Raw genomic sequence first — 54788 nt, 5'->3', positions numbered from 1 at the left:
CGCCATGAACGTAAGAAGGTCGAAATGTTGTTTGCCCACCTCAAGCGCATCCTGAAATTGGATCGCTTGCGACTACGTGGCATGAGTGGCGCGACCGATGAGTTCACGCTGGCAGCCACAGTGCAGAACCTACGTCGGCTGGCCAAACTGACATCTCAAGGGCCACCAGTCACGGGATAGGTGCGCCTGCACTAAGCCAAAAACCTCAAATTAACCCAATAACGACGCAGCAAAGGTCAACGAAGGGCCGAGAAACCACACAAAGTGGTGAGTAGGCTATCCGGTGGTAGCTGTGCTTGATTTTACTCAGGCTGAAAATCCGACTTTTTCAACAGAATCGGCCGATTGCTACCTGTCGCGAAGGGGCGCAGTCGACCCGCAGCTGATGGTGAAGAAAAAGCCCGCTGACCGTTTACGTCCAGCGGGCTTTTGTTTCCAGGTCAGCTACATCGAGCACTGCGAAGGAGTGGACGTCTGGTCACAGTGCGATGTCAGCCGGTGCCTTTTCCTTCGCCGGCTTGTTCTCCTCTTTTTCAGCCATCGGCGTAGCGACTTGACTGATTGCCGGTGGGGGCATCAGTTCAAGTATCTTGGCGGTATACGCCCACTCTTCAGCCACTTTTGCCGGATCATTGTTAAGTTGGGTACCGTAGCTCGGGAGGATCTGATGCAGTTTCTCCTGCCAGGCGGGCGTCGCGACTTTGTCTTTGAAAACCTTCTGCAGCAAGCTCACCATGATCGGTACTGCGGTCGACGCGCCCGGAGATGCACCCAGCAAGCCGGCAATGGTGCCGTCCTGGGACGTGACAATCTCCGTGCCCAGTTTCAGGACGCCACCGGCCGCTTCATCACGCTTGATCACCTGCACGCGCTGGCCTGCTTGCCACAGATGCCAGTCTTCGGCCTTGGCGTTGGGGAAGTATTCCTTCAACGCATTGAGGCGATCCTCGTCCGACAGCATCAACTGACCCGCCAGGTACTCAACCAGCGGATATTGCTTGATGCCGACGCGAGTCATCGGCCACACATTGTCTGTCGTGGTGGTACTCAGCAGGTCCAGAAAAGAGCCCTGTTTGAGAAACTTGGTACTGAAGGTTGCGAATGGACCGAACAGGATCAGGCGCTTACCGTCCAGTACGCGGGTATCCAGATGTGGAACCGACATGGGCGGCGCTCCCACCGAAGCCTGGCCGTAGGCCTTGGCGAGATGCCGCTCGGTGATGGCCGGGTTTTCTGTCACGAGGAATGAGCCGCCCACTGGAAAGCCTGCATATTCCCTGGCCTCGGGAATTCCCGATTTCTGCAACAGCTTCAGCGCTCCACCCCCCGCACCGATGAACAGGAACTTGGCATCGGTTGCTGTTTCGCTACCGTCCTTGAGGTTTTTGTAGCTGACGCGCCAACTACCGTCTTCGTTTCGGGTGATGTCCTGCACTTCGCTCGACAGCTTCAGGGCAAATTTCGGCGAGGTTTGCAGATAGCCGATCAGTTGGCGGGTCACTTCTCCAAAATTGACATCGGTGCCATTGGGGTTCCACGTGGCCGCAATTTTTTGCTTCGGATCACGCCCCTCCATCATGAGCGGAACCCATTTTTTGATCACGGCCGGGTCTTCGGAGTACTGCATACCGCGGAACAGCGGGCTGGCCTGCAAGGCCTCGTAACGCTTTTTCAGAAAGCTGGCGTTGTCAGCGCCCCAGACGAAACTCATGTGCGGGGTGGAATTGATGAACGAACGTGGGTTCTTCAGCACGCCTTGCCTGACCTGCCAAGCCCAGAATTGCCGGGTCAACTGGAAGCCTTCATTCACTTCAACAGCTTTCGAGATCGTGACTTTTCCGTTCTCGTCTTGCGGCGTGTAATTCAACTCGGCCAAAGCCGAATGGCCTGTACCCGCGTTGTTCCAGCCATTGGAGCTTTCCAGGGCGACACCGTCGAGGCGCTCGACCATTTCCATCGAGAGCCCTGGCTCCAACTCATTAAGCCAAACGCCCAGGGTCGCGCTCATGATGCCGCCACCGATCAGCAATACATCGACTTTTTTGGCTTCTTCGGCGTGCGAATGCACAGCGCCAAATGACAGCGTTAAACCGGCAAGAATGTGTCTCAGTTTTTTCGTGTTCATCCTGTGCTTCTCCCACAGATTTACGGTGATCCCTACCGCTCAGATGGCTCTATCGTTGGTGATAGGTGGTAAAGACCTGGTGAGAAGCTTCAAGATCAAGCATCACGTGAATCCAGGAGCCCGATTGGGCACTACGCTCGGCACCCAATGAAAATCAGGGTAACGAGGATTGAAGGCTCCTGTTTCCGTGTTTGCTAACTTATTGTGCCAATATGCATTTAATTCAAGCCATCCCCCTAATACACCTGCGGCACAATCAATTCCGGCGGCGTCGGACTGCGCGAATAGTCCTCCTGCCGTACACGCTCCGGCAATTCAATCACCGGGTATTCGACCTCTTCATAGGGCATCTGCCCCAGCAAATGGTGAATGCAGTTGAGGCGGGCCTGTTTCTTGTCGTTGGCCTGCACCACCCACCATGGGGCTTCGGCGATGTGGGTGCGTTCCAGCATGATTTCCTTGGCCTTGGTATAGGCCTCCCAGCGCCGGCGGGATTCGAGGTCCATCGGGCTGAGTTTCCATTGCTTGAGCGGGTCATGAATGCGGCTGAGGAAGCGCAGGTGCTGTTCCTGGTCGGAGATTGAGAACCAGTATTTGATCAGCTGGATACCGGAGCGCACGAGCATCCGTTCAAACTCTGGCACGGTGCGGAAGAACTCTTCATATTGGTCGGCGTTGCAAAACCCCATGACCTGCTCGACGCCCGCGCGGTTGTACCAGCTGCGGTCGAACAGCACGATTTCCCCGGCAGCCGGCAGGTGCGAGACGTAACGCTGGAAATACCATTGCGTGCGTTCGCGGTCGTTGGGCGCGGGCAGGGCGGCGACCCGGCAGACCCGTGGATTGAGCCGCTGGGTAATGCGCTTGATCACCCCACCTTTACCCGCCGCGTCGCGACCTTCAAACAAAATCACCACTTTGTGCCCGGTTTTCACCACCCAGCTTTGCAGCTTGACCAGTTCGCCCTGCAAGCGGAACAGCTCGCTGAAATAGCGTCGTCTCTGTTCTTTTGCACTGCTGTCACCCTCGTGCGCATCAAACAGTGCATTGAGGTCATGGCCGTCCTCCATCAATTCCAGTTCCAGCTCTTCGTCACGGTGATCGAGCAGCTCGCGATGGATACGTTGAATCAGGGTGTCGTTGTCTAAAAGCATGGCCAGAACTCCCGACGAAGGTGGAAGTGGTCATGCTAGGCCTGCGGATGTGACGGGCCAGTGACGGTTGTGGCGTGGTGAAAAAAAGGCCGGTGTCATCTTGGTGTCACCTAACCCATGGCAGGATCCTCGCAAACCGTCTTGAACGCTTCGATGGACTGCGTTCGCGGGCCAATGAAACTGCCAGGAATCCGCACCATGAAAGGAGACACCTCGCTATTTGCAGCCATTGACCTGGGCTCCAATGCATTTCGCATGATGATTGGCCAGCCGGTCAAACGGAACCAGAAATGGATGATCCAGGAAGTGAAAACCCTGCGTGAACCGGTCCGTTTATCGGAAGGTTTTCAGGGCGGCGCGCTGGATGAGATGGCGCTGGACCGTGGATGGCAGGCGCTCTCGCGATTCGGTAAAAAATTGCGCGGTTTTGAAGCCGGCCGGGTGCGGGCGGTGGCGACCAGCGCGGTGCGTGAAGCCGACAATGCGCAACTGTTTCTGGCCAGCGCCGAGCGGCATCTGGGGTTCAGGATTGATGTCATCTCCGGGCATGAAGAGGCGAATCTGGTGTACGCCGGCGTCGCCCATTCGATCCCCAGCCCGGCCAGTCTGCGTCTGGTTGTGGACATCGGTGGCGGATCCACCGAGCTGATTCTGGGGCAGGGCGGCCAACCGTTGTTGACCGAAAGCATTGCCATCGGCAGCGGCACGTTTGGCGCGCGTTACTTTTCGGGTGGCTGCATCACCGCCCCGGCGTTGCTGGAAGCCGAGCGGGTGGCCACGCTGCAGTTTGAAAAAGTGGCGCGGCGTTACCGCGCCTTGGGTTGGCAGCAGACTATCGGCTCGTCGGGAACGGCGCGAATGCTCGCCAAAGTGCTCAAGGCCAACGGCATGAATGACGATGGCGAAAGCGGCATCACCTACAGCGGCCTGCTGCGCCTGTCATTGCGCCTGCTGGAAGTGGGGCACGTCAAACAGCTCAAACTGGCCGGCTTGCAAAACCATCGCTTGAGCTCCTTGCCCGGTGGCCTGGTGGTGATGTTGGCCGCGTTCAAGGTCTTTGGTATCTCACACATGACGCCCTCCGAAGGTGGACTGAGGTTCGGGGTGATGCATGGCTTGATGTCCAGGCATTGAACCCCGTCCCCCTTTCTAGACACCGTCAATGAGGCGAGGCAATCCCGACGGGTTCAGGTCTCGCAGCACCTCGGGCAGCAGCGCTTGAGGAAAGCCCTGGTAAGCCACCGGGCGCAAGAAGCGTTCAATTGACGTCATGCCGACCGAGGTGAAGCGGCTGTCCGACGTGGCCGGAAACGGCCCGCCGTGAACGGTGGCAAAGGTCACTTCCTGCGGATGCGCGAAAGCATTGACGACGATGCGCCCGGTGCGTCGTTCCAATACCGGCAACAAGCGCTGTGCCAAAGGCAAATCATCGTCCTCTAGGTGCAGGGCCGCCGACAGCTGACCCCGTAGCGAGCGCGCAACGGCGAGCATCTCAGCCTCATCCCGAACTTTCACCAGCAACGCTGAAGGGCCGAATACTTCTTCGGCGAGCAGCGTCTCGTTCAGGAAATGTGCGCCGTCGACCTCCAGCAACGCGGAGGCGCCCTCCAGCGCGGCACTGGCTGCCGAGCCTTCGGCAATGCGCTGGGCGCCGGCGTTCTCCATGAAGCCGAGACCGTTCAAATAGGCCGCGTGAATGCCCGGTGTCAGCATCGGTCGCGCCGAGGTCTGGTTGACGCGTTCGATCATCGCTGCGCGCATCGCCTCAAAGCCCGGCCCGTCAATGGCGATCAACAGCGCAGGTTTGAGGCAGGCTTGCCCGACGTTCACCACCATGCGTTCGATAAAGCTGTCACCGATCCGCGCCCCTTGAGTGGCCTGTGCGTGGGGCAGGATGAACGTGGGGTTGATGCTGGTCATCTCGGTGATCACGGGAATCGGTTCGGGGCGCAGTTGCGCACGGCGATACAGCGCCATACCGCCACGTTCCGAGCCGGTGAACGTCACCGCTTTGATCAACGGATGATCGACCAGCGCTTCACCGATTGCATTACCGCCACCGCGCACCATCGAAAACACGCCTTCGGGCAGCCCGTGTACTTGCACGGCGTTGCGAATCGCCTGCGCCTGAATTTCCGACGCTCCGGGGTGAGCGTTATGCGCCTTCAGGATGACCGTCGCGCCAGCCGCCAGTGCCGAAGCGGTGTCGCCCCCGGCGACCGAGTACGCGATCGGAAAATTGCTCGCGCCGAAAATCGCCACCGGACCGAGGGCGATCTTCTGCAGTCGATGGTCCATGCGCGGGCGGGGCTGGCGATCTGGCTGCGCCGGGTCGATGGCCAGTTGCAGGAAGCGCCCCCTGCGCACGACCTCGGCGAATTGGCGGAACTGAGTGGCAGCTTTTATTGCTTCACCCTCAAGTTGCGCCTCGGGCAGGCCGGTTTCGAGTGCTGCCCTTGCTGCCAGCGTCTTGCGCACCGAGTCGAGATTGTCGGCAATGCTGTCGAGGAACGCCGCGCGCCGGGTGAGCGAGGTGTGGCTGTACTCATCGAACGCTTCATTGGCGAGGGTCGCGGCCTTGTCGACGTCGGCTACGCCACCCAGGGCGAACGCCGGTTCAATCAACTGATTGCTGGCGGGATTGAGCGCCCTCATCGTCCCTTCGGTACCGGGCACATCGCTGGCGCCGATCATCAGTTTGCCTGTCAGTGTCATGGGCGTTCACCTCGGGTCAGGGTGGCGATGAGCTCTGGCGTGGTGACAATGGCGTGGGCGAACGTCGGACCGTTCAGCTCATGCGCCGCGTGCATCATTTCGGGCTTGAAGGCGGCCGTCGCGTCGCGCACCAGGGTGACGTGATAACCCAGTTCCACCGCGTAACGGGCGGTGGCCTCGATGCAGGTATTGGCCAGCAGGCCAACGATGATTACGTGAGTGATGCCTTTTTGTTTGAGTCGAAAATCCAGGTCGGTGTTGGCAAAACCACTGGAGCCCCAGTGTTCCTGAACAACGATGTCACCGGCCTTGGGCGCGAAATCGGGGTGCCAGTCGCCGCCCCATTCCCCGCGAGCGAAGTGATGCATGTGCATGATCTTGCATTGGGTGGGGCTTGGGTGGTCCCAATCCTCGTAGTCGCCTTGTTCCCAGCGGTGGTGCGGTACGATGACCACCGGAATCTCGAGGGCCCGGACGGTGCGGTCGAGTGCGCGCAAGTTGTCGAGCAGGCCGACTTGTTCGGCGATCGGTTCGATAAGCGGATAGACTTTTCCGCCTTCGGAAAGGAAATCGTTGTAAGGATCGACCAACAGGTAGGCGGTTCTGTCGAGGGGATAGAGTGTTTTTGACATGGCTGTTTCCTCCAGGAGTTGAGTGACCGGTGCGTCGGGCTTGCCCGTGCATCATGTTGATATGATAATCATAGTAACTGTAAAAGAGGCAAGGCCGCATGTCGGTAAACACCGCTGTTCCCGAAACCTTGTGTCCGATTTCCCGGGCTGAATCTGTCGTCGGCGACCGCTGGACGGTCCTGGTGCTGCGCGAGTTGTTCATGGGCAGCCATCGATTCGACGAGATCCAGGCGCAAACCGCCGGGACTCCGCAAATGATCGCCACCCGCCTCAAGCGTCTGGAGGCCGACGGACTGGTCGCCCGCCGCCCCTACAGTGAGCGGCCGTTGCGTTACGAGTACCACCTCACACCCAAGGGGGACGCGTTCTATTCCGTGGTGCTGGCATTGCGAGCGTGGGGGGAAACCTGGTGCAAGTCAGAGGAGGAGGGGTTGGCGGTGGTTTACACCCACGCCACCTGTCGTCAACCTGCCGGGCTGGGGCCGTTGTGTGCGCATTGCGGCGAGCCGTTGCGTCGTGCAGAGCTGATCAGTACGCCCAGCGAGGCCTATGCCGCAGAACGAAAGGCACGGCGTGATGCGTTCAAGGGCGCGCGCGGGGGGGACCCGGTTGCGGCGGCTCAGGATCAGTAGACGAGCGTCGACGATACCGTGAGAAAAGCGTTCCCACGCAGCGCGCGGGAACGAAGGAGGGCAACGGCTTCAGCTCAGATTGCCGCAGAAAATGTTTTGATGGCCATCGGCCGGGCTTTCGCGCACCACCAGCACATAGCCGCCGGCGCGGAGTGTCTCGACCGCCACGGGTGCGCTTTTCCAGAAGTACTGCATCGATGCCGATGAATAAAACCGTGCATTCGGCCCGTCGTTCAGGTCATACGCTGGCGTAGAGCCCAGTTGGGCGCAGCTTCCGGAATAGATATAAGCCATCAAGCGACCGGGTAACGCGCTGCCCATGGTTTCGCCGCTGACGGCAAACCAGAACTCGGTTGCATTGCCTTTGGGCATCATGATGGGCCGGGCGATATTCCCGCCGTTGACGGACGTAGCGTGCAGGGGAACGTTAGTGATCTGACTGTCTGGCACCGTCGAACACCCGGAGAGCCACCCGACCGCCACCACCAACGCCAGCGAAGATACGATTTTCATCGTGAAACTCCCGCTTGTAAGGACGCGTTGAAGTGATCCCCCCTGTCAATTTTAGCTGTGTGGTGACAGAGGACATTTCTTCGGATGGTCGGTCGGAGCGGACGGGGCTTGTATCGCAACGTATCCCCGGTGCCGGCAGCCACCTTTGCATACAAAACCAAGGGATGTGCGACACACGCGAGATACACCGGTCCCTCCAAATGGTGTCACCGCATCGGCGGCAATCACTGGAGAATGACGATGTCCCGTATCACTTCCCGTAACACCGCTGGCCGGCTCGGTTTCACCCTTGCCGCTGTTTCACTGGCAGCCTTCGCAAGCTTTTCCCAGGCGGGCGAGACCACCCCTGAAGCACAACCTGCTAAAAACTGGCAGGCCGGCATTCACCGCACAGACCAGGTGCGCCAGGACCTGGACGTCGCCGACCGCGAGGTGATTCAAGTGCGTGTTGATTTCGACACGGGCGTGACGTCGCCAAAGCATTCGCACCCTGGGGTTGAGGTTGCCTATGTTATCGAAGGCACCTTTGAGTATCAGTTGGAGGGGCGGGCACCGATCACGCTGAAAGCGGGCGATTCGCTGTACATCCCGGCGGGCACCGTGCATCTGGCGAAGAACGTGGGTAGCGGCAAAGCGTCTGAGCTGGCGACCTACATCGTGAAGAAAGGCACGCCGTTGCTGGTGCTGGAGCACTGATCAGTGATTGCCCGATGCATGGCATCGGGCATTTCTGTTTAGCGCTTTATCGCTGAATCCCAGGCCAACCGGCCTGGCGCAGTGCTTTTAGCAGCGTCTCGGCATCAAGCCCCGGCACAGTGTGGCCATTACCTTCGACCGTATCGGACGCCAACAGGGCATTGATAATGGCTTCTTCCACGGCTTCGGTGGCGGCCAGAAACAACTCGCTGATGTGATCGTTGTTGACCATGCTCAGGTTGTCGCACGTCGGCGCGCCTTTGCCTTCATAGGCAGCGGGCGGTACGTGCTGGTTGCCGGTGGCGAAGGCAATGAAGATGTCACCGCTGTGGTCTTCGTTACCGCCACCGGTGCGGGCGAGGCCGAGGCTGGCACGTTGCGCGAGGCGCGTGCATTGGTGCGGCAGCAACGGCGCATCCGTGGCCAGGCAGACGACGATGGAGCCCATGCCCGGAAACGGCAGCGAGGCCTTGAGGAAGGGCGAGTCGACCTGTTCCATATAGCGTCCGACCGGGTAACCGTCGACGCGCAGTTCATTACGAATGCCGTGGTTGGCCTGAACAATCGCGCCGACCGTCCAGCCGCCCTGCGCAGGGCTCAAGCGTCGCGAGGACGTGCCGATGCCGCCCTTGAACTCGTGACAAATCATCCCGCTGCCACCGCCCACCGCGCCTTCGATCACCGGGCCACCCACCGCATTGCGTTGGGCCTGGGCCACATGTTCGGGTTTGACGTGGAAGCCGTTGATGTCATTGAGCAGGCCGTCGAACGTCTCCAGCACCACCGGCATGTTCCAGTAAAGTCGGCCGTCGTCGGGTGGGTTCTCACGGTCCAGCGCAATCAGCGCGTCGCGCACCACGCCCAGGCTGTGGGTGTTGGTGAAGGCGATCGGACTGGTCAGCAGGCCGGCTTCACGAATCCACTCAAGACCGGTGGCGTCACCGTTGCCGTTGAGCACATGCACACCGGCAAAGCACGGTTGTTGATTGGTGGAACCGGCGCGCGGTTCGATCAGGGTGACGCCGGTGTGGATGTCACGACCGCTGTCGGTGCGGCCACGCACATCACTGTGGCCGACGCGCACACCGGGCACGTCGGTGATGGCGTTGAGAGGGCCGGGTTGCAGTTGGCCGAACTGGATGTTCAAGTCGCGGGCACGTGGTTTCATGGGTTTTCTCATGTTCATGGTGTTAAACAAAATTATTGGATGACCGATTCCCTGTAGCAGCTGGCGAAGCCTGCGTCCGGCTGCGCAGCAGTCGTAAAGTCAGAGCGCACGGTGTTTCAGGTAAGCCGCATGAGCCGGATTTACGACTGCTGCGCAGCCGGACGCAGGCTTCGCCAGCTGCTACAGAGTCACTGGGGGTTATTGACCGTTTTTGACCTTGCTCCAGATCCGCGTCCGCACCCGCTCGGTGGCGGGCGGCAGGGGCTGGAGGGTGAACAACGTGGCCAGCGCTTCAGCCGACGGATAAACGGCAGGATTGGTGCGGGTCGCCTCAGCCACCAGCGGCGTAGCGCTGCGATTACCGTTGGGGTAGTTCAGGTGATCGCTGACCGGGGCGATAACATCCGGGCGCATCAGGTAGTCGATGAAGGCCAGGCCTTGTTGCGGATGCGGGGCGTCCTTGAGCAGTACGAGCGTGTCGAACCACACCGGCGCACCTTCCTTGGGCAGGCTGTAGGCGATCTTCACGCCGTTGTTGGCTTGCTCGGCATTGGTCTTGGCTTCCAGCATCGCGCCGGACCAGCCCACCGCCACGCAGATGTTGCCGTTGGCCAGGTCGCTGATGAACTTGGACGAATTGAAGTACGCAATGTGCGGGCGCAACTTGAGCAGCAGCGCCTCGGCCTTCTTGTAGTCTTCGGCGTTGGTGCTGTTAGGTGGCAAGCCCAGATAGTGCAGGGCGACCGGCAGCATTTCGGATGGCGAATCGAGCATCGCCACGCCGCATTGGCCGAGCTTGGCGAGGTTCTCCTCCTTGAACACCAGGTCCCAGGAGTCCACGGGCGCCTTGTCGCCCAACGCGGCGCGGACCTTGTCGATGTTGTAGCCAATCCCGTTGGTGCCCCACAGATACGGCACGGCGTACTGATTGCCCGGATCGTTGTTGGCCAGTTTTGCCAGCAGGTCGCTGTCCATGTTCTTGAAATCAGGCATTTGCGCGTGCGGCAACGGTGCCAGGGCGCCGGCCTTGATCAGCGTCGGCAAACTGAAATTACTCGCCACCACCACGTCGTAGCCGCTGCGGCTGGTCAGCAGTTTGCCTTCCAGCACTTCGGCACTGTCGAAGGTGTCGTAAACCGGCTCGATTCCGGTATCGCGCTTGAAGTCATGCAGGGTGTTGGGACCGATGTAGTCGTACCAGTTGTAGACATGGACCGTGGGTGCGTCGGTGGCCATCGCCGACAGCGAGACGCACAAACAGGCGCCCAGTCCGAGATTGATATGCGAGCAGTGACGACTCATGATGCGGCACTCCTGGCCTGCTGCAGGCCGGTGATGAACAGGTGCTTGCAGCGTATCGGCAGGCGCGGGACTCACCCATTCCCATCATGGGTTACTCGAAAGGGGTAGTGCGTGGACGCGTTGTTGAAAGAGTTGCCCGTGCACCAAGGGCTGGCGCGGGTGTTTGGTGCGTTGGGTCAGGACGGTTTCTGGCGGGCGCTGGTCGACACCTTGCGGTTGCTGGTGCCGCTGGACAATGCGTTGGTCGCGGTGATGGGCGCGGGGCGGGTGCCGCGGTTGCTGATTGATTTCGACTCAAAAGGCGATGCCGCCGAGCATGAAGAACTGGCGGACTACAGCGCCGGCATGTACCTGCTTGATCCCTTCTACCAGGCCGCTTGCGCCGGCATTGCCGATGGCCTGCACAGCCTGGAATCGGTGGCTCCCGACCAGTTCCAGCAAAGCGAGTACTACCTGAGCTATTTCCGTTCGGTCGTGGGCGCCGACGAGTTGCAGTTCATGATCAACCTCGATGGCGCCGTGCTGGGCTTGTCGCTGGGGCGTTCGACGCGATTTACCCTCCAGGAGCAGGGCCGTCTGTTGTGCGTGCGCGACTGGGTGCTGTCGGCGATGCGCCGTCACCTGCAACTGATGCCGCCGGAAGGCGCGACCGCCGAGCCTGTGGCCGGCGATCTCACCCTGTTGCTGGATCGCTTCGACGCGCGCCTGTCGGTGCGGGAAATCGAAACGGCCAGGCTGATTCTTCAGGGCTTCTCCAGCAAAGCCATCGCCCAGCAGATGGGCATTTCACCGGAGACCGTGAAAGTGCATCGGCGCAACGTGTATCACAAGCTCAACGTGAATGGTCACGGCGAGTTGTTTGCGTTGGTGCTGCAGCCGCGTTGATACCGGCGGTTTACTCGCCCAACTTGAACACCAACGCCTTCAATCCGCAGGCCTCATCGGCATCCGGAAATTCCGGTGGATTGTCCAGCCGCTGTTCAAAACGCAGGCTCGGCGCTTCCCGCATGACGCCATCGATGAGGAAGTCCGGGCCGAACGCCGGGTCGTTCATGCAGGCCAGCACCGTGCCCTGCGGGCCGAGCAGCTCCGGCAAGCGGCGCAATACGCGCTGGTAATCCTTGGTCAGCAAAAAACTGCCTTTCTGAAAGGACGGCGGGTCGATGATCACCAGGTCATACGGACCTTTGCCAATCACCTTGCCCCAGGACTTGAACAGGTCGTGGCCGAGAAAGCTGACCTTGCTCAAATCGTGCCCGTTGAGCCGGTGATTGTCGCGCCCACGGCTCAAGGCCGGGCTGGACATGTCCAGATTGACCACGTGCTCGGCGCCGCCCTCGATGGCCGCGACCGAAAAACCGCAGGTGTAGGCAAACAGGTTCAACACACGCTTGCCGTCGGCATTGGCCCGCACCCAGTCGCGGCCGTAGCGCATGTCGAGAAACAGGCCGGTGTTCTGTTTGCGCCCCAGGTCCACACGGTAACGCAAGCCACCCTCGGTGATGGTCATTTCATCGATCACGTCCCCCAGCAGCCACTCGGTGGTGCTTTGCAGCAGGTAGCGATGTTGCAGCAACAAGGTATGCGCGCCGGATTGCTGCCACTCGGGCGACTGCGTGATCAGCATCAGGCGTTGTTTCAAGTCTTCGAGCTGCGACGCTTCCGGCTCTTTGAACAGGGCGACCAGCACCACGCCCTGAAGCCAGTCGACGGTCAACTGCTCCAGGCCCGGCCAGCGGCGGCCACGGCCGTGGAACAAACGGCGGGTTTCTGCGGGGGGCGTTGCCAGGGCCGTCAGCAAATGGGCGTGGAGGGTGGCGAGCGCGTCTGGGTTCATCGGGCAGGGTCGGCAATTTGAGGGGGCGGCATTTTAACCACAATTGCAGGGTAAGGCGCGTGGCAACGCGTCGAGAGTTATCACGTTTAATTTAACTTTACGTGAGGATTTGGCGATCTGTCCGCTCACATACTCGGCCCCATCGATCAACTGCCGGGAGCCGGACATGTCGCAGCTATCTGCTTCACCCCGTATCAGCAGCCATCCGCGCTGGCTGCGGCTGACCCATTGGCTGAACGCCCTGGCGGTTCTGGTCATGGTCACCAGCGGCTGGCGGATCTACAACGCATCGCCCATTTACGATTTCAGCTTTCCCAAATCGATCACGCTCGGCGGCTGGCTGGGGGGCGCCCTGCAATGGCACTTCGCGGCGATGTGGTTTCTCGCCATCAACGGCCTGATTTATCTGGCCATCAACCTGTTCAGCGGTCGTCTGAAACGCCGTTTCTTCCCGGTTTCGCCCAAAGGTGTCCTGCATGACGTATGGGCCGCGTTGCGAGGGCGGTTGGGGCATGCCGACCTGAGTCATTACAACCAGGTGCAACGGCTGGCGTACCTGTTCGTGATGGTCGACATCATGCTGCTGGTGATTTCCGGGCTGGTGCTGTGGAAGTCCGTCCAGTTCCCGCTGCTGCGCGAGTTGATGGCGGGTTACGAAGGTGCGCGACGGGTGCATTTCTTCGCGATGGCGCTATTGGTGGCCTTCGTTGCGGTGCATCTGGTGATGGTCGCGCTGGTCCCCAAAACGTTGTGGGCCATGATCGTCGGTCGCAAGGAGTCGGTATGAAAAAGCGCATCGAAAGTACCGGGCTGGACGAGTCGTCGATCCTGACAGATGCCCGGAAAATCCTCGCCCCGCAGATCGCCGACCGCTCGCGTCGCTCGTTCCTGCTGCGTGGCCTGACGCTGGGCGGCGTGGCGATGTTGTCCGGCTGCAACATCACCGACAACGAAAGCGTCGACACCGCGTTGTCCGCCATGTCCCGCTTCAACGACCGGGTGCAGGGCTGGCTGTTCAACCCCAACGCCATGGCACCGACCTATCCCGAATCGATGATCACCCGGCCATTTCCGTTCAACGCCTTCTACGGCATCGACGAAGCGCCGACGGTGGAGGCGGAGAGTTACCGACTGGAAGTTACCGGCCTGGTCGCGGACAAACGCAGTTGGCGGCTCGAAGAATTGCGCGCCATGGCGCAGACCGAACAGATCACCCGGCACATCTGCGTCGAAGGCTGGAGCGCAATCGGCCGCTGGGGTGGCGTGCGGTTCAGTGATTTCCTCAAGCGCGTTGGCGCCGACACCGATGCCAAATACGTCGGCTTCAAATGCGCGGATGACTACTACACCAGCATCGACATGGCCACCGCGCTGCATGCGCAAACCTTGCTGACGCTGACCTACGACGGCGCGGTGCTGCCGCGCCAATACGGCTTCCCCATGAAACTGCGCATGCCCACCAAGCTGGGCTACAAGAATCCCAAACACATTCAGGCCATTTTCGTCAGCAACACCTACAGCGGTGGCTACTGGGAAGACCAGGGCTACAACTGGTTCGGTGGCAGCTGACGGGCAACTTCACTCGCCCGCAACCTGTGCTTCAAGGAGTTCATCATGAAAAAGTTAGCCACCGCCGTACTGTCCATGTGCCTGGCCGTAGGTGCCGCCTCTGTATTCGCTGCTGACACCATGAGCAACGACACCATGAGCAAGGACTCGATGTCCAAAGATGCCATGTCCAAAGACACGATGAAAAAAGATTCAGCGATGAAAAAGGACGCCATGGCCAAGGACACGATGAAGAAAGACAGCATGTCCAAGGATGCAATGTCCAAGGACAGCATGAGCAAAGATGCGATGAAGAAGGACGCTACTTCTCAGTAATCCAGTTCCTCTCGATCCCTGTGGGCGCTTGTTCCCACAGGTTCGTGCAGGGCATGACATCACTACAAACAAGGGCGTTGATGGCAGAGAAGGGCGCTGCTCTGATTTTGCAGGACGCCTGATTTCGTCACCCCGGTGTATCAAAAATGAATTTCCGCCGAGCTGGCTGCTCATACTTGATAGGTAGCGCATTTAGCTCGCGAAATCATAGATGCATTCAGGGAGTGGCAATGTCATGGGACCAGTATCGACGGTCGACGCGAAACCTTCGGGTGGGTTGATTCTTGTGGTCGAGGACGATCCGCTGATCCTGGAGTTTCTTTGCGAAATTCTTCAGGACGAAGGGTTTGTGGTCGAGCCTCAAATCAGTGCGGATGCCGCTTCGATGTATCTGGAGCAGCATGCGAATGACGTTTGCCTGTTGCTCACCGATATCACCATGCCGGGCACCCTCAATGGCGCTGACCTGGCCAATCAGTTCGGCGACCGCTGGCCTGACAAGCCGATCATGATCATGTCCGGCTTCGAAACCCCGCAAAGCTCAGGCGTAAAACATTCGGTCTCGTTCATTAAAAAACCCTGGGCGATCGGTCAATTGCTGGACTGTGTCGACGGTGCCTTGAAGTCCAAGCCTGCTGGCTGAAACGTTACTGCGCCGCATGAGCCCGTCTCGCTGGTAAATGCTACATTGCCTGGTACTACCTGCCTGGCCACTTGCGAGAGGAAGCTAATCCTTGTCTGCTCATCCATCCGTATTCAACACGCCTTACCGCGCTTTCCTGTTCGATATGGACGGCACTGTTCTTAACTCTATCGCTGCCGCCGAGCGGATCTGGACGATCTGGGCCTTGCGCCACGGGGTGGATGTCGAGTCTTTCCTGCCGACCATTCACGGCGTCCGCGCTATCGACACCATCAATCGCCAGGGATTGCCGGGCGTCGATGCGCAGGCGGAAGCGGCGTGGATTACCGAGGCGGAAATCGAGGACGTGGAGGGAATTGTCGAGGTCCGCGGCGCGGCGGCATTCCTGCAATCCTTGCCGGCCAATCAATGGGCAATCGTGACCTCCGCACCCCGAGCGCTGGCCTTGCGCCGGATCGCGGCTGCGGGGATTCCCGTACCTGACGTGATGGTGACTGCGGAGGATGTCAGCGCGGGTAAACCGGATCCTGCGGGTTATCGATTGGCGGCGAAACGGCTGGATGTCGAGGTGACGGAATGCCTGATCTTCGAAGATGCCAGCGTGGGGATACGGGCGGCAGAAGCGGCCGGGGCTGATTTGGTGATCATCACCGAGACGCACGCACATCCGATTCAGACGGCGCATGCGACATTGGCCAGCTATCAGTCAGTCACCGCAGCGGTCGATCCCGACCACTCTCTGCGCCTCAACCAAATCTAATTGTAGGAGTGAGCCTGCTCGCTCCTGCAATGGAGCTGCGCAGTGACTAGTACACACCGGGAACCAAGCGCCAGGTGTGGGCGCAATACGCCTCATATTCGTGCCCAAACTGTGCCCTCAACAACGCCTCTTCCGCGTGAATCCGGGCAATCAGCGGAATCACCGTCAATGCGGCCAACAGCAGGCCGACACCTGAACGAAACGCCAGCGCCCAACCCAAGGCGATGACCAGCATCCCCAAGTAACTGGGGTTGCGCAGACTACGATAAATCCCGTCGGTGACCAGCGTATGCCCCGGTTGAATCGCCACCAACCCGCTGAATCGATTGCCCAGCACAAACACGGGCCACAACCGCAGGGCGCCGCCGACGATGAACAGCAACGCGCCGATCCAGCGCAGGCCTTCACCGCCGAAGGTCCAGTAGTCGATTCGGTCGGTGTACGCCGGCAAAAAGCCGCTGAGTATCCCGATCACCCCGAACGCCGGAAGCACCCAGCGATTGGCGCGGTCCTCTCGTTCACCGGAACTCAGATTGACCTCGGTGAACAGCGAAGCCACAGTCATCACCAAGGTCGCCAAGGCAACCACCACCAATGGCGCATGGGCGAAAAACGCGGCCAACCCGCCCATGCCCCACACCGCGAGACCGAGGTAGGCAAGGGTGCCGGCGATGGCGAAGAATGCCAGCCTGGGCGAAATTTTCATGAGCACCTCGTGATGAGCCATTGCCCCATTCAGTTTAGAGGCCGGGGGCTGCTCACGCGTTCAACTCGGACCTGGCATTGCGCCGAATGACCTGCGGCGGTTGGCCGAATGCCCGAAGAAAGGCTTCACGCATGCGGCGACGGTCAGTGAAACCGGCCTCGGTGGCGATTTGATCAAGACTCAGACGCCCGCGTTCAAGCATCTGCCGTGCCGCCTCCAGGCGCAGGTTTTCGATGGCCTTGGCCGGCGTCTGCCCGGTCTCGGCGCGAAAACTGCGGCTGAATTGTCGAGGGCTCAAGCGCGCCACGTCTGCCAGTTGCTCCACCGACAGAGGCGAGGCCAGGTGTTCGCGGGCATAGCCGAGAACGGTTTGAATCCGGTCGGATTTCGGTTCCAGTTCCAGCAGTGCCGAATGCTGGGACTGCCCCCCCGCGCGGCGCTGATACATCACCAGTTTCTGCGCCACAGAGCGCGCCAGTTCGGCGCCGTGATCCTTCTCGACCATGGCCAGCGCCAGGTCGATGCCGGCGGTCATGCCGGCCGAGCTCCAGATCGAGCCGTCAACCACGTAGATGCGGTCTTCTTCCACTTTGATCAACGGAAATCGCGCTTGCAGCTCCCGGGCATAGGCCCAGTGAGTGGTGGCCCGTCGTCCATCGAGCAAACCGGCCTGGGCCAGCACGAATGCCCCTGAACAAATCGACGCCATGCGCCTGGTGGTGTTCACCCGGTTGCGCAGCCAGGTCAATACACCTTCGGGTGCCTGTTCGACGATGGTAGCGCCGCCCACCACGATGACGGTGTCGAAGACCCGTTCATCGAACGCCTGGGTCCCGACATTCAAGCCTCCGGAGGCGCGCAACGTGCTGCCGTCCTGCGAGATCACACTGACGTCATACAGCGGCTCACCGGCGCTGAAGTTGGCGTACTCGAACACCGGCATGGCCGCCAGCGCCATGGACTGGAAACCCTCGAACACCACAAATGCCACGGCAGTCATCGCAGGACCCTCAAATGAATATGTCCGAAAAACGTACTTTAAACGTCATTTGAGACAAGTGTAAGACCCTTTATAACGGTTCACACCCGGCGAACTGATCGCCTCACTGTGAAGGAAACCCGACATGGCACTCTCATCCAAAGGCACCGCACTGATCACTGGCGCTTCTTCGGGCATCGGCGCGGTGTATGCCGACCGTCTCGCCCGGCAGGGTTACGACCTGATTCTGGTCGCCCGCAGCCAGAGCAAACTGAACGCGCTGGCGAACCACCTGAGCAACGAAACCGGGCGCGCGGTGGAAGTGGTCGCCGCTGATCTGAAAGTCAAAGCCGATGTGCTGCGGGTCGAGGAGATTCTGCGTAATGACGCCAGCATCACCCTGTTGGTGAACAACGCCGGCGTTGGCGCGGTGATGCCGTTGTTGGGCAGCCCGGTCGACGAGATGGAAGACATGATCACCCTCAACGTCACTGCGCTGATGCGGCTGGCCTATGCGGTGGTGCCTGGCTTTGTCGCCCGTGGCACGGGCACCGTGATCAACATCTCATCGATCGTGGCCATCGCGCCGGAAATCCTCAACGGCGTGTATGGCGCGACCAAGGCCTTTGTGCTGGGCCTGAGCCAATCAATGCACCGCGAGCTGGCGGATAAGGGCATTCGTGTTCAGGCGGTATTGCCTGGCGCGACGGCCACCGACTTCTGGAGTGAGGCGGGCAACCCGGTGGAAAACCTGCCGCAAGAGATCGTGATGTCGGCGCCCGACATGGTCGACGCCGCACTGGCGGGCCTGGCGAAAGGCGAAGTGGTGACCATCCCGAGTCTGCACGACGGCGAACAATGGGACCGTTACGAAGCGCAGCGCCAGACCCTTTCGGGGTTGTTTGGCAACGCCAGCGCCGCACCGCGTTATCGCTAAAAGGGGGGGCGGCGGGCTGGGTGAACTAAGCTTGGATAAGTAGGGTTCACCTTTGGGAGACCCGCGATGCTGCACATCCGGACACCGTTGATCTTGCACCCGGGGCTGTCGACGCAGACCCGGCGGATCTGGCTCAAGATGGAAAACCTGCAACCCAGCGGTTCGTTCAAGCTGCGTGGCATGGGGCTTCTGTGCAGTTGGGCCAAGGCCCAGGGCAAACATCGAGTTATTTGTCCTTCGGGCGGCAATGCCGGTTTTGCCACCGCTGTTGCTGCCGCCAGCCTCGGACTGAGCGCCTGCATTGTCGTGCCGCACACCACCCCTGAATCGACCCGCAACCGGATCAAGAAAACCGGTGCCGAGGTGATTGTTTACGGCAAGGTCTGGGACGAGGCCAATCAACGGGCCAAAGAACTGTCGCAGGATGCGGACACCGAATACGTGCCGGCTTTCGATCACCCGCTGTTGTGGGAGGGGCACAGCACCCTGGTCGATGAGGTGCTTGAGGTGTGTCCTCAGGTTGATGTGATGGTGACGTCGGTGGGCGGCGGTGGTTTGCTGGCGGGAATCCTCACGGGGCTGATTCGCCATGGCCGCACGGACTGTCGGATCGTTGCTTGCGAAACCGAGGGAGCGGCCTCGTTCGCGGCCGCCATGAAGGTTGGGCATCCGGTTCGATTGCCGCGCATCGATACCGTGGCGACATCGCTGGGTGCGGCGCAGGTCGCAGCGTGGCCAGTGCAGCACCTGCGCGATTTCCCTCACCAGTGCGTGGTGCTCAGCGATGAAAACGCCATCATGGGCGTGGTTCGATTCGCCAGTGATCTGCGCCAGTTAGTGGAACCGGCCTGTGGTGTGTCATTGGCGGTGGCATACCTGAACCATAGCGCCATCGCAGATGCGCACGATGTGGTCATTGTGGTGTGCGGCGGGGTAAGTATCAGTGCGCAGTTAGTGGCCGGATGGGCGCGTTTGTCCACCGGGAAAGCGAAGTAGGGCTGCAAACGCTATCCAGCTGTCGCAAGCCCCACCACTATTTATTGGCCTTTACTTCATTGGCCGGCAGCATCGCCTTCCTGAATCAGGATGGCGCGAGCCAGGTCTTCGTCACTGGCGTTCAGACCGGGATTGTCCTGGCGGATTCTCTTCAGCACCGACTCCAGATAAACACCGCGAATTGCACCGCCACTGGCAACGAAGCTGGAGGCATCATCCCTGGCAGGAATCATGAGTTTGTGGTCCTTGAAGGTCGAATACAGCGAGGCAGATACCCCGGCCGAAGTGGCTACATCTTCCGCATCCACTTTGGCCATAGCCGAGCCGAAGGGTAAACACAACATCAGGGAGGAGATGATAATCAGACGGCGCATGACAGTGTCCTCTGAAGCAATTGGGATGTACCTCATAGTTTAGGATGCCTGGCGATCGCCAGGAGTTCCTTTGTCACGCGATATCGTTCAAAACCGCAGCGTTGCTCCCGTGGTCAGCCACTGGTCACGTTCCCCCGTCAAGTTGCGTCCCGCCACCAGATCGATGTCGAGGCGCTCGCCCACATGAAACCTCGGCCCAGCCTGCCACGCCTGCTGCGCGCCTTGCTGGCCGAAGCGTTCGGCGATCATCGTGAGGGCGCGGGCCACGTCGTATTCAACGCCGGTGCCCCAGGTCCAGCGATGGTTTTGCTCGCCGTCGTCATAAGCGTGAGACCAGCCGGCATTGAGGTTCAGGCGCAGCGTTTCGAACGGTTGGTAGGTGAGTGGCAGGTTCAGTTCGCCGCCGTCGAAGGCGTGCGCCCGATTCAAGGCAACGTGCGCCGAGCCCGCCAGCGCCCATTCAAGACCCAGGTTTTCGCTGGCGAATAATTGAGCCTTGAACTGCGGGCTCACCTGCGTTTGCGCGTCATCGTGGCTGTGCTGCAACACCGCGCCGAACTGCACGGTGGGCAGTGATTTGAACGTACAGTCCTGCGACAAGGTACTCGTGCCGGAAGACGTGTGCCGACCGTTCTGGTACCAGGCGTCGATGTTGCATTCACCGGGCGCATTGATCCCTGCGTCGTCCACCACATAAGCGCCACCGGCGGCGTTGGCGTGAGAGATCATCGTCAGGCACCCGAGCACACTCAGGGTGATCCCGACAAACAACAGATTGCGCCGCAGTGACCGGCCTTGGGCTGGCGGGAGATCGCGTACAAAGGAGGTGAATTTTTGCATGAGGTTTATCTCGATAATTTCGTTGGAATGAACAGATCAGCCCTGAAGCAGCTGTCGAGCCTGCGAGGCTGCGTCCGGTGGCGCCGCCGTCGTGAAATCAGGGAATGCGGCGTGTCAGGAAAAAATGTGCGCAGGGTTTACGACGGCTGCGCCACCGGACGCAGCCTCGCAAGCTCGACAGCTGCTACAGCGAGGAAGCGACCGATAAGGTTTGCAGGCCTGCCAAACCGGCCTGGATGATCAGTTCTTCGGTGTCTTCGCCGCCGGGCAGGGCGATCACCACGTCCGCTCGGCTGTCGAGCAACATGAAGCGGTTGCGCACGCGTTCCGCGGACTTGCCGTGGCGTTGCCAGTTGGGCGGGTAGCGCACGATGTCGATGCCCTGTTCCCGTGCCCACTCTTCGATGACACCGCCCAGGTGCTGGTTGCCGCCATGAATCAGCACACGCACGGGGTGCACGCGTTGAAAGGCGTCGAGTACCCGTCGGCACTGGCGGGTGTCGGCGTAATGGCGCCCCGCGCAAATCAGCAGGCGCATGACGGGGTGTCCTTCACCAAGTCGCTGTTTTCGATGGCCCGCTGACCGGCGCGTTCGAGCAGCGGATAGGCGAGGGCGGCGATGTGGTGGTGCACGCGACGGTAATCGCGCAGCACGCGCTGGAAGATGTCGCCGGATTCGGCCCAGGTGTTTTTGTCCTCCTGCAACTTGCGAAAGTGCTCGCGGCTGGCCTGTGCTTCGAGTTGCCTCACGGCGTCCTTGCGCTTGATCAGTTGATGCGCGGTGGTGATGTCTTCGCGCAAAAACACGGTGATCGCCAGGCTCAGGCTCTCCATCAACGCATCGTGCAACGGGGCAATGCTGGACAGTTCGAATGCGGTGAACTGTTCCCCACGGCGCACCCGGCGCATGGCCAACTGCGCGAGGCTGCTGGAAAGAATGTCCGCCGCGTGTTCGAGGTTGATCACGAACAACAGGATTTCCTGGGCGCGATCGGCGTCGCCGTCACTGATGCCTTCTTTGCCGATGTCGGCCAGGTAGGCGCGAATCGCCGCACTGAGCAAGTCCAGGGATTGATCGATGCGTCGCACCTCGTCGACACCGGTCGGCGCCGATGTGTGGAACAGCTGCAACAGGCGCCCGAGCATCGCCGAGAACATATCGGCCATGCGCAGCGCTTCGCGGGCGGCGTTGGAGAGGCCGATGTTGGCCACTTCCAGGCCGGCTTCATCGAGGTAGTGCGGCATCCCGGGGTCGACATCCCGCACCGGTTCCGGCAGCAGCCGGGTCAGGGCGTTGGCGAGTACGTCGGTCAGGCCGATGAATACCAGCGCCAGCAGCACGTTAAAACCGCTGTGCACGACCACGACCAGCGTCGACGGGTTCAGATTCGTCTCGGCCAGCAAACCGGCAAACGGCAACACCGCCAGCGCACCCAGTAGCCGCACGAGCAGATTGCCCAGCGGCAGGCGTCGACCGACGCTCGATCCGGCGTTGATTACCGGCGGCAACGCACCGCCAATGTTCACACCCATCACCAACGCTACCAGCGTGGTGGCCGACAGCATGCCGGTCGCCGCCAGCGAGACGATCAACAACACCACTGCGACGCTTGAATGGCAGAGCCAGGTGAGAATCAGCGCCACCAGCAAGGCAATCAGCACGTCGCCGTCGAGGCTTTGCATCATCACTTGGAAGACCGGCGTGCTTTCGACGTGCGCCAGGGTCGAGCCGAGCATGTGCAGGGCCAGCAGCATCAGCCCCAGGCCGATCAGCGCACAGCCGACGCTTTCATAGCGTGAGTCATCGCGCAGGCGAAAAACGATCAGCCCCGTCAGCAACGTCAGTGGCGTGAGTATCGACACGTCGAGGCTGAGCAGTTGCACCACCAGGGTCGAACCGATATTGGCGCCCAGCATCACCGCCAGCGCCGGGGCCAGCGCGAGGGTGCCGGCCGCCGTAAACGACGTTGCCATCAAGCTGACCGCGCTGCTGCTTTGCAGAAGGCCGGTGATGCCGATCCCCGACAGCAACGCCATCCAGCGGTTGCTCAGGTTTTGCCCCAGCCATTGGCGCAGCGGCGAGCCAAAGCCACGCAGCAACGCCGAAGAAATCATGTGAGTGCCCCACAGTAACAGTGCGATGGCGCCTGCGAGGTTGATCAGTAGAGTCGTTCCCGACATCAGGACTCTCCCTTTTTTGCTGTTTCATTTATTGAAGGCCCGAACGGAAAACCTGTGGGAGCGGGCTTGCCCGCGATGAGGGCGGGTCAGCCAACATTGATGCCGACTGACAAATCGCTATCGCGGGCAAGCCCGCTCCCACAGGGATTGTGCTGTTCAATCCCTGTGGGAAAGGCCTCTCACTACAGGGTGTTCAGGCGATCAGAACCACTGCTTGAAGCGGCGGATGTAGATCGTTTTCATGACCTGCGCGAAGACGCAGTAGCTGAGCAAGGTGCCCACCAGCCAAGGGAAGTACGCCCATGGCAACGGCTGCAAACCGACCAGCGTGCCCAGTGGCGAAAACGGAATGTAGATGCCCAGCACCATCACCAGTCCGGTCATCAGGATCACCGGCAATGCGGCCGTGCTCTGGAAGAACGGAATCTTCTGCGTGCGCAACATGTGCACCACCAGCGTCTGGGACAGCAGCCCTTCGATGAACCAGCCGGACTGGAACAGGCCCTGCATCTCCACGCTATTGGCGGCGAACACGTACCACATCAGCGCAAACGTGGTGATGTCGAACACCGACGAGGTCGGTCCGATCCACAGCATGAAACGGCCGATGTTCTTCGCGTCCCACTTGCGTGGTTTGCTCAGGAACTCCTTGTCCATCTTGTCCCACGGCAGCGCCAACTGAGAGATGTCGTACATGAGGTTTTGCAGCAGCAGATGAATCGATAGCATCGGCAAGAACGGAATGAACGCACTGGCCACCAGTACCGAGAACACGTTGCCGAAGTTGGAACTGGCGGTCATGTTCAGGTACTTCATGATGTTGCCGAAGGTTTCGCGGCCTTTGAGCACGCCTTCTTCGAGCACCATCAGGCTCTTTTCCAACAGAATGATGTCGGCCGATTCCTTGGCGATGTCAGTGCCGCTGTCCACCGAAATACCGACATCGGCATCACGCAGGGCAGGGGCATCGTTGATGCCGTCGCCGAGGAAGCCCACGGTGTGACCGTTCGATTGCAGCGCCTTGAGCACCCGCGACTTTTGCAGCGGCGTCAACTTGGCAAACACCGTGCGTTCTTCGACGCGCAACTTGAGGGTGGTGTCGTCCATGGTCTCGATGTCGTGACCGAGCAGCGGTGTGCCAGGCTCCAGACCGACTTCGCGGCAGATCTTGCACGTCACCACGGCGTTGTCGCCGGTCAGCACCTTGACGGTCACGCCCATGTCCCGCAGTGCCGCAATCGCCGGACCAGCGGTTTCCTTCGGTGGATCGAGGAAGGTCAGGAAGCCGCGAATCACCAGGCCATGTTCGTCCTGAGTGGTGTACTGGTTTTTGCTCTGCGCCTTGGGAATCTCGCGGGTGGCGACCAGCAATACGCGGAAACCGTCCTCGTTGTATTCGTTGGCCAGGCTCAGCAGATCTTTGCGACGTTGTTCGTCGAGTGCGACCACCGCGCCGTTTTCATGCAGGTGGCTGGAAATGCTCAGCATCTCCTCGACCGCACCCTTGCACACCATCAAATGATCGTCGTGGCTGTCCTTGACGACGATCGACAGGCGCCGGCGGACGAAGTCGAACGGCAACTCATCGACCTTGCTGTAGGCGAATGGCACACGGAACTTCGGGTTGCCGTTGGCGAACTGCACCACCGCCTGGTCCATCAGGTTTTTCAGACCGCTCTGGTGATGGCTGTTGAGCCACGCCAGTTCCAGGATCGCATCGTCGCGCCGGCCGTGGCTGTCGACGTGGTGCTCAAGGATGATCTTGTCCTGGGTCAGGGTGCCGGTCTTGTCCGTGCACAGCACGTCCATTGAACCGAGGTTCTGGATCGCGTTGAGGCGCTTGACCACCACCTTGCGCTTGGCCATGGCCATGGCGCCTTTGGCCAGGTTGGCGCTGACAATCATCGGCAGCATTTCCGGGGTCAGGCCGACCGCGACGGCCAATGCAAACAGCAACGCGTCGCTCCAGTCGCCCTTGGAAAAACCGTTGAGCAGGAACACGATCGGCACCATCACCAGCATGAAGCGGATCAGCAGCCAGCTGACGCTGCTCACCCCTCGGTCGAACGCCGTTTGTACCCGTGAACCGACAATGGCTTTGGCCAGCGAGCCGAAATAGGTGCGCGAACCGGTCGCGACCACCACGGCTTTGGCGGTGCCGCTGACCACGTTAGTGCCCATGAAGCAGATGTTCGGCAGGTCCAGCAGGTTCGACTGATCGGCAGCGTTGCCGGTCGCGCATTTCTGCGCGACGTTGCCCAGCGTGTCGTATTTCTCCACCGGCAAGGCTTCACCGGTGAGCACGGCCTGGCTGATGAACAGGTCGCGTGATTCGATCAGGCGGATGTCCGCCGGGATCATGTCACCGGCGCTGAGTTGCACAATGTCGCCGGCCACCAACTCGCGCATCGGCACTTCGCGCAGCGTCGCACGGCTGCCGCGTTGCCCGCGCCGCAGCACAGTCGCGGTGGTGCGTACCATGGCTTTCAGGGTTTCAGCGGATTTAGCGGAGCGGTATTCCTGCCAGAAGCGCAACAGGCTGCTCAAGGTGACCATGGTCATGATGATAATGACCTTGGTCAGGTCGGCTTCGTCGCTTTCACCCTGGCTGATTGGCAGCCAGTAGTCGGTGAAAAAACTGATGCCGGCCAGGGTCAGCAATACATAGATGAAGGGATTGTTCAGGGCTTTGAGCAGTTGGACGAGGGCGTGGGGCGGCTTGTCGTGGGCCACTTCGTTGTAGCCCCCGCGTGCCAGCCGCCCTTCGGCTTCCAGCTCGGTCAGGCCGTCAGTGGTTGCGTTGAGGTTGGCGAGGGTTACGGCCAGGCCGTTCTGGGCTTCTCGTGCAGCGCGCATCGACAGCTTTGCGTTGTCGTTGCTGGCACCTTGGGTGCGGGTCTTCGGAGTTTTTACTGTGGTCATTGCGTGTGCTCCTGCCGCTGTCTTGCGGCACGACACACAGCCAACTCGCCGAACTAGAGGCGAGCGAACGTATGTCGAGCCGCAAACAAGCGATCGATGTCAGAAGTGTTGTTTTTTTGTTTTAACGTTCGCTGGCTATCAATAGGGAAGTGATAGGCAGCGAACCGTCTACTGGCTTCGTCCATAACTAACTCCGATTAACTAAAGTTTTAAAAGGCAATAAGAAGCTGCCGGTTTTCATCATAAGAAAACCGTTAGAAGAAGGACTTTAAAGTGCCTTCAAATCAATGGGCGGAGCGGGCCCCGAGGCTCGGATTCAGCCGGGGAGAGCGGCGCATGTAGCGCCGACTCGGTGGTTCCTGGTTGTCGTCCAGGCTCCAGCGCTGCACGAGCCGACCGGTCATCGGGCAGACGCGCCAGTTGGCACGCGGGTGTGCCTTGGCTTGGGAAGAAGGTGCGCAATAGGGCGCAATGGCGCGGTTTGCGGTGGTGCGCTCACGGCAGGGCTTGACCCGCATGGTCAAAGCAAAGGCGCGTACGCCGGGCATTACAGTGGTGTTGAAGTTCATAACATGCCTCTGGACCGGACTGACGCCGGTGAGGCAAGTTACGGTGGAGCATCAAGCTCTAGCGCAGCTCACCCGACCGAAAAGTCGAGCCCCGTCATTTTCTGGGTTGTGTGCCAGATTCTGCAGTTTTGCAGTAACCCGACAGCGACTAGATACTGTGTCCATTGGATTCTTTTGTGAGTTGAAAAAAGGCCTTCGTCGAAGGCCCGGGCAATTTACTCAGGGACGTTGGATACGTCAACCTTAAATGCCCGATTAATAGTGCATTGAGTGGAAATAGCGACAAACTTAATTAGTGGTTCAGCTAAATGACAGTGAGTTGTCTTTATCTAACTGCTTACACAATTGTGTAGCAGCTGCCGAGCCTGCGAGGCTGCGTCCGGCTGCGCAGCAGTCGTAAATCCTGCACGTGCGATTTGTCTGATGGAACCCAGTGTGTGAGTTGGCGACCACTGCGCCCGAGCGCGGACCGGCCGACGCAGGCTTCGCCAGTTGCTACAGAAGTCGTGTGGCGCAGGCGCCAGTTATCAGCGTTTGTGATGCGGCCCGCCATCAGGGCTATGCTTTGCAGTGCGCCCATCACCATGGGAGACCTCTGATGATCAACGTACGCACGGCCCGCATGCTTGCCGATTACAAAAACTGGGCCGACCAGCGCCTCTTTGACAGCCTGGCGGCATTGCCGGCGGGCGAGGTCAGCAAAGAGCGAGTGTCGGTATTCAAAAACATGATCGGCACCCTGAACCACATCTACGTCGTGGACTGCATCTGGCAGGCTCACCTCGAAGGCCGAGGCCACGGTTTCAAAACCTCACACGATCTGTTGCATGCCGACCTTGCCGATCTGCGCAGGGCGCAACGGGAGATCGATCACTGGTACTGCGACTGGAGCGAACGCCAGACCGATGCATCGCTGGATAAACCCTTCGAATTTACGTTTGTATCGGGCGAAAGCGGCACCATGAGCGCCGGCGCGATGCTGATGCATGTGGTCAACCACGCCAGCTATCACCGTGGCTGGGTGATCCAGATGTACTTCGAGATACCGGCCATGCCGCCGGTCACGGACTTGCCGGTGTACCTGCGCGAGGCCCAGCCAACCGCTTTCAAGTCGCTGCATACCCCGGCAGTGGAGCCGACATGTGCTGTGCAATTTTCGAGCGCAACCAGCGTTCTGCCGGATCGTTATCGTTGACGCCGTTCCAGACCATGGACAGCTCGGACAGCACGATGTCGAACGGCGGGTCATCGGCCCGCAACTGGCTGCTGCCTTCGATCAATGCACACGCGGCATAATCCGGCACCGAGGCGAGCATATCGGTGCCGGCCAGCAACGAGCGCAAACCGGCGAATTGCGGCACCGCCAGCACGACCCGCCGTGAACGTCCGATACGCGCCAGGTCGTTGTCGATGGCCCCACTCAAATCCCCGGAAAACGACACCAATGCATGGGGGCGCTCGCAGAATTCATCCAGCGTCAGCGGGCTGGGGCGGTCATCGCCGCGCAGGATCTTCACGCTCAGGTCGCGCAACTTTTTGCGCTTGGCGTTGGCCGGCAACTCCGTGGTGTAACTGATCCCGACAGAAATCTCGCCGCTGGCGAGCATCGACGACATCAGCAGAAAATTCACGCGTCGCACCACCACCACAACGTTCTGCGCCTCTTCGCGAATTTGCTTGAGCAGCGGCGGAAACAGGCCGAACTCAGCGTCGTCGGATAAGCCGATGCGGAACACATCACGGCTGGTGGACGGGTCGAAATCCTTGGCGCGGCTGACCGCGCCGGAAATGGTGTCCATTGCCGGCTGTAACTCCTTGAGAATCGCCAGCGCCCGTGGGGTGGGTTCCAGGGAACGGCCGATGCGCACCAGCAACGGGTCGTCGAACAGATCGCGCAACTTGGCCAGCGAGGCGCTGACGGCGGGTTGGCCGAGGAACAGTTTCTCCGCGGCGCGGGTCAGGTTTTTCTCGAACATCAGCGTTTCGAAAATCACCAACAGGTTCATGTCCACGCGGCGCAAGTCGTTGCGGTTCATGGAGAGGCTCGCAGGGATTTGAGGGTTTGTTCAGTAAAGCATCAAACCTGGAAGAGCCAATAAACAGCGATGTTTAACACACATCTCCAGACACTCTGCGAGGCTACACATCCTTGCGCCGTTACCTACGACTGCGCCAGAATCCGCCGGCTTGTGCGCCTTGGGCCGGGACTTTACTGTTTGCGGGTCGCTGCCAATTCAGCGACCGGATTTGACCGTCCGATTCGATCAAGGCGTATCAGTGTCCAAGAAAAGTGTCAGGCTTTTTGCGGTGGCTGTGCGCGGGACACCTTCGGGTGTGCCGGATTCCTTGATTTCCGGTCGGTCAACCCGCGTACAGCTGCCACCTTATCGTTTGACCGCGAACGGTGGCGGCTCCGCCAATCAAGGAGTTTCACTGTGTTCAAGATCACACCCAACCCACCCGAAACCGTCACCGACGACGTTTCCCCCTACGAATCCACCGATTCCAAAAAACTCAATACCGCCGCCGACCGCGCCCTCGATTACTACCTCAAACCCGTCATCCCCAAAGACACGCCACGCAAACCCAGCACGATCTACTTCGTCGGCCCCGACACCGATAACGAAACGTTGCTGGTGAACGCCTGCGAGACGTTGGCGTCCGCGAGCGTCATGTTGAGCGATTTCGCGGGGCAGTTAAGCGGCCCGCAGCGTCACACCCTGTTGGGCATTCAACACTCCGTCATGCTGGGTGAACTGGCGGTGAACTGGATGCTGGATAACGTCGACCCGCAAAACGCTTAACGCACAGATCGTTCCCACGCTCTGCGTGGGAATGCAGCCCGGGACGCTCCGCGTCCCATTTTAAAGCTGGAACGCGGATCGCCCCTTTAGGCATTCCCACGCAGAGCGTGAGAACGATCCTCTCGCCTTAAGCCGCCCTTGGCTCTTGCGAACTGACCCTTGATCTGACCGATGCCCAACCCGACGGCTTCCTGCTGGCGGGTCGCTACACTCTTCTGGGCCATGATCGTGCCTTCAATGTCTTATGGACGTCGCGTTGGCACAGAACGTCGAGATCGTGGTCGGTGGTCCTTACAGTTCGGGCATTTTGGCCGGTGGTGCGCGAGGCCAAACGGGTGGCCGACCGCGCGCCATTGCCAATCACAGGAGTTTGAGCATGAAAATTGATCTGACTGGAAAACTCGCGATTGTCAGCGGCAGCACCGCCGGCATTGGCTTGGGCATCAGCAAGGCACTGGCCGAGTCCGGCGCCACGGTGGTAGTGATCGGCCGCGAGACGGCCAAGGTCGAGCAGGCGCTGGCGAGCATTCGTCAGAGTGTGCCGGGGGCTCAGTTGCGTGGCCTCACCGCCGACCTGGGCACCGCCGAAGGCGCCGAGGTGTTGTTCGCTGCCGAACCGCGCGCGGACATCCTGGTGAACAATCTCGGGATCTTCAACGACGTCGATTTCTTCGACACGCCAGACAGCGAGTGGACGCGGTTTTATGAGGTCAACGTGATCTCTGGCGTGCGCCTGTCCCGGCATTACGTGCCAGACATGGTCAAGCAGGGTTGGGGCCGGGTGATTTTCCTGTCCTCGGAATCCGGCATCGCGATCCCCGCCGACATGCTCAATTATGGCGTGACCAAAAGCGCCAACCTGGCGGTGTCTCATGGCCTGGCCAAACGGCTGGCCGGCACTGGCGTCACGGTCAATGCGATCCTGCCCGGCCCGACGTTGACCGATGGCCTGGAACAGATGCTCAAGGACGCCACCGCCGCCTCCGGCCGCAGCGTTCGCGAAGAAGCCGATGCGTTTGTGCGCAAGGCCCGGCCGACCTCAATCATCCAGCGCGTGGCAGATGTCGAGGAAGTCGCCAACCTGGTGGCCTACATCGCTTCGCCACTGTCCTCGGCAACCACCGGCGCGGCGCTGCGGGTCGACGGAGGTGTCGTCGATAGCCTGGCGATTTGAAAACCAGTGATTGAGAGAGCATTTCCACGAAGTATTTGGCGACGATCAACGTTGAAGCGCAGGGGCAGGGGGCGCGGGTGACGTGGTCGGCTTGGTTTGAGCCGGTGGGGGGAGTGAGGAAGAAGTCGTGGCGTTGTTTACCGGGATTAATCAGGGTGGACTGGACGCTTTGCGGGCCAACTATTCCGCTTAGAAGTACGACTTAACCTTGTAGCAGCTGCCGAGCCTGCGAGGCTGCGTTCGGCTGCGAAGCAGTCGTGGAATCAGATGACGCGGTGTTTCAGATAGACCGCGTGTGCAGGGTTTACGACTGCTTCGCAGCCGGACGCAGCCTCGCAGGCTCGACAGCTGCTACAAGCGGACGCAGCCTCGCAGGCTCGACAGCTGCTACAAGCGAACGCAGGCTCGGCAGCTGCTACAGAGCTGCTACAGAGCTGCTACAACGGTTGTGTCAGTGCAGAGCTTTTGCAATCGAGCGCCAACCGCGCGCCACCGAGTTCGCTGTTACCCACTGCAAGCGCAAAGCCATGCAGGCTGGCAATCGCCGCGACGATCGACAACCCCAACCCAAACCCGCTTTTCTGATTTCCGCCTTCAGCACGATAGAAGCGCTGGAACACCGCCTCCCGCTCGGCCTCGGGAATCCCTGGCCCTGAATCGAGCACTTCGATTCGCGTAAACCCGCCCTCGCTGACCCCACGCAAAATCACCTCGCCACCCGGAGGTGTGAATTTGATCGAGTTGCTCAACAGGTTCGCCACGGCTTCGAACAACAGTGCGCGATCGCCAGTCAGTGCGGGCAATGTCGCCGGCAATTGCAGTGTGAACACCAGTTCGCCTTCTTCCGCCAGTGGCAGGTAAAAGTCGTGCAGCTCTTGCAGCAACGGCACGGGATCGAGTTGCACGAACCCCGACCGACGCTGGCGATCCTCCAGCTCGGAGATCCGCAGCAACCCACGAAAACGCGCCATCAGGGTGTCGGCTTCACCGAGTACGGAATCCAGTTGCACGGCCAGCGTCGAGCCGTCTTCAGCCTGCTGTTGAATCCGGTACAACTGGGCCCGCAGGCGTGTCAGCGGGGTGCGCAGGTCGTGGGCGATGTTGTCGCAAACACCCTTGACCTCGTGCATCAAACGCTCGATGCGTTCGAGCATGGCGTTGACGATGGCAGCGAGCATGTCCAATTCGTCACGACGATTGGACAATGGCAGGCGCCGGGTCAAATCGCCGGCAACGATGGCTTCGGCGCTGGCCTGGATCGCGCGGATACGCCGCAGCGGTCGTCGGCGCAACACCTGCCAACCGACGATGCCCGGAAGAATGGTCAGCGTGACACCCCAGAACAACGCGTGAAGGATGATCCGGGTCACAGCGAACAACGAACCGTTGTCGCGCACCAGAATCAGCCAGCGACCGTCACGCGTCTGGGTCGCCACGGCGTCGCAACTGTCGGCGGGCAGGGTCGGGTCGTCGGACTCTGCGCAGTCGCTGAGCATGTGGATCTTGCCGTCCAGCGGCAAGTCTTCGGGGATATGGTGCAGCGCACCACTGAGGTAGCGATGCTGGTGGTCGAACAGGCCATAGGCGTCGATGCCACGTATGTCGAAGGTCATGCTGACGGCGAGGGCGTCCACCAGCTGTTCGCCCTGAAAGCGTGAAAACAGATGCTGACGTTGCATCAGCGAGTGTTTGGCCAGATTGTCCAGGTAAGCGGACACCTCGTAATACATGACACCCATGAGGATCGCGCTCCAGATCACGAACAGCGAGCTGTAGAGCGCCAGCAAACGGCTGCTGGAGGAACGCCAGCCTTTAGACGGGTTCGGCAATGACATAACCCGAGCCTCGCACGGTCCGAATCAGTGGGACCTGGCCTTGCGGGTCGATTTTCTTGCGCAGACGGCCGATGTGCACGTCGATCAGGTTGGTGCCGGGGTCGAAGTGGTAGCCCCAGACTTCTTCGAAAATCATCATGCGCGACAGGATCTGCCCGGTGTTGCGCATCAGGAATTCGAGCAACTTGTACTCGGTCGGTAGCAGTGTCAGCAGCAGGCCGGCGCGGCTGGCTTCGTGGCTGATCAGGTTGAGTTCCAGGTCGGCCACTCGCAAGGTGGTGGCCTGGGCGGTCACGGTGTTCTGACGTCGTAGCAGGACTTCGACCCGGGCGGCCATTTCATCGGTGGCGAACGGTTTGGTCAGGTAATCGTCACCGCCGGCGCGCAAACCACGCACGCGCTCATCGACGTCGGAGAGGGCGCTGATCATCAGGATTGGCGTGGCCACGCCCATGGTCCGCAACGTGGTGACAATCGCCAGGCCATCGAGCTCCGGCAGCATGCGGTCGAGGGTGATCAAGTCGTAATCGCCACTGACGGCACGCTCCAGGCCTTCACGACCGTTGTCGACCCAATCGACATCGAGGCCGTGGCTGCTCAGTTCGGCGACAATTTCCCGGGCGGTCACGGCGTCGTCTTCGATGGTCAAGATGCGGGTCATAAGGCTGGCCTGATAATCGGTTCAATACGGAGTGGGGAACATTTTGCCCAGAATTACGCGTGACTTAATAAATTAACTTTCATGTTGCACCAGGGGCCACTGCGGAACATTGATATCATACGGCCACAACTTAAACAGGAAGCTGCGTTGTGCACTCGTTGATTCGCCGTAGTGGGATGCTGATTGTATTGCTGTTGTGCCTCACCAGCCTGTCTGCCTGGGCGGGCAATACACCTTGTTCGGGAAAGAAAGGCGGTATTGCCCGCTGCGATGGCGATCTGTTTTTGTGCAATGACGGCTCCATCAGCGGTTCTAAGAAAAGCTGCTCGGCGATGTATGGCGGCCAAAGCCAGGCCCGTCCGCAAACGCTGATCCAGAGCGACGATGGCTGCGCCTGCGGCACTGGTTCGTTCTGCACCGGGCCCAGAGGCGGGGTGTATTGCCTGACGCCTAGCGGTAATAAAAGCTACAAGCGCAAGTAACTCATCTGCAGTGCATAAAACCCGTCGGGATGACGTGTTCCTTGCAAAATGCATGGAAAAGGGAAGTTCAATCTTTATAGATTATTGAAATACAACGATTTATTTAAAAGTCGCGACTGGCACGGTGACTGCAATTACTCATTCGAAGAGTTGTAACACCATCTTTCCTGCCTGGAGCGATACAACAATGAATAGATCCTCTGAAGGTTTCTATCCCATCGCAGAAGAAACAAGCACGCTGTCGGGGGTGTCCTGGGGCGCGATTTTCGCCGGGGCCGCGGCAGCCGCGGCGTTGTCGTTGATCCTTTTGCTGCTCGGTGTCGGCCTGGGTTTTTCCGCGGTATCGCCGTGGGCCAATGAAGGCGTGAGCGCCAAGAGCCTGGGCATATCAACCATCGTGTGGCTGGCGGCGACGCAAATCGTCGCTTCCGGGCTCGGTGGCTACATTGCCGGTCGCCTGCGGATCAAGTGGGCGAACCTGCACGGTGACGAGGTGTATTTCCGTGATACCGCCCATGGCTTTCTCGCCTGGTGCGTGGCGACGCTGGTGACGGCGACCCTGGTGGTCGGCTCGGTCAGCAGCATCGTCAGTGGCGGTGTGCAAGCCGGGGCGAGCGTGGTCGGCGGGGCGGCCAGTGCGGCCACTCAAGCGGCGAGCACTGCGGCCGGTAATACCGACAGCGATCAGTACGGTTACTTCGTCGACAGCCTGTTTCGTGACGATCGCCCGGCCGCCGTCAGCGATGACGCCGTGCGTGGCACGGTCACGCGCATCTTCATGCGCAGCCTGAGTAACAACGGCTTGACCGCCGAAGATCGGACTTACCTGGCGCAACTTGTTGCACAGCGGACCAACCTGACTCAGGCAGACGCTGAACGCCGTGTCGATGACGTCTACGCCCGTACGCAAAAAGCCGTTGCCGACGCCAAACTGGCCGCACAGCAAGCCGCCGACACGGCCGCGAAAGTCGCCGCCTGGACCTCGTTGTGGATGTTCATCGCACTGCTGATCGGCGCTTTTTTCGCCAGCCTCGCCGCGACCTTCGGCGGTCGCCGCCGGGACGCTGTGGTGTACGTCGAAACCGACGCCTACCTCACCACCGCTTCGCTGCAACCTGTTCGTTAACCCAGGAGAATCATCATGCGCTCATTACTGCTGTTCTTCCTCGGCGTGCCCATCCCGATCATCATCCTGATCGCCTTGTTCATGCATTGATCCCTTGAGGCACATGCCTCTGCCGCTTCTGCCTCTGGTGGAAGCGGCGTTTTGCTTTGTGGCCTCCAATAAAGCGAAGATGCCCGCCACGGTTCTTGAATTGGGTTGTCTTTGAAAGGGGAGTAGTGAGTTGGACAAAAAGGAAATCAAGCGGCAACTGGCGGCAATGCTCGAAGCCGGGCGCTCCAAAACCGAAACGTTCAAGGCGTTTTCCGGTGGGGCGGTCAAGGACCGGGTACTGGCTTACTGGATTGGCGCCCGAGCGGATCCGGCGCTACGGGAAAAACACGCACTCAAGGTCAATATTTTGCTCGCACTGATGTGCGTTCAAACCTTGCTAGGTGCCGTCAGCGGATTTTACCTGGGCTCGACGATCGGCCCTGGTGCCGTGGTGTTTTTTACTCTGTTTGCGGTGCTGGTGCCGCTGGCGTTTGCCTGGGGGTTCTACAAGAACTCGGCACGGGCCTACACCCTTTACTTGATTCTGACCGTCAGCCAGATCTCGCGGATGTTCAAGGGATATGAGGAAGACCCGGTGATGACCGTGGCCGGTTTTGTGATCACGTTGGGCATCGTGTGTTTTGTCGCTTGGGTAAAAGTGCTGCTGTTCCCGGACCTGGGCTTCGTCGGCTCGAAAAGGGTCAAGGGCGAGTACGTATTTTCCAACTGATTCTTGGGAGGCGCCTGGCATTGCACCGCGTCATCGTTCATCGCGGGCAAGCCATGCTCCCACAGGGGCACACTGTCACACTGTGGAAGCATGGCTTGCTCGCGATGGCGTCATCACAGTCGCCACACCGCTTAAACCTTGCTCGCCTCCTGCTCCTCCAACTGATCCGACTCAAACAGTTTCGCCAACTCTGCCCGCGCTTCCTGCGCCGTCTGCAACACCTTCGCTGCATCGTCATAAACCGCATGCTGTGCTTCCAGCACCTGTTCGTCGTGATGCTGGAAGCGCTTGATCCGCGCATCGGCCTGGGCCTGGGTCAGACCCAGGCCAACCAACGTGCGCCGGCTCATCTCAAGGCTCGAATAGTAGGTTTCGCGGATGGCCTCGGCGCCAAGGTCCACCAACCGGTGCACATGCTGACGGTTACGTGCACGGGCGATGATTTTGATGTGCGGATACAGCCGGTGCACGACCTCGGCGGTCTTGATATTGGTGTCTGGGTCATCGGTGGCGATGATGAAATATTCCGCCTGCTCGACCTTGGCCGCGCTGAGGATTTCCGGGCGCATCGGGTCACCATAGAACACCGGCACGCCGCCGAAACTGCGGGACAGTTCGATGGTTTCAACCGAGGTATCGAGCGCCACGAACTTGATGTTCTGCGCCCGCAGAATCCGCGCGACGATCTGCCCCATCCGGCCCATGCCGGCAATCACCACGCGCGGCGTATCGGTGTCGATGTGGCGGAATTTCTCGGGCACCACGACCGGTTGCACCTTCGGCGAATACAGACGTGCGCACAGCAGCAACAACAGCGGCGTCACCGCCATGGACAAGGTGATCGTCAGCACCAGCAAGTCGTACAGGTGCGGTTCGAACAAGCCCTGGTCGCGGCCGATCTTGAACACCACAAACGCGAACTCACCGCCGGCCGCCAGCACGATGCCCAAGCGGATCGCACTGACCTTGCCCAGCCCACCAGCCAATCGCCCGACCACAAACAGCAGCGGCAATTTGATTGCGATCAGCAGCAGGGTCAGCCCGAGTACTGCAATCGGTGCGTTGAGCAACAGGCTCAGGTTGGCGCCCATGCCGACGCTCATAAAGAACAGCCCCAGCAACAGGCCTTTGAACGGCTCGATCTGCGCTTCCAGTTCATGACGGTACTCGGAGTCAGCCAGCAGCAGCCCGGCGAGGAACGCACCGAGCGCCATGGACACGCCGACCAGGTCCATCAACCACGCCGTGCCGATCACCACCAACAGCGCGGTCGCGGTGGACACTTCCGGCAGACTGGTTTTGGCGACCACGCGAAACACCGGTCGCAGCAGGTAACGTCCACCGATCACTACCACGGCAATGCTGCCTAGCACGCGTAAGCCGTGATTCAGGTCTTGCGCAGCAGTGGAAGTGTGATCACCGCCGGCCAGCAACGGCACCATAGCAATCAGCGGGATCGCGGCGATGTCCTGAAACAGCAGAATCGCAAACGCCAGGCGACCGTGAGGGCTGGTCAGTTCCTTGCGCTCGGCGAGGCTTTGCAGGCCAAAGGCTGTCGACGACAAGGCCAGGCCCAGACCGAGCACGATGGCGCTGTTCAGCGGTTGGCCGAACACGAACAAGGCGACTACGCCGATGACCGAACCGGTCAGCAGCACCTGCGCCAGGCCCACGCCAAACACCGATTTGCGCATCACCCACAAGCGCCGCGGCGACAGCTCAAGGCCAATGATGAACAGCAGCAACACTACGCCCAGTTCAGAGATATGACTGACGCTTTGCGGGTTGCCAATCAGCCCCAGCACCGACGGCCCGATGAGGACGCCGGCAAACAGATAACCCAAGACGGCACCCAACTGCATGCGTTTGGCCAGGGGAACGACGAGCACCGCCGCGAACAGAAACACGACAGCGGCTTGTAAAAGGTTGCCTTCATGGGGCATGACTGACTCCAACAACGGTACGGCGGGGGGGCAAGGATAAAGGCTGAGGCGAGAGGCGTCAGCTATGAACATAAACGGGGTTAGTGTCTACACCGTTGAAGCGCGCTGATGTTGAAGGTGCGGTTACATTTTGCATCAATTAGTGACATTCATAAGATAAGCTGATCAATCTGTTTGTTCACGAGTACACACCGATGGCCATCAATTTTGACCTGAACGATCTCCAGGCTTTTCGCGCGGTGGTTGAGCAGGGCAGTTTTCGCAAGGCCGCCGATACGGTGCGTATCTCCCAGCCAGCACTGAGTCGTCGGATCGAAAAACTTGAAGATGCCCTGGGTGTGAGACTGTTCGAGCGCACCACGCGCAAGGTCAGCCTGACCCAGGCGGGACGCGGTTTCATGCCCAGTGTCGAGCGGTTACTGGATGACCTGGACGTGGCGTTGCTGGGCATCAGCGAAGTGGCCTCGACCCGGCTCGGCCATGTCACGGTTGCCTGCGTGCCGTCGGCGGCTTACTACTTCATGCCGCGGGTAATCGCCCATTACCACCGGCAATTCCCACGGATCAAAGTCAAAGTGCTGGATTCCAGCGCGCACGAGGTGCTGAGTGCAGTGGTCAACGGTGAGGCGGATTTCGGCCTGAGTTTCATGGGCACGCTGGAGGCCGAAGTCGAGTTCGAACCGCTGGTGAAGGAGGGCTACGTGGTGGCTTGTCGGCGCGATCACCCGCTGGCCGGGCGCAGCAGCGTGACCTGGGACGAGTTCTATCAGCAGGATTACATCTCGCTGGACAAAACCTCGGGCAACCGCTTCTTGCTGGATCAGGCACTGACCGGCATCGTGCCGCAGCGGCCGAGCATCTGCGAAACGCGGCATGTGACGACAATGATTGGCCTGGTGGAAGCGGGATTGGGTATCGCGGCGGTGCCGCTGATGGCGATGCCAGCGGCAGATCATCCGATCCTGACCCGGGTGCCATTGATCGAACCGCAAGTGATGCGCAGCGTCGGTCTGATCAAGCGCCGGGGTCGTACATTGACCCCGGCAGCATTGGAACTGGAGCGGCTGGTGGTGGAAATGAAAGTGCAGTCACCTGCGATCAGCGGCTGACCGAATCCAGCCCTGTTGACTTTACATCCGACTGAGCGGCTGAGGAGGCCAGGTACTCAAGCAAGGCCTTGGCTTGCGCAGGGTGTTGCGCACCCACCGCAATACCGGCGGCGAATCGGGTCACCGACTGCACTGACTCCGGAATCTTCGCCACAAAACTCACCCCCGGCACTGGCAGCAATTCGCTGACCTGCTGAAAACCCAATTGATAGTCGCCACTGGCAACGACCGAACCCACCGGGATTTTCGGGATCATCTTCGACTTGGGTTTGAGCTGGTCTTCGATGCCCAGTCGCTTGAACAGTTGATCTTCGATGTACACGCCGCTGGCACTGTCGGAATAAGCAACCGAGCGGGCATCGAGCAGGGTCTTTTTCAGACCGTCGACGGAGCTGATGTCTGGCTTGGGAGCACCTTCGCGTACCACCAGCCCAATTCGCGAGTCCGCCAGTTCAACCCGAGAAGCCGGGTCGACTTTGCCCTGTTTGATCAGTTCATCCAGGGCGTAACCGACCATTATCACCACGTCGGCTTTCTCACCTCTGGCCAGACGATTCGGGATCGCTTCCGGGGCTTTGCCCATGGAAGGGCCGAGAGCGGTGTCCAGGGTATTACCGGTAGACTCGGCGAATTTCGGGCCGAGGATTTTGTACGCAGCAGTGAAACCACCGGAGGTCATCACGCGGATCTCTTCGGCCTGCGCGATATTACTCAGGCCAAGGCTGGCAGCCAGCGTCAGGGTTGCAAATTTCAATAGTTTGTTCATGTCCATGTTCTCGAAAAGGGCAGGATCAAGACGCCGCCGGTTGCAGGCGACCGGTCGAACGGCGATACAGATACAGCGTTGCGCCCAAGGCGCAGAGTGCGGCGAAACTCATCCAGTAACCCGGCGCGGCCTTGTCGCCGGTGTACTGAATCAGAAACGTCGACATCGCCGGCGTGAAACCACCAAACACTGCTGTTGCCAGGCTGTAAGCCAGAGAGAAGCCGGCAACTCGAACCTCACTCGGCATGATTTCGGTGAGCGCGGGGATCATTGCGCCGTTGTACAAGCCGTAAATGAACGACAGCCATAACAGCACCAGCAACATGTGCATGAAGCTCGGTGCGTTCACCAGATAGGTCAGCGCCGGATACGCGGTGGCAAGGGTCAGCAGAGCCATGGCAATCAATACCGGACGCCGGCCTATACGGTCGGACAACGCGCCCCCGATCGGCAGCCAGATGAAATTCGAGACACCCACCAGCAAGGTCACCAACAATGCATCGGATGTGCTGAGGTGCAGCACGGTTTTGCCAAAGGTCGGTGCATAGACCGTGATCAGGTAGAACGCAGTGGTGGTCAGCGCGACCATCATCATCCCGGCGAACACGATGACCCAGTTCTGTGCCAGGGTACGGAACACATCAGCCATGCTTGGCCGGTGTTTGCGCGCAGCGAATTCCTCGGTTTCTTCCAGGTTGCGCCGAAGGAAAAAAATGAACGGCACGATCATGCAGCCGACGAAAAACGGAATCCGCCAGCCCCAGTCGGCGATCATCGCGGGCGCCATCCATTGGTTGAGCCCATAGCCCAGCGCCGCCGCAACGATGATTGCTACCTGCTGGCTGCCAGACTGCCAACTGGTGAAAAAGCCCTTGTTGCCGGGGGTGGCGATCTCGGAGAGGTACACCGACACACCACCCATTTCCGCTCCGGCCGAGAAGCCTTGAAGCAATCGGCCAATCAGCACGATGGCAGGTGCGAATAACCCGATGGTTTCGTAGCCGGGCACCAACACAATCAGAATCGTGCCGCTCGCCATGATCGACAGTGTGACAATCAACCCTTTGCGCCGGCCCACGTCATCGATGTACGCACCCAGTACGACGGCTCCCAGTGGGCGCATCAGAAAGCCTGCACCAAACACGGCGAAGGTCATCATCAAGGACGCGAACTCGCTGCTGGCGGGGAAGAACACCGCAGCGATCTGTGTGGCGTAAAAGCCGAAAAGGAAGAAGTCGAACTGTTCGAGGAAGTTGCCCGAGGTGACCCGGAAAATCGCACTGGCGCGGGAGCGCCCGGTCGGGATTGATGTTGTCATTGACGTGTACTCCACCGCTTTTATGACGTGCCCGCCTGGACGCGGAGCACGGTTCTTATTGGGGCGGATAGTGGAGCAGGAAGATCGATATGATAAGTGCATTGTTGGCATGCATTGATGCGCCAAACGGATCAATGCACTTGCGGGCGGTGCCGCTACAGATGGGCCTCGATGTGAGTAAACGCTTGCGTCACGTAGCCTTCTTTCTCACCCACGGGCGCGAAATAGTGCAGTACCTCGTGCGCCGTTTCAGTGCCCTTCAAACGTGCCAGCAACCACGCGACAAGGTACTGCGCCGACAAACACCCCCCCGCCGTGGCGACATTGCCATTGGCATAAAACGCCTGATTGACCACATTGACCCCGGCCGCCTGCACCCACGGTTTGCTGATGGAATCGGTGCACGCGGGGGCGTCGCCAAGCAGCCCGAGTTTTGCCAACAGAAAAGTGCCAGAACACTGCGCAGCCAGTAGCTGGCGGCTTGGGTCGAAGCGCAGTTGGTCCATGATCGTCGAATCCTCGGCCACTTCCCGGGTCTTCCTGCCACTGCCGACCAGCACCGCATCCGCCTGACAGGCCTCGGCCAGATCAATGTGCGCGTCGATGGTCAAACCATTCATCGACGTGACCCGCGATGTCGGCGAGGCAATGCTCACGTGCCAGTCCTTGTCGCCCAGCAGCGAAACCCGGCTGAGCATGCCGTAAGCAATCAGGGAGTCGAGTTCGTTGAAACCGTCGAAAGTCAGAATGGCGATGTGCATGGCGGTTGATCCCGGGTGTTTTTACGCAGCCTACGCCGACCCGGGGCGCAACTCCCGGTACAGTGCGGGACAGAATCATCGAAACAGTCAGGCCTGAAAGCGTTGAAGCGATTGTGGGCGCCATTCCAGTGAGGCATTTAGTCACCAGCAACAATTTGCCATGGAAGGCTATTTGAAATCGTCCGCCGTTCCAGTGAGGCTTTGGGTCGAATTTATTGACTGGATGTCAGGAGCCGCTCGTTGGAAAAGAAACCGCTTTACCGCAAGGAGAATACCCGCACGTGGGGCGTTCGGTGCAACGACCAAACCGGTGCCTACCGTCACCAACGAAACACCAAGGCTGAAGTTCTGAGTGACGCGTCACGGGGTTCGATGCACGGAACTCGCCGTTACGGGTTCGATTACACGCCTTTGTTTCGGTTTCTGTTGTCCCGCGTCGGCAAGCAATGGAATGAGGTTTTCAGTGAGGCGGTAGCCCGCCTCGACAGGCATGAACCGGTGTTCTGGATGGTTGCCCTGCGTGAAAGCGAAAGGCAGGAGACAGTTCGTCTGGGAGAGTCGAGCTATTTCAGTGGCCTATATGTCGACGACCAAGGGGATTTGCAGATCGTTAACCCGAAGCTGACGGCACAAGGCATGAAGGCGAAGTGTCAATGCTGCACCCACACGTTCAACGGCATTCTTTTTGGCCAGCGCCAAGACTGATCGGGTCATTCCACCCGGCTGTGACTGTCTATCTGATCGCCCAACCGATACTGATTATTGCCACTGCGCTTGGCTTCATACATCGCCAGGTCCGCAATATGAATCAACCGGTCCATGCTCTGTGCATGGTCCGGAAACACCGCGACGCCCAGGCTGGTGCCGATGTGGCGCTGATCGTTGCCGATGGTGATCGGTGGTGACAGTTCGACGAAGATTTTCTGAGAGATAGTGCGGGCTTCTTCCTGCAGGCAGATGTTTTTGGACAAGCCTTGAAGGATGACCACGAACTCGTCACCGCCAATGCGGGCGACGGTGTCGGTTGAGCGCAAGATCGTCTTCAAACGTGTGGCGGTGGTGATCAGGACGCGGTCGCCGGCGGCATGACCGTAGTGGTCGTTGATCGCCTTGAAACCATTGAGGTCGACAAACACCAGCGCAATCCGGGTGGCGCTGATGCGTGCTTGTTCCAGCGCTTCGGACAAGCGTTCTTCGAGCACCAGGCGATTGGGCAGGCCAGTCAATGGGTCGTAGTGAGCCAGGTGTTGCAGGTAACTGGCGGAGGCTTTTTCCTCGGTGATGTCGCGCACTACACCCATCATTTTGATGGTGGCGTCGTGGTCGTTCTTGACCACATTGCCGGTTTCTCGCAGCCAGTGAATGCTGCCGTCGGGCCAGACCACGCGGTATTCTTCGTCATGGTTTTCGCCGGTTTCCACGCAGCGCAACTCCCCGGCACGCACGCTGGCCCGGTCCTCCGGGTGTACGCAGGAACAAAACAGGGCGTAGGAGGGCGTCACTTCGCCGATCTTGAAGCCGAACATGCCGTAGATCGCATCCGACCAGTAAAGTTTTTCGGTGTCGACGTCCCAGTCCCAGGTGCCAATGCGGGCGAAATATTGGCTGCGCTTGAAGCGTTCGACATCGCCATCCTGGCGCACAGAAGGGCCCTGGGACAGGCTGGCGATCAGCGTCCGGCATTCGGCCAATTGCTTTTTCAGCGAACGTTCCCGATGGATCATCGCGATGAGCAGGGCAAGCAGGACTGAGCCGATGGCTGCGCTGGTCCAGAGCGGATTCATTCAGGGATCGCCATCATTGGGGTGTTAAACCGAGGAGGATTAGGTGTTTATGTTAGTTCACCCGGTCACCGGGTTACAGTCGCTTTCTTTGCAGCCAGCGCTAGACTTGATTGGCACGCCCTCAGCTTCGTGATCGTCCGCCTGCTGGAGATCATCTGCATGTCTCAGGTCAGTACTTCGCGGTCGAGGCGAAGCAGAAGGAAGGCAAGAAAGTCGTGGAAATGTTGTCTCACCCCGATAAAGGCGCCTGAGCAGTTGCCAGCCGGGTGATTTTCTGGGAAAACCACGCCCCTCGAATTCCGCCAACAGATGAAACATCGTCATGAATGAAGAACTGCAAATCATCGACCTCCAGCCAGGCGACGGCAAAGCCGCTGTCAAAGGCGCGCTGATCACCACCCAATACCGTGGCTGGCTGGAAGACGGCACTGAATTCGACTCTTCCTACAGCCGTGGCAAACCTTTCCAGTGCGTGATCGGCACCGGTCGGGTTATCAAGGGCTGGGACCAGGGGATCATGGGCATGCAGGTGGGCGGCAAGCGCAAATTGCTGGTGCCGGCGCATCTAGGCTATGGCGAGCGTTCGATGGGGGCGATCACGCCGAATTCGAATTTGATTTTCGAGATTGAATTGCTGGAAGTGCTGACGCGGGATGATTGACTGGCATTGGGGTTGAATCGGCGTCGGTGGGTACGTTTGGAAAACCTACTCCCGCAGCCCGATGAAGAGGTCCAATTCAGTCGGTAGCTGCTCATTGAGCGCTATTGCGATTTGTTGGACCTGCCCGGCCGTCAGTAAACAGTCCCCGTCCTCGCTTTGATCAAGATTCTTCCAGCCCAGTACACACAGTATCGCGACTTCTGACTCAGGCGGAACGGTCAGTTCGTATTTTAGAAAGTCACCTGCCTGATCATCTTTTAAAAATCCGCTTATCCAAAAAAAATGAAGGGCGTCCTGAATGGTTTTCGGGTGGTCGTGGCTGTTACAGGCAGGGTGCCCGTCGACGGATGTCGGGCTTTGAACCAAAGGTGTCTCTGTTTTACGAGCCATTAGCGTTCTTGTCTCATCCTTTAAAAACGATGTGAACGCTATATCAATGGGCATTTGATAGATGTAGGAGAGTTCTGAGATTGCGGCCGTTGTTTCAATGGCTCACCCCTGAAACGCCTCCCTATACGCATACAACCCCGGCGCACCACCCGTCATCACAAACAGCACATTGTCCCCGCGCTGGAAGCGCCCGTCCCGGAGATCGGTCACTAGCCCGGCAAACGCTTTGCCGGAATACACCGGGTCGAGCAACAGGCCTTCTGCGCGAGCCATCAAGTGCACCGCCTCGCGCATGGCCGGCGTCGGGAGGCCGTAGCCATCGCCCAACTGACTGCCGTCGATGACAATATCTGAAGCCTGAACAGTGGCGCTGCTGCCCAGCAATGCCAGTATTTCCTGAGTCAGTTGCAGGGTTCGGGCCGCCGAAGTTTCTCTGTCTGATAAAACCGAGTAGGACTTCACCAGCGAGGCACTTCGATCCAGTAGCTCAAACCCGGCCGCGAGCCCGGCGTGGGTGCCGGCGCTGCCGTTCGGCACCACGACCTGGTTGAAGGCCAGGCCGAGTTCGGTTTCCTGTTGCGCGATCTCCGCCGCGCAGCGCGCATAGCCAAGGCTGCCCAGTGGTGTCGAACCACCCGTAGGAATCACCAGCACCTTGCGTCCGGAACCCCGAAGGTGTTCGGCACGATTCTCGGCTTCGGCGAGTGAATTGCTGCCGCCGGCAAGCACGCGGAGGGTGGCGCCGAATAATTGGTCGAGCAGGATGTTGCCGTTAAGTTCGTAGTCCACTTCTGTTTTGGGCACTGAACGGGTGAGGATCAGTTCGCAGGCGATGCCGAGGCGGGCGCATGCCGCGGCGGTCAGGCGCGCATGATTGGATTGAAGGCCGCCGATGGTGAAGACCGTGTCGACCCCTGCTGCCAGCGCTGCACCGAGATGAAATTCGAGTTTGCGCAGCTTGTTGCCGCCACCGCCAATCAGCATGTGGTCATCGCGTTTGACGAACAGGCCGATGCCTCGGGCCTTCAAACCCAACTGCTGTTCAAGGCGTTCAGCGCGCTGGATTGGCGTCGGGCCTTGCAAAAGGTCGGTCCGGGCAAAAGAACTCAGAGACGTGTCCAGTAGGGTTTGCATCAATGGCGCCTCGCGGGTTTTGTTGCGGTGACTCTAGGGAGAAAGCCACTCTCGATAAACGCATCGCAGGTAATTACTCCTTTAACCTGATGTAATTAATGCAAGGTAAGGTCAGAGGATTTTTCTGATCGATTTGGATAGGCTATGGCGCGTCGTATCACCAACGCAATGGCATGGGAGGGCGCGTGTCGCCAATCAACGAATACGCGGCTGTTCAGTTGCTGGACGAGGCTTATCGGCACTGGACCGGCCAGGGGCTGCCGGCCCCTGAATCACTGACCGGGCCGGAACGCTTGCATTGGTTGCACGAGCACGCGCCTTACAGCCTGTTAGCCCATGGCACTGAAGGCGATCCCCGTTTCTTCTACGCCAATGAACAGACGCTGGCCTGTTTCAAATACGATCGCGAGCAGTTCCTTGGCATGCCGTCACGGTTCAGCGCTTCGCCGTTGGACCGAGCCATGCGCCAGTCACTGCTGGAACAGGTCACGGCGAACGGAATTGCTCATGGCTATAGCGGCTGGCGGGTGGACAGGGACGGCCATGCCTTCATGATTTACGAAGGCAAGGTCTGGACCCTGATCGATCAGCACGGCGAGCATCGGGGGCAGGCGGCATTGTTCTGGCCGGATGCAGAGTGTGTCGGGTCGTTAATGGATTGACAGGTCTCATGGCGCGTCACGAAACACCGGAACCCGGCCATTCAGCGAAGGCCGATACGCCCAGGCAAACTGCTCCAGCGCAGGTCGATGCGCCAGAATCTCCCGCAGCGTCGCACTGGCAATCCCCAACGCCAATACGTGCCCCGGACAATGATGCCTTCCGGCGCCGAAGGTAAAACTGCGACGCTGCGGGCGATCCACCAGAAAGACGTCCGCACGATCATTGAGCTGCGGATCGCGATTGGCCGACGCCAACAGCAGAAGAATCACATCGCCCGAATCAAGGCTTACCCCCTCGATTTCACACGGCGCGGCGACAAACCGGCGAGTGTTCTGTACCGACGGGTCAAAACGCTGGGTTTCGGCAATCACATCTTCTGCGCGTGCCTCCAGTAGCAATGGATGTCGAATCACTGCCAATAGCGCATTACCGATCAGTCCTGCAGTGGCATCAAACGTCTGGGAAAACAATCCGATCAGATTGGCAAACAGCGTTTCGGGGTCACCCGTAAAGCGCCCGCGAATCCCGGCGAGCAGCGGGCTCTTGTTATCCGCATCGTCGAGAAGCTCAATCAAGTAACCCCGTAAATGTTCGGCGGCAGCCTGTGCGGCATTGAGTTGCGCCTGATCGCTGAGCGGTGACAGGCACGCAACAAACTCCGCCGTCAGCTCGCTGATCGCCCGACCCTGAGCCGGCGTGAATCCCAGCAACGCCGCCACTACGCACACCGGCCCGCGAAACATGGCGTTGTATAACCCATCGGCGTGCGGCGTGATCAACCGCGCGGCCACTAGCGAATTGACTTCATCCACATCAATCAGCGCTAACCCAGGCTCAATCGCCGACCTCGGACAGCGCTGCCGTTCGCCTTCATTCATGCGCATCAATTGCCCGAATACCTTGCCCGCCATACCACCGGCAATCGCCTTGGGCACCGGTTCTTGCGCCGGTCGGACATGACAATCGGGATGCGCCAGTACAGCGGCAACGGCTCGGGCAGTGCTGGCTACCCACATATTCAGTCGTTCGTGAAAAACCAGCCCGCCTTGTGCACGTAATTGCGCGTAATAGGGATAAGGGTCGGCATGAGTCGCAGCGATGATCGGGTCCATGGGCCACAGCCTTGTTCGTGGTGGGGAAAGTGTTGCTACTATCTCCAGTCCGAAAAGCCCTTGATTCGTCCGGGAGCGAAATATGAACGTAGAACAACACGACATTGGCGTTTCTCAGGTCGCGGCAGCCATCGCGGAGCCGGCCCGGACGAAAATCCTCTGTTCGCTGATGGACGGCCACGCACGCACCAGCACCGAGCTGGCGGCGATTGCCGAAGTCAGCGCCTCTACCGCCAGCGCGCACTTGGCCAAACTCAAGGAACTGGCGCTGGTGCGGCTGCACGTGCAGGGCCGCCATCGCTATTACAGCCTGGCGGACAAGCGTGTGGCCCAGGCACTGGAAGCATTGATGGTGATTGGCCAGAACACTGCGCCGACGTTCAACTCGCGCACGCCGGATCGGCTGCAATTTGCCCGCACCTGTTACGACCACATGGCGGGGACGTTGGCGGTGTTGCTGCATGACCGGATGCTGGAGAAAGGCTGGTTGCTGGAAACCGATGAGCAGGCCTATCGGCTGAGCGACAGTGGCGAGGTGCTGTTCGAAGGATTGGGGATCGAGGTCAAGGACCTGAACACCTTGCGTCGTCGTTTCGCTTGCCCATGCCTGGATTGGAGCATGCGCCGGCCGCATCTGGGCGGCTCATTGGGTGCAGCGTTGCTGCAAACCGCGATCCAGCGCAAATGGGTGACGCAGGATCTGGACAGCCGGGCGTTGACGTTGACAGCGGTGGGGCGCAAGGCACTGAGTACGCGGTTTGACCTGATGTTACCGCCCTCAAGCGGATCGCCCGCTCCTGTTTATGAAACATCTCATGAAGTTGCTGTAAGACACTGATATATAAAAATATTAATAAGGTACAGATGAAAAAAAGCCCGGTCATCCAATGGATGGCCGGGCTTTTTTACTCAAGCGTACTGCAACGTCAGATCAAACCTTGACGATCCAGCCCGCCGGCGCTTCGATGTCGCCAGTCTGCACACCGGTCAGCTCTTTGTAGAGCTTCTGGGTGACCGGGCCGACTTCGGTTTCACTGTGGAACACGTGCAGGTGATCGTTGTAGCTGATGCCGCCGATCGGGGTGATCACGGCAGCAGTACCGCAAGCGCCGGCTTCTTTGAAGTCCGAGAGCTTGTCGATGAACACGTCGCCTTCGATCACTTCCAGGCCCAGACGCGATTTGGCCAGCTCGATCAACGACAGGCGGGTGATGCCTGGCAGTACCGACGGCGAGTTCGGGGTGACGAACTTGTTGTCGTGGGTGATCCCGAAGAAGTTGGCCGAACCGACTTCCTCGATTTTGGTGTGGGTCATCGGGTCCAGGTAGATGCAGTCGGCGTAGTGCGCTTTCTTGGCCTGGGAGCCTGGCATCAGGCTGGCGGCGTAGTTGCCACCGACCTTGGCCGCGCCGGTGCCTTGTGGGGCTGCACGGTCGAAGCTGGAGATCAGGAAGTTGTGCGGGGTCAGGCCGCCCTTGAAGTAGGCACCAACCGGAATGGCGAAGATCGAGAAGATGAACTCGGGCGCGGTACGCACGCCGATGTTGTCACCCACGCCGATCACGAACGGACGCAGGTACAGCGCGCCGCCGGTGCCGTAAGGCGGGATGAAACGTTCGTTGGCGCGGACCACGGCCTTGCACGCTTCGATGAACTGTTCGGTTTCGACGAACGGCATCAGCAGACGTGCACAGCTGCGCTGCATGCGCAGGGCATTCTGGTCCGGGCGGAACAGGTTGATCGAACCGTCCTTGCAACGATAGGCCTTCATGCCTTCGAAGCATTGCTGGCCATAGTGAAGGGCGGTGGAGCCTTCGCTGATGTGCAGCACGTTGTCTTCGGTCAGGGTGCCTTTGTCCCACTCGCCATTGCGCCAGTACGACAAGAAACGCTTGTCTGTCTTGATGTAGTCAAAACCCAGCTTGTCCCAATTAATGCTTTCGTTACCCATGACACCCTCTATCACTGAACAACCGTCGAAACGGTTCAAGGCTTCTGACGTTTTTTGGATGGGGACAACAATACTTCATTCCGGACCCATTTCGCAGCCTGCAATTCGATCTCTGCGACCATCGATACGTCCCGGTGTAGCAGCTGTCGAGCCCCGCGAGGCAGCGTCCGGCGACGAAGTCGTCGTAATCCGGCTGGCTCGGTGTGCCTGACAGCACTGGGTCGCAGGTCTTGCGACGACTTCGTCGCCGGCCGCTGCCTCGCGGGGCTCGTCAGCTGCTACAAGGTATTGCGTACGGTTTTACAGGTGCAGCGCGTGGCCAAGGGCTCGCAACGCTGCTTCCTGCACGGCCTCGCCCAAGGTCGGATGCGCGTGGATGGTGCCGCCGATGTCTTCCAGGCGCGCGCCCATTTCCAGGCTCTGGGCGAAGGCCGTGGACAGCTCGGAAACCCCGACGCCCACCGCTTGCCAGCCGACAATCACATGATTGTCCCGACGAGCGACCACCCGCACGAAGCCGCTTTTCGATTCCAGCGTCATCGCCCGGCCATTGGCCGCGAACGGGAAGCTCGAAACGATGCAGTCCAGACCCGCCGCCTTGACCTCGTCCGGGGTCTGGCCGACCACCACCAGTTCCGGGTCGGTAAAGCACACGGCGGCAATGGCGGTAGGGTTGAACTCGCGGGTTTTACCGCTGATCAGTTCAGCCACCATCTCGCCCTGAGCCATGGCCCGGTGCGCGAGCATTGGTTCGCCGCTCAGGTCACCGATGGCGTACACGTTGCGCATGCTGGTCTGGCAGCGGTTGTCGATCTTGATCGCCGAGCCGTTCATGTCCAGGTTCAGCGCTTCGAGGTTCCAGCCCTGGGTGTTCGGTTTGCGACCCACGGCGACCAGCACCTGATCGGTTTCCAGGTTCAGGGTGTCGCCGTTTGGATCAAGAACTTTAAGAGAATTGTTCGAAGAATCAAAGCCTTGAACGCTATGCTTCAAGTAAAGCTTCACGCCGAGTTTTTTCAGTTCGTCGTGTACCGGCTGAGTCAGTTCAGCGTCGTAAGCCGGCAGGATCCGCTCCTGTGCCTCGACTACGCAGACGTCGGCGCCGAGCTTGCGATAGGCAATCCCCAGTTCCAGACCGATGTAGCCGCCACCGACCACGGTCAGTCGCTTGGGCACGGACGTCGGCGCCAGGGCTTCGGTGGAGGAGATGATCGGACCGCCAATCGGCAGCATCGGCAGGTTCACGCTTTTCGAACCGGTGGCCAGCACCAGGTGCTCGCACTGAATGCGCGTGTCGCCAACCTCGACGGTTTTACCATCGATCACCTTGGCCCAGCCTTGAATGACCTGGACCTTGTTCTTTTTCAGCAGCGCCGCGACGCCAGTGGTCAGGCGATCAACGATGCCGTCCTTCCACTCGACGCTCTTGCTGATGTCGAGGGTTGGTGCCGAAACGCTGATGCCCAAGGCTGAATGCTGGCTGTGGTGTTGCGTCTGGTGAAACTGCTCAGCGACGTGGATCAGCGCTTTCGACGGGATGCAGCCGATATTCAGGCATGTACCGCCCAGCGATTCACCTTCCACCAGAATGGTCGGGATGCCCAACTGACCGGCTCGGATCGCGGTCACATAACCGCCGGGGCCGCCGCCGATGATCAGCAGTGTGGTGTTCAGAGATTGCATGCCTTACTCCACAAACAGGGTAGCGGGTTGTTCGAGCAAGCCGCGAACGGCCTGGATGAATTGCGCCGCGTCCATGCCGTCGACCACACGGTGATCGAAGGAACTGGAGAGGTTCATCATCTTGCGGATCACGATCTGGCCTTTGACGACCATTGGGCGCTCGACGATTTTGTTGACGCCGACAATCGCCACTTCCGGCAGGTTCAACACCGGGGTGCTGACAATGCCGCCCAACGCACCGAGGCTGGTCAGGGTGATGCTCGAACCGGACAGTTCATCACGGCTGGCCTTGCCATTGCGTGCGGCGGTGGCCAAACGGGAGATTTCAGTCGCGCTGTCCCACAGGCTGCGGGCTTCGGCATGACGCACCACCGGCACCATCAAGCCGATGTCGGCCTGGGTGGCGATGCCCACATGCACCGCGCCGAGGCGGGTGATGACTTGGGCTTCGTCGTCATAACGGGCGTTGATCTGCGGGAAATCACGCAGGGCAACGACCAGGGCACGGACCAGGAACGGCAGCAAGGTCAGCTTGCCGCGAGTCGCACCGTGTTTTTCGTTCAGGTGCGCGCGCAATTCTTCGACGGCGGTGACGTCGATTTCTTCAACATAACTGAAGTGTGCTGCACGCTGGGTGGCGTCCTGCATGCGCTGGGCGATCTTGCGGCGCATGCCGATGACCGGGATTTGTTCTTCGTCGTTACGCTGGGCGTAAGCAGAGGGCACGGTCGATGCATTCGACTGACCCTGCGCCAGATAGGCGTCGAGGTCTTCGTGCAGCACGCGACCGGCAGGGCCGCTGCCACGCAGCAGACGCAATTGAATGCCGAGGTCCAGCGCGTGTTTGCGCACGGCCGGGGAGGCCAGCGGGCGTTCGTCGGCCTCGCGTGCCACCATTGGGGCCTGGCAGGCAGCCACTCGCGGCGCTGCGGCAGCGACGGGTTTGCTGGCGATAACGGGTTCAACTTTAGGGGCTGCAACCGGTGCTTCTTTAACAGGGGCTGGCTGGGACGACTCTTTAACGTTGCCCGCGCCTTCCACTTCGATGCTGATCAGGATGCTGCCAACCGCCATGACTTCGCCAGGCACACCGCCCAGCGCAATCACCTTGCCGTGGACGGGGGAAGGGATGTCGACCATCGCCTTGTCGGTCATCACATCGGCCAGTACCTGATCTTCGACGACCAGATCGCCGACCTTGACGTGCCACTGTGACAATTCAACTTCTGCAATGCCTTCACCAATGTCCGGCATTTTAATAACGTGCGTGCCCATTCAGACCTCCATAACCCGATGCAAAGCCGCGCCCACACGGGACGGACCAGGGAAATACGCCCACTCTTGTGCGTGCGGGTAGGGGGTGTCCCAACCGGTGACGCGTTCGATAGGCGCTTCCAGGTAGTGGAAGCAATGCTCTTGCACCAGGGCGACCAGTTCGGCGCCGAAGCCGCAGGTGCGGGTCGCTTCGTGAACGACTACGCAGCGTCCGGTTTTCTTCACCGATTTGACGATGGTCTCCAGGTCCAGCGGCCAAAGGCTGCGCAGGTCGATGACTTCAGCGTCGATGCCGGTTTCTTCAGCGGCCACTTGCGAGACGTAAACGGTGGTGCCGTAGGTCAGGATGGTCACGTCCTTGCCCGGACGGGCGATGGCGGCGACGTCCAGCGGCACGGTGTAGTAGCCGTCCGGCACTTGTGCGGCCGGGTGTTTCGACCATGGGGTAACCGGGCGGTCGTGGTGGCCGTCGAACGGGCCGTTGTACAGGCGTTTTGGCTCAAGGAAGATCACCGGGTCATCGTTTTCGATGGAGGCAATCAGCAAGCCCTTGGCGTCGTATGGGTTGGACGGCATGACCGTGCGCAGACCGCACACCTGAGTGAACATCGCCTCGATGCTCTGGCTGTGGGTCTGGCCGCCGTAGATACCGCCGCCGCAAGGCATGCGCAGGGTCATCGGTGCGGTGAACTCACCGGCCGAGCGATAGCGCAGGCGGGCGGCTTCGGAAATGATCTGGTCCGATGCCGGGTACACGTAGTCGGCGAACTGAATCTCGGCCACCGGGCGCAGGCCATAGGCGCCCATGCCCACGGCGACACCGACGATGCCGCTTTCGGAGATCGGCGCGTCGAACACCCGGGAAGTGCCGTACTTGTTCTGCAAACCTTCGGTGCAACGGAACACGCCACCGAAGTAACCGACGTCCTGGCCGAAGACCACGACGTTGTCGTCACGCTCAAGCATCACATCCATGGCCGAGCGCAGGGCCTGGATCATGGTCATGGTGGTCGTGGTCATGGCAGTTTCCGGCTTGATATTGTTGTTGTGGTCGTTCATGTCAGATCCCCAACTCTTGACGCTGGCGCTTCAAGTGCTCCGGCATCTCTTTGTAGACGTCTTCGAACATGGTCGCGGCGCTTGGAATCTGGCCACCGGCGAGGGTGCCGTACTGTTCGGCTTCTTTCTGCGCGGCGATGACCTGGGCTTCCAGTTCGGCGCTGACGGCGGTGTGTTCCTCTTCGGACCAGTGACCGATCTTGATCAGGTGCTGCTTGAGGCGGGCAATCGGGTCGCCCAGCGGGAAGTAGCTCCAGTCGTCGGCAGGACGGTACTTGGACGGGTCATCGGAGGTGGAGTGGGGGCCGGCGCGGTAGGTGACCCATTCGATCATGGTCGGGCCGAGGTTGCGGCGGGCGCGTTCGGCGGCCCAGGCAGACGCCGCATAGACTGCGACGAAATCGTTGCCATCAACCCGCAGGGAGGCAATGCCACAACCGACGCCACGACCGGCGAACGTGGTGGCTTCACCACCGGCAATCGCCTGGAAGGTGGAGATCGCCCACTGGTTGTTGACCACGTTGAGGATCACCGGCGCACGGTACACGTGGGCGAAGGTGAGGGCGGTGTGGAAGTCTGATTCAGCGGTGGCGCCGTCACCGATCCAGGCCGAAGCGATTTTGGTGTCGCCCTTGATCGCCGAGGCCATGCCCCAGCCCACACCCTGTACGAATTGGGTGGCGAGGTTGCCGGAAATGGTGAAGAAACCGAAGTCTTTGACCGAATACATGATCGGCAGCTGACGGCCCTTGAGCGGATCGCGCTCGTTGGACAGCAGTTGGCAGATCAGGTCCACCAGCGGCACGTCTCGCGCCATCAGGATGCTTTGCTGGCGGTACGTCGGGAAGCACATGTCATCAACGTTCAGCGCCAGGGCCTGGCCGCTGCCGATGGCTTCTTCGCCGAGGCTCTGCATGTAGAACGACATTTTTTTCTGACGCTGGGCGACCACCATGCGGTTGTCATAGATCCGCGTCTTGAGCATGGCACGCATGCCCTTTCGCAGGATCTCGACCGGTACGCCTTCAGCCCACGGACCGAGGGCATTGCCCTGGTCGTCGAGCACGCGAATGAGCCCTTTGGCCAGGTCGGCGGTGTCGGCGGGTTCGACGTCGATGGAAGGTTTGCGCACCGTGCCGGCGTCGGTCAGACGCAGGTAGGAGAAGTCGGTTTTGCAGCCAGGACGGCCCGATGGTTCGGGAACGTGCAGTTGCAGCGGTTCGTACGCTTGGTTCATGGCTTCTACGCTCGATCTTGTGAATTTCTTGTAGTGAGCTGACCGTCATTCTTCTGTGGAAGAAATCTTGTCCTACAACAATCATAGGCCCGGCGAAGAAGAATATTTATCTCTGTTTCGTTGCACTGGAGATCATTTGGGGATAAAAAATCTGCATATACAAAAAAAACAGGTGGTTTTGTCTCATGCGCAAATTGGACCGTACTGATATCGGCATTCTCAACAGCCTTCAGGAGAATGCGCGCATCACCAACGCCGACCTCGCACGCTCGGTCAACTTGTCGCCGACACCGTGCTTCAACCGGGTCAAGGCGATGGAAGAACTGGGCTTGATTCGTGAGCAAGTGACGCTACTGGATGCCGATCTGCTTGGGCTGCACGTCAATGTGTTCATTCACGTGAGCCTGGAGAAGCAGGTGGAAGAAGCGTTGCAGCATTTTGAGGAGGCGATCTCGGATCGCCCGGAAGTGATGGAGTGCTATTTGATGGCTGGCGACCCGGACTATTTGATCCGGGTGCTGGTGCCTACCATTCA

The 54788-nt window shown here is 59.8% G+C and carries 56 protein-coding genes and 2 pseudogenes (2 of these 58 running past the window's edge); 26 read left to right on the top strand and 32 right to left on the bottom strand.

Annotated elements, in window-relative coordinates; translation table 11 throughout:
* A protein-coding gene (locus LOY55_RS18180; protein WP_258666107.1) for a transposase crosses the window boundary here: on the top strand, positions 1–180 show its end. The gene continues 1194 nt to the left of window position 1, outside the view; the window shows 180 of its 1374 coding nt (coding positions 1195–1374); the start codon falls outside the window, past its left edge; its stop codon occupies positions 178–180.
* Between the two features lie 298 nt (positions 181–478).
* Here LOY55_RS18180 and mqo read toward each other — a convergent pair whose 3' ends face one another.
* Both mqo and ppk2 read right to left on the bottom strand, forming a co-directional pair.
* Positions 479–2125: a malate dehydrogenase (quinone) gene (gene mqo, locus LOY55_RS18175; RefSeq protein ID WP_258666105.1), complete on the bottom strand. Its 1647-nt coding sequence runs from the start codon at positions 2123–2125 to the stop codon at positions 479–481.
* Positions 2126–2361: 236 nt separating this feature from the next.
* The gene (ppk2, locus tag LOY55_RS18170) at positions 2362–3279 is read right to left on the bottom strand and encodes a polyphosphate kinase 2 (RefSeq protein WP_258666103.1); all 918 of its coding nucleotides are present in this window, start codon (positions 3277–3279) and stop codon (positions 2362–2364) included.
* Positions 3280–3477: 198 nt separating this feature from the next.
* On the opposite strand from ppk2, the gene LOY55_RS18165 reads away from it, so the two are divergent.
* Entirely contained in the window at positions 3478–4413 is a 936-nt protein-coding gene (locus LOY55_RS18165; protein WP_258666102.1) for a Ppx/GppA family phosphatase, read from the top strand.
* A 15-nt stretch (positions 4414–4428) separates the two neighbouring features.
* Here LOY55_RS18165 and LOY55_RS18160 read toward each other — a convergent pair whose 3' ends face one another.
* Together LOY55_RS18160 and LOY55_RS18155 are read right to left on the bottom strand one after the other, a co-directional pair.
* Positions 4429–5994: an aldehyde dehydrogenase (NADP(+)) gene (locus tag LOY55_RS18160; protein WP_258666100.1), complete on the bottom strand. Its 1566-nt coding sequence runs from the start codon at positions 5992–5994 to the stop codon at positions 4429–4431.
* On the bottom strand, positions 5991–6626 hold the full coding sequence (locus tag LOY55_RS18155) for an isochorismatase family cysteine hydrolase (RefSeq protein ID WP_258666099.1): 636 nt from the start codon (positions 6624–6626) through the stop codon (positions 5991–5993). Before LOY55_RS18155 ends, LOY55_RS18160 begins: the two co-directional genes overlap by 4 nt.
* A gap of 98 nt (positions 6627–6724) precedes the next feature.
* Between LOY55_RS18155 and LOY55_RS18150 the strand changes: the two genes are divergently transcribed.
* Positions 6725–7258 carry a helix-turn-helix domain-containing protein gene (locus tag LOY55_RS18150; RefSeq protein WP_258666098.1) on the top strand — a complete coding sequence of 178 codons (534 nt, stop codon included), beginning with the start codon at positions 6725–6727 and terminating at the stop codon, positions 7256–7258.
* A 69-nt stretch (positions 7259–7327) separates the two neighbouring features.
* Here the strand turns inward: LOY55_RS18150 and LOY55_RS18145 are convergent, their stop codons facing one another.
* Positions 7328–7771, bottom strand: coding sequence for a hypothetical protein (locus LOY55_RS18145; RefSeq protein ID WP_223525134.1), 444 nt, complete (start codon positions 7769–7771; stop codon positions 7328–7330).
* A gap of 240 nt (positions 7772–8011) precedes the next feature.
* Between LOY55_RS18145 and LOY55_RS18140 the strand changes: the two genes are divergently transcribed.
* Entirely contained in the window at positions 8012–8467 is a 456-nt protein-coding gene (locus LOY55_RS18140; RefSeq protein WP_258666095.1) for a cupin domain-containing protein, read from the top strand.
* A 46-nt stretch (positions 8468–8513) separates the two neighbouring features.
* Here the strand turns inward: LOY55_RS18140 and LOY55_RS18135 are convergent, their stop codons facing one another.
* Complete coding sequence (locus tag LOY55_RS18135) at positions 8514–9635, bottom strand: P1 family peptidase (protein ID WP_109786186.1); 1122 nt, start codon at positions 9633–9635, stop codon at positions 8514–8516.
* A gap of 198 nt (positions 9636–9833) precedes the next feature.
* Positions 9834–10937, bottom strand: coding sequence for a polyamine ABC transporter substrate-binding protein (locus LOY55_RS18130; RefSeq protein ID WP_258666093.1), 1104 nt, complete (start codon positions 10935–10937; stop codon positions 9834–9836).
* A gap of 111 nt (positions 10938–11048) precedes the next feature.
* Between LOY55_RS18130 and LOY55_RS18125 the strand changes: the two genes are divergently transcribed.
* Positions 11049–11822, top strand: a complete 774-nt coding sequence (locus LOY55_RS18125; protein WP_046031477.1) for a helix-turn-helix transcriptional regulator — start codon at positions 11049–11051, stop codon at positions 11820–11822.
* 10 nt (positions 11823–11832) lie between these two features.
* On the opposite strand, the gene LOY55_RS18120 is transcribed toward LOY55_RS18125, so the two are convergent.
* A complete protein-coding gene (locus tag LOY55_RS18120) occupies positions 11833–12774 on the bottom strand; it encodes a class I SAM-dependent methyltransferase (protein WP_077431992.1) in 942 nt (313 codons plus the stop codon).
* A gap of 166 nt (positions 12775–12940) precedes the next feature.
* Here LOY55_RS18120 and LOY55_RS18115 point away from each other — a divergent pair, with 166 nt between their 5' ends.
* From LOY55_RS18115 to LOY55_RS18095, 5 genes are all read left to right on the top strand, one after another.
* Positions 12941–13561, top strand: a complete 621-nt coding sequence (locus tag LOY55_RS18115) for a cytochrome b/b6 domain-containing protein (RefSeq protein ID WP_223525138.1) — start codon at positions 12941–12943, stop codon at positions 13559–13561.
* Entirely contained in the window at positions 13558–14343 is a 786-nt protein-coding gene (locus LOY55_RS18110; RefSeq protein WP_258666090.1) for a molybdopterin-dependent oxidoreductase, read from the top strand. The genes LOY55_RS18115 and LOY55_RS18110 overlap by 4 nt, the downstream gene beginning before the upstream one ends.
* Positions 14344–14388: 45 nt before the next feature.
* Entirely contained in the window at positions 14389–14658 is a 270-nt protein-coding gene (locus tag LOY55_RS18105; RefSeq protein ID WP_077431995.1) for a pentapeptide MXKDX repeat protein, read from the top strand.
* Positions 14659–14893: 235 nt separating this feature from the next.
* Positions 14894–15301, top strand: a complete 408-nt coding sequence (locus LOY55_RS18100) for a response regulator (RefSeq protein WP_077431996.1) — start codon at positions 14894–14896, stop codon at positions 15299–15301.
* Between the two features lie 91 nt (positions 15302–15392).
* Entirely contained in the window at positions 15393–16061 is a 669-nt protein-coding gene (locus LOY55_RS18095) for an HAD-IA family hydrolase (protein ID WP_109786182.1), read from the top strand.
* 46 nt (positions 16062–16107) lie between these two features.
* Here the strand turns inward: LOY55_RS18095 and LOY55_RS18090 are convergent, their stop codons facing one another.
* Both LOY55_RS18090 and LOY55_RS18085 read right to left on the bottom strand, forming a co-directional pair.
* Positions 16108–16767, bottom strand: a complete 660-nt coding sequence (locus tag LOY55_RS18090) for an isoprenylcysteine carboxylmethyltransferase family protein (protein ID WP_109786258.1) — start codon at positions 16765–16767, stop codon at positions 16108–16110.
* Positions 16768–16819: 52 nt separating this feature from the next.
* On the bottom strand, positions 16820–17767 hold the full coding sequence (locus LOY55_RS18085) for a GlxA family transcriptional regulator (RefSeq protein ID WP_258666085.1): 948 nt from the start codon (positions 17765–17767) through the stop codon (positions 16820–16822).
* 124 nt (positions 17768–17891) lie between these two features.
* Here LOY55_RS18085 and LOY55_RS18080 point away from each other — a divergent pair, with 124 nt between their 5' ends.
* Together LOY55_RS18080 and LOY55_RS18075 are read left to right on the top strand one after the other, a co-directional pair.
* Complete coding sequence (locus tag LOY55_RS18080; protein WP_258666083.1) at positions 17892–18683, top strand: SDR family oxidoreductase; 792 nt, start codon at positions 17892–17894, stop codon at positions 18681–18683.
* Positions 18684–18749: 66 nt separating this feature from the next.
* Complete coding sequence (locus LOY55_RS18075; protein WP_258666081.1) at positions 18750–19679, top strand: pyridoxal-phosphate dependent enzyme; 930 nt, start codon at positions 18750–18752, stop codon at positions 19677–19679.
* Between the two features lie 56 nt (positions 19680–19735).
* On the opposite strand, the gene LOY55_RS18070 is transcribed toward LOY55_RS18075, so the two are convergent.
* The 6 genes from LOY55_RS18070 to LOY55_RS18045 all read right to left on the bottom strand — a co-directional run bounded on the left by LOY55_RS18070 (position 19736) and on the right by LOY55_RS18045 (position 26565).
* Entirely contained in the window at positions 19736–20053 is a 318-nt protein-coding gene (locus LOY55_RS18070) for a DUF2388 domain-containing protein (RefSeq protein WP_109786178.1), read from the bottom strand.
* Positions 20054–20140: 87 nt separating this feature from the next.
* Complete coding sequence (locus LOY55_RS18065) at positions 20141–20893, bottom strand: hypothetical protein (RefSeq protein WP_258666079.1); 753 nt, start codon at positions 20891–20893, stop codon at positions 20141–20143.
* 184 nt (positions 20894–21077) lie between these two features.
* Positions 21078–21431, bottom strand: a complete 354-nt coding sequence (locus LOY55_RS18060; RefSeq protein ID WP_258666078.1) for a DUF2493 domain-containing protein — start codon at positions 21429–21431, stop codon at positions 21078–21080.
* Positions 21419–23074: a Na/Pi cotransporter family protein gene (locus LOY55_RS18055; RefSeq protein WP_258666076.1), complete on the bottom strand. Its 1656-nt coding sequence runs from the start codon at positions 23072–23074 to the stop codon at positions 21419–21421. The genes LOY55_RS18060 and LOY55_RS18055 overlap by 13 nt, the downstream gene beginning before the upstream one ends.
* 201 nt (positions 23075–23275) lie before the next feature.
* Positions 23276–25996: a magnesium-translocating P-type ATPase gene (mgtA, locus tag LOY55_RS18050; RefSeq protein ID WP_109786174.1), complete on the bottom strand. Its 2721-nt coding sequence runs from the start codon at positions 25994–25996 to the stop codon at positions 23276–23278.
* A 284-nt stretch (positions 25997–26280) separates the two neighbouring features.
* Complete coding sequence (locus LOY55_RS18045; RefSeq protein ID WP_223525155.1) at positions 26281–26565, bottom strand: hypothetical protein; 285 nt, start codon at positions 26563–26565, stop codon at positions 26281–26283.
* A 598-nt stretch (positions 26566–27163) separates the two neighbouring features.
* On the opposite strand from LOY55_RS18045, the gene LOY55_RS18040 reads away from it, so the two are divergent.
* Positions 27164–27760, top strand: coding sequence for a DinB family protein (locus tag LOY55_RS18040; RefSeq protein WP_109786172.1), 597 nt, complete (start codon positions 27164–27166; stop codon positions 27758–27760).
* Here LOY55_RS18040 and LOY55_RS18035 read toward each other — a convergent pair.
* Positions 27672–28601, bottom strand: a complete 930-nt coding sequence (locus LOY55_RS18035; protein WP_223525157.1) for a LysR substrate-binding domain-containing protein — start codon at positions 28599–28601, stop codon at positions 27672–27674. The two genes, LOY55_RS18040 and LOY55_RS18035, sit on opposite strands and share 89 nt — an antisense overlap.
* 399 nt (positions 28602–29000) lie before the next feature.
* Between LOY55_RS18035 and LOY55_RS18030 the strand changes: the two genes are divergently transcribed.
* The 4 genes and pseudogenes from LOY55_RS18030 to LOY55_RS31040 form a co-directional block, all read left to right on the top strand.
* Entirely contained in the window at positions 29001–29369 is a 369-nt protein-coding gene (locus LOY55_RS18030; RefSeq protein ID WP_258666073.1) for a DUF6124 family protein, read from the top strand.
* A gap of 146 nt (positions 29370–29515) precedes the next feature.
* Positions 29516–29695: pseudogene (locus LOY55_RS18025) on the top strand (aldo/keto reductase); the annotation flags it as partial.
* A 50-nt stretch (positions 29696–29745) separates the two neighbouring features.
* Positions 29746–30543: an SDR family NAD(P)-dependent oxidoreductase gene (locus LOY55_RS18020; protein ID WP_046031813.1), complete on the top strand. Its 798-nt coding sequence runs from the start codon at positions 29746–29748 to the stop codon at positions 30541–30543.
* A gap of 23 nt (positions 30544–30566) precedes the next feature.
* A pseudogene (locus tag LOY55_RS31040) lies at positions 30567–30736 on the top strand (SRPBCC family protein); the annotation flags it as partial.
* A gap of 244 nt (positions 30737–30980) precedes the next feature.
* Here the strand turns inward: LOY55_RS31040 and LOY55_RS18015 are convergent.
* The gene (locus LOY55_RS18015) at positions 30981–32378 is read right to left on the bottom strand and encodes a HAMP domain-containing sensor histidine kinase (RefSeq protein WP_109786169.1); all 1398 of its coding nucleotides are present in this window, start codon (positions 32376–32378) and stop codon (positions 30981–30983) included.
* The gene (locus LOY55_RS18010) at positions 32356–33039 is read right to left on the bottom strand and encodes a response regulator transcription factor (RefSeq protein WP_046031458.1); all 684 of its coding nucleotides are present in this window, start codon (positions 33037–33039) and stop codon (positions 32356–32358) included. Before LOY55_RS18010 ends, LOY55_RS18015 begins: the two co-directional genes overlap by 23 nt.
* Positions 33040–33215: 176 nt before the next feature.
* Here LOY55_RS18010 and LOY55_RS18005 point away from each other — a divergent pair, with 176 nt between their 5' ends.
* The 3 genes from LOY55_RS18005 to LOY55_RS17995 all read left to right on the top strand — a co-directional run bounded on the left by LOY55_RS18005 (position 33216) and on the right by LOY55_RS17995 (position 35407).
* Entirely contained in the window at positions 33216–33521 is a 306-nt protein-coding gene (locus LOY55_RS18005; protein WP_109786255.1) for a hypothetical protein, read from the top strand.
* A gap of 187 nt (positions 33522–33708) precedes the next feature.
* Complete coding sequence (locus LOY55_RS18000; RefSeq protein ID WP_109786168.1) at positions 33709–34647, top strand: hypothetical protein; 939 nt, start codon at positions 33709–33711, stop codon at positions 34645–34647.
* Between the two features lie 220 nt (positions 34648–34867).
* Positions 34868–35407 (top strand): hypothetical protein, encoded by a 540-nt coding sequence (locus LOY55_RS17995; RefSeq protein ID WP_223525161.1) that lies wholly within the window; start codon positions 34868–34870, stop codon positions 35405–35407.
* Positions 35408–35538: 131 nt separating this feature from the next.
* On the opposite strand, the gene LOY55_RS17990 is transcribed toward LOY55_RS17995, so the two are convergent.
* Entirely contained in the window at positions 35539–37350 is a 1812-nt protein-coding gene (locus LOY55_RS17990) for a monovalent cation:proton antiporter-2 (CPA2) family protein (protein WP_109786166.1), read from the bottom strand.
* Between the two features lie 194 nt (positions 37351–37544).
* On the opposite strand from LOY55_RS17990, the gene LOY55_RS17985 reads away from it, so the two are divergent.
* Positions 37545–38459, top strand: a complete 915-nt coding sequence (locus LOY55_RS17985) for a LysR family transcriptional regulator (protein WP_046031454.1) — start codon at positions 37545–37547, stop codon at positions 38457–38459.
* Here LOY55_RS17985 and LOY55_RS17980 read toward each other — a convergent pair.
* The 3 genes from LOY55_RS17980 to LOY55_RS17970 form a co-directional block, all read right to left on the bottom strand.
* On the bottom strand, positions 38449–39225 hold the full coding sequence (locus LOY55_RS17980) for a substrate-binding domain-containing protein (RefSeq protein ID WP_223525163.1): 777 nt from the start codon (positions 39223–39225) through the stop codon (positions 38449–38451). The genes LOY55_RS17985 and LOY55_RS17980 overlap by 11 nt on opposite strands.
* A 25-nt stretch (positions 39226–39250) precedes the next feature.
* On the bottom strand, positions 39251–40543 hold the full coding sequence (locus LOY55_RS17975) for an MFS transporter (RefSeq protein WP_223525165.1): 1293 nt from the start codon (positions 40541–40543) through the stop codon (positions 39251–39253).
* A gap of 155 nt (positions 40544–40698) precedes the next feature.
* The gene (locus LOY55_RS17970) at positions 40699–41304 is read right to left on the bottom strand and encodes a DJ-1/PfpI family protein (RefSeq protein WP_258666065.1); all 606 of its coding nucleotides are present in this window, start codon (positions 41302–41304) and stop codon (positions 40699–40701) included.
* A gap of 240 nt (positions 41305–41544) precedes the next feature.
* On the opposite strand from LOY55_RS17970, the gene LOY55_RS17965 reads away from it, so the two are divergent.
* Positions 41545–42009: a hypothetical protein gene (locus LOY55_RS17965; protein ID WP_109786162.1), complete on the top strand. Its 465-nt coding sequence runs from the start codon at positions 41545–41547 to the stop codon at positions 42007–42009.
* Between the two features lie 5 nt (positions 42010–42014).
* Here LOY55_RS17965 and LOY55_RS17960 read toward each other — a convergent pair whose 3' ends face one another.
* Complete coding sequence (locus LOY55_RS17960; protein WP_223525167.1) at positions 42015–43088, bottom strand: sensor domain-containing diguanylate cyclase; 1074 nt, start codon at positions 43086–43088, stop codon at positions 42015–42017.
* 322 nt (positions 43089–43410) lie between these two features.
* Here LOY55_RS17960 and LOY55_RS17955 point away from each other — a divergent pair, with 322 nt between their 5' ends.
* Positions 43411–43749, top strand: coding sequence for an FKBP-type peptidyl-prolyl cis-trans isomerase (locus LOY55_RS17955; protein WP_258666061.1), 339 nt, complete (start codon positions 43411–43413; stop codon positions 43747–43749).
* Positions 43750–43794: 45 nt separating this feature from the next.
* On the opposite strand, the gene LOY55_RS17950 is transcribed toward LOY55_RS17955, so the two are convergent.
* On the bottom strand, positions 43795–44139 hold the full coding sequence (locus LOY55_RS17950; RefSeq protein ID WP_309475387.1) for a pyocin S6 family toxin immunity protein: 345 nt from the start codon (positions 44137–44139) through the stop codon (positions 43795–43797).
* A gap of 102 nt (positions 44140–44241) precedes the next feature.
* Positions 44242–45273: a D-cysteine desulfhydrase family protein gene (locus tag LOY55_RS17945; protein WP_258666059.1), complete on the bottom strand. Its 1032-nt coding sequence runs from the start codon at positions 45271–45273 to the stop codon at positions 44242–44244.
* A 185-nt stretch (positions 45274–45458) separates the two neighbouring features.
* On the opposite strand from LOY55_RS17945, the gene LOY55_RS17940 reads away from it, so the two are divergent.
* The gene (locus LOY55_RS17940; protein ID WP_256594773.1) at positions 45459–45935 is read left to right on the top strand and encodes an MEKHLA domain-containing protein; all 477 of its coding nucleotides are present in this window, start codon (positions 45459–45461) and stop codon (positions 45933–45935) included.
* A 6-nt stretch (positions 45936–45941) separates the two neighbouring features.
* Here LOY55_RS17940 and LOY55_RS17935 read toward each other — a convergent pair whose 3' ends face one another.
* Complete coding sequence (locus LOY55_RS17935) at positions 45942–47048, bottom strand: cytochrome P450 (RefSeq protein ID WP_109786157.1); 1107 nt, start codon at positions 47046–47048, stop codon at positions 45942–45944.
* An 82-nt stretch (positions 47049–47130) separates the two neighbouring features.
* On the opposite strand from LOY55_RS17935, the gene LOY55_RS17930 reads away from it, so the two are divergent.
* Positions 47131–47886 (top strand): helix-turn-helix transcriptional regulator, encoded by a 756-nt coding sequence (locus tag LOY55_RS17930; RefSeq protein WP_046031444.1) that lies wholly within the window; start codon positions 47131–47133, stop codon positions 47884–47886.
* Between the two features lie 93 nt (positions 47887–47979).
* Here LOY55_RS17930 and LOY55_RS17925 read toward each other — a convergent pair whose 3' ends face one another.
* The 5 genes from LOY55_RS17925 to LOY55_RS17905 form a co-directional block, all read right to left on the bottom strand.
* Positions 47980–48999: a branched-chain amino acid aminotransferase gene (locus LOY55_RS17925; protein WP_007948490.1), complete on the bottom strand. Its 1020-nt coding sequence runs from the start codon at positions 48997–48999 to the stop codon at positions 47980–47982.
* Between the two features lie 300 nt (positions 49000–49299).
* On the bottom strand, positions 49300–50682 hold the full coding sequence (lpdA, locus tag LOY55_RS17920) for a dihydrolipoyl dehydrogenase (RefSeq protein ID WP_258666052.1): 1383 nt from the start codon (positions 50680–50682) through the stop codon (positions 49300–49302).
* A gap of 3 nt (positions 50683–50685) precedes the next feature.
* A complete protein-coding gene (locus LOY55_RS17915; RefSeq protein WP_258666050.1) occupies positions 50686–51957 on the bottom strand; it encodes a dihydrolipoamide acetyltransferase family protein in 1272 nt (423 codons plus the stop codon).
* The gene (locus LOY55_RS17910) at positions 51958–53016 is read right to left on the bottom strand and encodes an alpha-ketoacid dehydrogenase subunit beta (protein WP_046031441.1); all 1059 of its coding nucleotides are present in this window, start codon (positions 53014–53016) and stop codon (positions 51958–51960) included.
* Position 53017: 1 nt separating this feature from the next.
* The gene (locus LOY55_RS17905) at positions 53018–54253 is read right to left on the bottom strand and encodes a 3-methyl-2-oxobutanoate dehydrogenase (2-methylpropanoyl-transferring) subunit alpha (protein WP_046031440.1); all 1236 of its coding nucleotides are present in this window, start codon (positions 54251–54253) and stop codon (positions 53018–53020) included.
* A 185-nt stretch (positions 54254–54438) separates the two neighbouring features.
* On the opposite strand from LOY55_RS17905, the gene bkdR reads away from it, so the two are divergent.
* A protein-coding gene (gene bkdR / locus LOY55_RS17900; protein WP_027923281.1) for a Bkd operon transcriptional regulator BkdR crosses the window boundary here: on the top strand, positions 54439–54788 show its 5' portion. It continues 139 nt past the right edge of the window; the window shows 350 of its 489 coding nt (coding positions 1–350); its start codon is at positions 54439–54441; its stop codon lies beyond the right edge, outside the window.

Source organism: Pseudomonas sp. B21-040 (genome assembly GCF_024748695.1).
Lineage (GTDB): Bacteria > Pseudomonadota > Gammaproteobacteria > Pseudomonadales > Pseudomonadaceae > Aquipseudomonas.
This window is presented reverse-complemented; position numbering and strand designations above follow the sequence as displayed.

What these genes read in the sequence shown, in the direction of transcription:
- mqo (WP_258666105.1), bottom strand. Translation starts at nt 2,125, where the DNA reads ATGAACACGAAAAAACTGAGACACATTCTTGCCGGTTTAACGCTGTCA.
- ppk2 (WP_258666103.1), bottom strand. Translation starts at nt 3,279, where the DNA reads ATGCTTTTAGACAACGACACCCTGATTCAACGTATCCATCGCGAGCTG.
- LOY55_RS18165 (WP_258666102.1), top strand. Translation starts at nt 3,478, where the DNA reads ATGAAAGGAGACACCTCGCTATTTGCAGCCATTGACCTGGGCTCCAAT.
- LOY55_RS18160 (WP_258666100.1), bottom strand. Translation starts at nt 5,994, where the DNA reads ATGACACTGACAGGCAAACTGATGATCGGCGCCAGCGATGTGCCCGGT.
- LOY55_RS18155 (WP_258666099.1), bottom strand. Translation starts at nt 6,626, where the DNA reads ATGTCAAAAACACTCTATCCCCTCGACAGAACCGCCTACCTGTTGGTC.
- LOY55_RS18150 (WP_258666098.1), top strand. Translation starts at nt 6,725, where the DNA reads ATGTCGGTAAACACCGCTGTTCCCGAAACCTTGTGTCCGATTTCCCGG.
- LOY55_RS18145 (WP_223525134.1), bottom strand. Translation starts at nt 7,771, where the DNA reads ATGAAAATCGTATCTTCGCTGGCGTTGGTGGTGGCGGTCGGGTGGCTC.
- LOY55_RS18140 (WP_258666095.1), top strand. Translation starts at nt 8,012, where the DNA reads ATGTCCCGTATCACTTCCCGTAACACCGCTGGCCGGCTCGGTTTCACC.
- LOY55_RS18135 (WP_109786186.1), bottom strand. Translation starts at nt 9,635, where the DNA reads ATGAAACCACGTGCCCGCGACTTGAACATCCAGTTCGGCCAACTGCAA.
- LOY55_RS18130 (WP_258666093.1), bottom strand. Translation starts at nt 10,937, where the DNA reads ATGAGTCGTCACTGCTCGCATATCAATCTCGGACTGGGCGCCTGTTTG.
- LOY55_RS18120 (WP_077431992.1), bottom strand. Translation starts at nt 12,774, where the DNA reads ATGAACCCAGACGCGCTCGCCACCCTCCACGCCCATTTGCTGACGGCC.
- LOY55_RS18115 (WP_223525138.1), top strand. Translation starts at nt 12,941, where the DNA reads ATGTCGCAGCTATCTGCTTCACCCCGTATCAGCAGCCATCCGCGCTGG.
- LOY55_RS18110 (WP_258666090.1), top strand. Translation starts at nt 13,558, where the DNA reads ATGAAAAAGCGCATCGAAAGTACCGGGCTGGACGAGTCGTCGATCCTG.
- LOY55_RS18105 (WP_077431995.1), top strand. Translation starts at nt 14,389, where the DNA reads ATGAAAAAGTTAGCCACCGCCGTACTGTCCATGTGCCTGGCCGTAGGT.
- LOY55_RS18100 (WP_077431996.1), top strand. Translation starts at nt 14,894, where the DNA reads ATGGGACCAGTATCGACGGTCGACGCGAAACCTTCGGGTGGGTTGATT.
- LOY55_RS18090 (WP_109786258.1), bottom strand. Translation starts at nt 16,767, where the DNA reads ATGAAAATTTCGCCCAGGCTGGCATTCTTCGCCATCGCCGGCACCCTT.
- LOY55_RS18085 (WP_258666085.1), bottom strand. Translation starts at nt 17,767, where the DNA reads ATGACTGCCGTGGCATTTGTGGTGTTCGAGGGTTTCCAGTCCATGGCG.
- LOY55_RS18080 (WP_258666083.1), top strand. Translation starts at nt 17,892, where the DNA reads ATGGCACTCTCATCCAAAGGCACCGCACTGATCACTGGCGCTTCTTCG.
- LOY55_RS18075 (WP_258666081.1), top strand. Translation starts at nt 18,750, where the DNA reads ATGCTGCACATCCGGACACCGTTGATCTTGCACCCGGGGCTGTCGACG.
- LOY55_RS18070 (WP_109786178.1), bottom strand. Translation starts at nt 20,053, where the DNA reads ATGCGCCGTCTGATTATCATCTCCTCCCTGATGTTGTGTTTACCCTTC.
- LOY55_RS18065 (WP_258666079.1), bottom strand. Translation starts at nt 20,893, where the DNA reads ATGCAAAAATTCACCTCCTTTGTACGCGATCTCCCGCCAGCCCAAGGC.
- LOY55_RS18060 (WP_258666078.1), bottom strand. Translation starts at nt 21,431, where the DNA reads ATGCGCCTGCTGATTTGCGCGGGGCGCCATTACGCCGACACCCGCCAG.
- LOY55_RS18055 (WP_258666076.1), bottom strand. Translation starts at nt 23,074, where the DNA reads ATGTCGGGAACGACTCTACTGATCAACCTCGCAGGCGCCATCGCACTG.
- mgtA (WP_109786174.1), bottom strand. Translation starts at nt 25,996, where the DNA reads ATGACCACAGTAAAAACTCCGAAGACCCGCACCCAAGGTGCCAGCAAC.
- LOY55_RS18045 (WP_223525155.1), bottom strand. Translation starts at nt 26,565, where the DNA reads ATGAACTTCAACACCACTGTAATGCCCGGCGTACGCGCCTTTGCTTTG.
- LOY55_RS18040 (WP_109786172.1), top strand. Translation starts at nt 27,164, where the DNA reads ATGATCAACGTACGCACGGCCCGCATGCTTGCCGATTACAAAAACTGG.
- LOY55_RS18035 (WP_223525157.1), bottom strand. Translation starts at nt 28,601, where the DNA reads ATGAACCGCAACGACTTGCGCCGCGTGGACATGAACCTGTTGGTGATT.
- LOY55_RS18020 (WP_046031813.1), top strand. Translation starts at nt 29,746, where the DNA reads ATGAAAATTGATCTGACTGGAAAACTCGCGATTGTCAGCGGCAGCACC.
- LOY55_RS18015 (WP_109786169.1), bottom strand. Translation starts at nt 32,378, where the DNA reads ATGTCATTGCCGAACCCGTCTAAAGGCTGGCGTTCCTCCAGCAGCCGT.
- LOY55_RS18010 (WP_046031458.1), bottom strand. Translation starts at nt 33,039, where the DNA reads ATGACCCGCATCTTGACCATCGAAGACGACGCCGTGACCGCCCGGGAA.
- LOY55_RS18005 (WP_109786255.1), top strand. Translation starts at nt 33,216, where the DNA reads ATGCTGATTGTATTGCTGTTGTGCCTCACCAGCCTGTCTGCCTGGGCG.
- LOY55_RS18000 (WP_109786168.1), top strand. Translation starts at nt 33,709, where the DNA reads ATGAATAGATCCTCTGAAGGTTTCTATCCCATCGCAGAAGAAACAAGC.
- LOY55_RS17990 (WP_109786166.1), bottom strand. Translation starts at nt 37,350, where the DNA reads ATGCCCCATGAAGGCAACCTTTTACAAGCCGCTGTCGTGTTTCTGTTC.
- LOY55_RS17985 (WP_046031454.1), top strand. Translation starts at nt 37,545, where the DNA reads ATGGCCATCAATTTTGACCTGAACGATCTCCAGGCTTTTCGCGCGGTG.
- LOY55_RS17980 (WP_223525163.1), bottom strand. Translation starts at nt 39,225, where the DNA reads ATGAACAAACTATTGAAATTTGCAACCCTGACGCTGGCTGCCAGCCTT.
- LOY55_RS17975 (WP_223525165.1), bottom strand. Translation starts at nt 40,543, where the DNA reads ATGACAACATCAATCCCGACCGGGCGCTCCCGCGCCAGTGCGATTTTC.
- LOY55_RS17970 (WP_258666065.1), bottom strand. Translation starts at nt 41,304, where the DNA reads ATGCACATCGCCATTCTGACTTTCGACGGTTTCAACGAACTCGACTCC.
- LOY55_RS17960 (WP_223525167.1), bottom strand. Translation starts at nt 43,088, where the DNA reads ATGAATCCGCTCTGGACCAGCGCAGCCATCGGCTCAGTCCTGCTTGCC.
- LOY55_RS17955 (WP_258666061.1), top strand. Translation starts at nt 43,411, where the DNA reads ATGAATGAAGAACTGCAAATCATCGACCTCCAGCCAGGCGACGGCAAA.
- LOY55_RS17950 (WP_309475387.1), bottom strand. Translation starts at nt 44,139, where the DNA reads ATGGCTCGTAAAACAGAGACACCTTTGGTTCAAAGCCCGACATCCGTC.
- LOY55_RS17945 (WP_258666059.1), bottom strand. Translation starts at nt 45,273, where the DNA reads ATGCAAACCCTACTGGACACGTCTCTGAGTTCTTTTGCCCGGACCGAC.
- LOY55_RS17935 (WP_109786157.1), bottom strand. Translation starts at nt 47,048, where the DNA reads ATGGACCCGATCATCGCTGCGACTCATGCCGACCCTTATCCCTATTAC.
- LOY55_RS17930 (WP_046031444.1), top strand. Translation starts at nt 47,131, where the DNA reads ATGAACGTAGAACAACACGACATTGGCGTTTCTCAGGTCGCGGCAGCC.
- LOY55_RS17925 (WP_007948490.1), bottom strand. Translation starts at nt 48,999, where the DNA reads ATGGGTAACGAAAGCATTAATTGGGACAAGCTGGGTTTTGACTACATC.
- lpdA (WP_258666052.1), bottom strand. Translation starts at nt 50,682, where the DNA reads ATGCAATCTCTGAACACCACACTGCTGATCATCGGCGGCGGCCCCGGC.
- LOY55_RS17915 (WP_258666050.1), bottom strand. Translation starts at nt 51,957, where the DNA reads ATGGGCACGCACGTTATTAAAATGCCGGACATTGGTGAAGGCATTGCA.
- LOY55_RS17910 (WP_046031441.1), bottom strand. Translation starts at nt 53,016, where the DNA reads ATGAACGACCACAACAACAATATCAAGCCGGAAACTGCCATGACCACG.
- LOY55_RS17905 (WP_046031440.1), bottom strand. Translation starts at nt 54,253, where the DNA reads ATGAACCAAGCGTACGAACCGCTGCAACTGCACGTTCCCGAACCATCG.